The following is a 57,671-nucleotide window of genomic DNA, read 5'->3' on the forward strand; positions in this document are numbered from 1 at the left end:
TTACTCGGCGAACTTCCTGTACATGCTCACCGAACGCGAACCGGACCCGTTAGCCGCCAAGGTGTTCGATGCTTGTTTGACCCTGCACGCCGAGCATACGATCAACGCCTCGACGTTCTCGGCACGGGTGACGGCGTCTACGCTCACCGACCCTTATGCAGTGGTGGCTTCAGCCGTAGGCACCCTCGCCGGACCGTTGCATGGCGGGGCCAACGAAGAAGTGCTAGAAATGCTCGAAAATATCGGTTCCGTGGACAACGTGCGCGCCTACGTCGAGCATTGCATTCAAACGAAATCGAAGATTATGGGGTTCGGACACCGGGTTTATAAAGTGAAAGATCCGCGCGCCGATATTTTGCAGAACTTGGCCGAACAGTTGTTCGAGAGTACCGGACGCGACGATTATTACGATATCGCGATCGCCTTGGAGCGCGCGGTCGAGGAAAAACTCGGTCAAAAGGGGATTTACGCCAACGTCGATTTTTATTCCGGTTTGGTTTATCGCAAGTTGGGCATTCCCAGCGACTTGTTCACGCCCATTTTCGCGATCGCCCGCGTCGCCGGATGGCTGGCTCACTGGAAAGAACAACTCGCCGAAAACCGGATTTATCGACCGACTCAGATTTATACCGGATCCCACAGCGCCCCCTTCGTTCCGATCGCGGAACGCTAGCGGTCGAGTCGGTGGCACTCGCCGACACCTGTAGGTCGAGATCGAGCGCGATCGCCTCTCCGGTCGAAAGAGGGGCGATCGCGCCGTAGTTTATGGCGCCGATAAAAAGAAACAATCCGCCAATTTCAAGCGGTTTTAGCCCCTCGTGTTTAACGGGGAAACATGAAAACGTAAAATAAAACAGGCCGCCCCCTCCAGTGGCGATCCCCCGGGGGAAATCGGCGCGCGATCGCCGAAACTTAACCCCTTCTAACACCGCTCGATCCCCCTTACCCCTCTAGAATTGCCGCCCCCATCGGGCGTTATACTGGATACTCAGTCACCGTCGTAAAAAATCTTCATAATCTAAAGTGAAGCATGAACCCAGGAATTGACCTACAAGGAAGTTTTATACAAATCCTCACGGATTTGGGCATTCCGGCTGGTCTGGCCAAAGCCATTTGGATGCCTTTACCGATGTTACTCATGCTCGCGGTGGCCACCGTGGGCGTCTTGGTCGGCGTCTGGCTGGAGCGTAAAATTTCTGCCGCCGCCCAACAACGGATCGGGCCGGAATATATCGGACCGTTGGGCATTCTCGCCCCGGCTGCCGACGGCTTGAAACTGATCTTCAAAGAAGATATCGTCCCGGCCCAATCCGATCCGATCCTGTTTACCCTCGGGCCGATTCTCGTCGTGCTTCCCGTGTTCTTGTCCTACCTGATCGTCCCCTTCGGACAGCACTTGCTGATTACCGATTTGGGAATTGCGATCTTCTTGTGGATTGCCCTGTCGAGCATCCAACCGATCGGACTGCTGATGGCCGGGTATTCCTCCAACAACAAGTATTCCCTGCTCGGGGGCTTGCGTGCTGCCGCCCAGTCGATCAGCTACGAAATTCCCCTGGCCTTAAGCGTCTTGGCGATCGCCATGATGTCCAACAGCCTCAGCACCGTCGATATCGTCCAACAACAATCGAGTTACGGGATCCTCGGCTGGAATATCTGGCGTCAACCCGCCGGATTCGTCATCTTCTGGATCGCGGCCCTCGCCGAATGCGAACGCCTCCCCTTTGACTTACCCGAAGCCGAAGAAGAACTCGTCGCCGGATACCAAACCGAATATTCCGGCATGAGATTCGGGCTGTTCTACGTCGGCTCCTACGTCAACCTGATGCTGTCTGCCTTGCTCGTCTCGGTCCTCTACCTCGGCGGTTGGGAATTCCCCATCCCCGTCGAAACCCTCGCCGGATGGTTCGGCGTCAGCGAAACCGCTCCCTGGTTCCAGGTTGTCGCCGGAGTGCTCGGCATCGTCATGACCCTGGTCAAAGCATATTTATTCGTGTTCGTGGCCATTCTGCTCCGGTGGACCGTGCCGCGCGTTCGCATCGACCAGTTACTCGACCTCGGGTGGAAATTTCTCTTACCCGTTGCCCTCGTCAACTTGCTACTGACCGCCGCCTTAAAACTGGCGTTTCCAGTTGCCTTTGGGGGCTAGTCCGCCGTCGTGACCGCGCGATGTTTTTGGGTTGGCGATCGCCCCAACCCCCTCGGGTCCTTCCCCACCAACGCCAGCCCAACCTCTCCCCTCAAATAGTCATCAGGAGAACCTCATGCTGAATTTTCTCAGTAAAGTCGGCGATTACGCGAAAGAAACCTTACAAGCCGCCAAATACATCGGTCAAGGACTCTCGGTCACCTTCGACCACATGAGTCGCCGACCGATTACCGTCCAATATCCTTACGAAAAACTGATCCCCTCCGAACGCTTCCGGGGACGCATTCACTTTGAATTTGACAAGTGCATCTCCTGCGAAGTCTGCGTTAGAGTCTGCCCGATTAACTTGCCCGTCGTCGATTGGGAATTCAATAAAGAAACCAAAAAGAAAAACCTCAAGCACTACAGCATCGACTTCGGCGTGTGCATCTTCTGCGCTAACTGCGTGGAATACTGCCCCACCAACTGCCTCTCCGTTACCGAAGAATACGAACTGGCGGCTTACGATCGCCACGAACTCAACTTCGATAACGTCGCCATGGGCCGCCTTCCCTATAAAGTCACCAACGATCCGATGGTCTCGCCCATGCGCGAACTCGCCTACCTGCCCAAAGGCGTCGTCGATCCCCACGTGGTTCCCCATACCGCGCCGCGTGCGGGCAAACATCCCGAAGACATTCTCCAAGAATTAGAGAAACAAGCCGAACGCCAAACCCCGGAAGCCAGTTCCAAAAACTAACCCCCTCCAGCGATCGGGCCGTTGTTGAGTTCCCTTTCGATTTCTCTAGTTGTGACCACAAACGAAGGATACGACCGTGAATTTAGCCGAAGGCATTCAGATTATTTCATTCGGGATTTTGAGCGTCGCGCTCGTCGGTGCCGCACTAGGAGTGGTGCTGTTTAGCAACATCGTCTACTCGGCCTTTTTACTCGGTGGCGTCTTTATCAGCATGGCCGGGATGTATCTATTGCTCAATGCCGATTTCGTCGCCGCCGCCCAAGTGCTGGTCTATGTCGGTGCCGTCAACGTCTTGATTTTGTTCGCGATCATGTTGGTGAACAAACGGGAAGATTTCGCCGAGATGCCGAATGCCTGGATCCGCAAAGGGGCGACTGCTTTGGTGTCTTTGGGCTTATTCGCTTTGCTGACGACGATGGTCTTCTCCATCCCCTGGGAAGTGTCTGCCGTAGCGACTCAAGCGAATGGCTCGATTGTCACCATTGGCGAGCATTTCTTCTCGGACTTCTTACTGCCGTTTGAGTTGGCCTCCGTCCTCTTGCTCATGGCGATGGTCGGCGCGATTATTTTGGCCCGCCGCGACCTGCTCCCCGACGAGAGTTCGACCCCGAGCGAACAACGGCTGATGTTCGAACAACTGCCCGAACGTCCTCGCGAACCCGTCGGCTCCCTCCAAGGCAGTGCGCGAGACCAGTAAGATCTGACGATCTGGCTGGCTCTGTGTGTTTTTCTTGCAAACGTTCACCTAACTTACGAAAGTTCAAGCAGATGCAACTGCAATATTTTTTAGTGCTGGCTGCCGCTTTGTTCTGCATCGGCATCTACGGATTGATTACCAGCCGCAATGCCGTGCGGGTATTGATGTCGATCGAACTGCTGCTCAATGCGGTCAATCTCAATTTGATGGCCTTTTCTAACTTTCTCGATTCCGGTGAGATTAAAGGTCAGGTATTTGGTGTCTTTGTGATTACGGTAGCGGCTGCCGAGGCGGCAGTGGGACTGGCGATCGTTTTAGCGATCTACCGCAACCGCGATACGGTGGATATGGAGCAGTTTAACCTGCTCAAGTGGTAGGCCAAACCACCGCAAGTTCTAGGATTCGGGTCGAGACTGTACCGAGTTCACCGAACATCAAAAAACCGGGTCGATCGCATCGATTCGGTTTTTTCGTTGGCAAAGCGGCAAAAGGTACGAACTCGTACAATCGACATCGCCACCCCCTCGGTACACTGGGGAAAATATCGACATGCAAAGGGTTGGGAGTTCATTACCAGTGCAACTCAAACACGCGATTATCGCCCATAAAGCCGGAGACCACCTCAGTCGCCGTCGAGCCGAACAGTGCGCCCGCGAACTCGAAGCGCGCGGCTGTAAGGTGTTAATGGGTCCGAGTGGTTCCAAGGACAATCCCTACCCGGTTTTCCTCGCTTCTGCTACGTCGGCGATCGATCTGGCCCTGGTTTTGGGCGGCGATGGAACGGCACTGGCTGCGGCCCGTCATTTAGCGGCGGAAAATATTCCGATTTTGGCGGTCAATGTCGGCGGACATTTGGGCTTTTTAACCCAGCCGTCGGAGACGTTTCAAGATAGCGAGAAGGTTTGGGATTACTTGCTCGAAGATCGCTATGCGGTGCAGCGTCGGATGATGATCGAAGCTCAGATTTTCGAGGGCGATCGCTCTAATTTAATTCCCGCCAGCGATCGCTATTTGGCCCTCAATGAAATGTGTGTCAAACCCGCCGCCGCCGATCGCATGATTACTTCAATTCTAGAAATGGAAATTGACGGGGAAGTGGTGGATCAATATCAGGGGGACGGGTTGCTCGTCGCTACGCCGACAGGTTCGACTTGTTACACCGTGTCCGCCAACGGTCCGATCGTTCACGACGGGATGGAGGCGATGGTCGTCACGCCGATTTGTCCGTTGAGTCTGTCGAGTCGTCCGATTGTCCTGCCTCCCGGGTCGGTGGTCAGTATTTGGCCCCTTGCCGATAGCGATTTGAGTACGAAACTGTGGATGGATGGGGTCTTGGCGAGTTCGATTTGGCCGGGACATCGGGTAGATGTGAAAGTGGCGGGTTGTCGCGCTAAATTTATTATCCTGCGCGAAAATTATTCCTACTACAATACGTTACGAGAAAAGTTGCAGTGGGCGGGGGCGAGGATTCATTACAGTAATAATCATCGCAATTGAAAACAAGGGAGAAGGAAACCGTCCCAACTCCGGAGGACGGAGTAGGTGACGAAGGTTTTGCTCACTTGCTCGATTTAAACTCTAAACTCTAAACTCTAAACTCTAAACTCTAAAATCCTTCATGCCTCATTCAAACTTACTCGGATTGCTTCCCGCCGATGCGCGACGGGTCGTTGAAATTTGCGACGATCGCCCGTCGAATACTCGGGAATCGGCTTTGCAACGAGCCACACTCTATCGACGCATCAATCCCCGGGGGGAATATCTCACGATCGCGTGCGATCGCCATTCCTCGGACGTCGTCGAACCCGCGATCGCCGAACAGTCCGTGGATTGTTTGGTGTTCGATCGCACCTTGACCCAAGTACTCGACCCGCTCAAATTGCTGCAGTCGAGCGCCCGTTGGTTGAGCGAAAACGGGCAAGTTGTTGCCTGTATTCCTAACGTTCAATATTGGCACCGTCTCGTCTATTTATTGCGCGGTCGAGGGTTGGAACAAAGCACAAATTTTGACGATTGTCAACTGCGTTTTTTTAGTTTGGAAACGATTAAAGAATTATTTAATCAAGCCGGATTAAATCTCTATGAAGTGCAAACCGTAGGGGTTCAAACAGAAGCGTTTAAAGAATTCGCTCAGACGATCGCTCCCGTGGTCAAAGAATTGGGCTTAGATCCTCAAACCTTTGCCATGCAAGCGAATGCAGAATTTTATGTAGTACGGGGGAGTCAAACTCAAAGTTCTCCCCGAAGATTGTTCGTACATACGATTTTAATGGCGCCGACGGCGTGCGATCGCCCTCGGGTTCTCGACCCCGATCGCTTTAGTAATACTATTCCCGGAGTACGGGCGATCGCCGAAGTCAAAAATGCCGATCTTTCCCTCGCCTTACCGCAAGAAGAAAAAGTCTTTATTTGGCAGCGTACCATTTTAAAATATCCCCACGATTTCGCCCGCTTGCGCGAATTACTGCGACGAGATTATCTGATTATTGCCGAAATTGACGACGACCCGTTACGCCGTCCCCAATACGAACAAAATCGCTTTCTGAGTTATCGCGGTTGTCATGGGGTGCAAACTTCTACCGAACCTCTTGCCGACTATTTGCGCCAACACAATCCTAATGTTGCCGTTTTTGCAAATCAACTGACCGAATTACCGCCAGAACGAACCTATAAAAATGACGGAACCTGTACGATCTTTTTCGGGGCTTTGAATCGCGAGGCAGATTGGGAACCGATTGTCGGCGAACTGAATCGAGTGTTAGGAAAATACCGCGATCGCGTGCGGGTGAAAGTTATTCACGACCGCAAATTTTGGAATGCCTTGCAGAGTTTAGAGGGCGATCGTAAAGATTTTGAAGCCTTTTGTCCTTACGAACGATATTTAGAAATTATGGACGAATGCGACCTCGCCTTACTCCCGCTTACGCCGACGCGGGTTAACAGCATGAAGTCCGATCTCAAGTTTCTCGAATGCGCCGGACATGGAGTGGCCGTATTGGCGAGTCCGGTGGTTTACGAACACACGATCGTTGAAGGAAAAACAGGCTTAATTTATCGTAGTGTCGCAGAATTCGGCAAGCATTTAGAGGCGTTAATTACCGATCCGCTTTTACGGCAAACATTAGCCCAAAATGCCTATGGTTGGGTGGCTGAAAATCGCTTACTCTGTCAGCATTACCGTCAACGCAGCCAGTGGTACAAACAATTGCGCGATCGCCTACCCGAGTTAAACCGTCAGTTGCGCGATCGCGTTCCCGAACTCTTTACCGATTAATCGCTCGATCGACGATCGATCGATGAATGAATGGATTCATTTAGATTCATTGAACCCGCGATCGCCCTTTTCCCATTTACTCTCTTTGACCTCAATCCGATCGATGCGAATTTTATTGACGATTGCCCACTATTTCAATCCAGAAGGGGGCGGAAAACACGGTTCTCTCGCAAAAAACCCTCAACCGCGCATTCTTGCACTAAGCCAGTGCATTACTCATTTATGGTCCGTATTCGGTCGATCTCAATCCTCGATCGACATTGCCCAATGTGCGGCCCTCCCGGTCAATCAGGCGCAAGCCAACGACCTCGATATTGTCGTTTGTACCACGGGCGATCGTCATTTATTGGGACAACTTCCCCTCGATCGCAACATTTATCGCCACCATGCGACTCACGCAGAACCGATGTTTCTCGGGTTTGAATGTCAAGCGGTTCTTCGCGACAGTTTGGGTCATTACGATTATTATTGCTATCTCGAAGATGATTTAATCCTGCGCGATCCGTGGTTTTTTATCAAACTCAAGTGGTTTACGCAACATACCGGAGATGCGTGTTTGTTGCAGCCGAATCGCTACGAAATCGCCATGCAGGGCCAGCGTCACAAAGCTTACATCGATGGCGATCTGGCGCCGAAAGTGACGGCGCCCTTTCAGAATGTCAAGGAAGCGCCGGAACTCAAGGGCAAAGTTATGGAAGAGTCGGTTCTTTTTAAGCGGACTCTCAATCCCCACTCGGGATGTTATTTTCTCAATACCCGACAGATGGCTTATTGGGCGCAGCAACCCTATTTTTTAGACCGAGATCCGAGTTTTATCGGTCCGTTGGAAAGTGCGGCGACCTTGGGAATTATGCGAACGTTCAAGGTTTACAAACCTGCTATGGATCATGCGGGCTTTTTGGAAATTCAGCATTTCGGTAGTGGGTTTCTCCAGTTAATTGGAAACACGGTGCGTTTGGGTTAAAAAGGGTCAGTTATCTGTTGTTTTACCCCTGAGTTGAACTTTTAAAAATTGCTGATTTACCAAGGATTGCCGATGGTTGTAAATCCAGCCCAATAATAAGGATGAGAAAGCGGTTTAATCTCCCGGACATCCTGTTGTTTGGGTAAGGCGATCGCCCCTTCGGAAAGCATCAATTGTCCCGGTTCAAGGCGGACGTTACCTCGGATAAATTGTAATTGTGCTTGTCGCAACGCTTCCGCACGAATAGGCGCCGATCGCAGGTTGTCGTACAATTCGCTCATTAACCCCAAGGTGGCATTATCGCTGACATACCAGAGACTGGCGATCGCCGATCTAGCGCCGGATTGCAACGCCAATCCAGCAAATCCCAATTCTGCCTCGCGATCGCCGATCGCACTGCGACAAGAACTAAATACTAATAAGTCCACTCCAGCTACTTGCCATTGTAAATCTTTCATGTCCGACAATCGCAAACGTCCATCCCACAATTGAATATAAGAGTTTTCCGCACTTCCCGGCTGAAAATCCATGTGCGTCGCGAGATGAACGATGCTAAATTCTTTAGAATCTACCTCTTCTTTTAGGGTGTTGAGTGTAAATTCTTCATTTAAAAATTGCTTGCCCGACCAACAGGAACTCGACCGGGAGCGATCGTCACAAACAATCGCGTCTAACTCTAGAGGAACCGCAGGTAAAGGTGTTAATTCTTCAAACTCTGAGGCTCCCATTGCCAAAACTTGCTCGTTTTTTAAATTGGTATAAGTTGGCTGGGTCAAGCTGAAACTCGGGACGATCGCCAAACTATATTGTTCGACTAAAAACTGTTCTCCATCGTGAAGCGCTGCGAACGGCAGCGATCGCAATCCCTCATCGGGAACGAAAATTAAATTTTGAATCCTTCGTTGTTCTAAGGTCGGCTGAATCGGTTCGATTAATAAGCGATAAAGCTCTTGAGACGGTTCTAAATAGAGTTGACTGTACGATCTTTTGCGATCGGTGATTTTATGGCGAAATTCAACGGCCAATTGTTCGACAACCTGGCGATGAGCTTCAGGAATTTTGAGGCGTAAGGGTTTTTCAAATGCTGTAACGACAACTAATTCTACCGGGTCGTCTGGATGGCGATCGCACGGCCATCCTAATTCTTCTTGTAAGATGCCATCGGAACGAACGAAGCGATCGCGATCTCGCTCTTGATTATGTTCGCCACTGGGACAAACGAGCGCTGCATTATCATTTAACTGAGTACGTCCAAAAACGATGTAGACCACTGCGGTTTTCATTCCCATTTCTTCCTCAGTTTTTCGCAAAACTTGCCGAATTTCATCGAGAGAAAGCAAATTAAAATGGGAAGGGTGGTTGAAGTAATTAATAAATTCGCGAGATAACGCTTCTTCCAAGGTCGTAATTTGCGTATCTAGCTCGATCCCCGTCATCGAAACTTCTACGATGGGTTCGGAGCGAGCGGAATTGTCGATCGGGATCGAGGCGGGGTTAATATTTCCATCCGCGATTGTTTCTGGGGGAACGATCGATTCCGATGTCGCCGAGAATGGTTCGGGGATGGCGACGCTTTCGACAGATTCAGTCGGTTGACCGGAAGGAAACTCGGACCCAGGCGCCGCAGTAGGTAAAGTGGGATTCGCGGCGGCAGTCATTTGAGATTCGATGTTGCGCTGGGGGAGAGGATTGTTGTCAATCGTGTTCGGTGCCATTTCCGACGAAGCGGGAATCGGCGATCGCGCTGGAACCTCCGACGACGGGGCGATCTCCGATGGTGCTGAAGGCAGAATTGGCGATAAAGGCGCAATTTCCGGAGCTTCAGTCCTATTGGGTTCGGAGGCGATCGCCTCCGGTAGGGGGTTGCTTCCCCCTACCGCTTCCGACGGAGAAACATTCTGAGGTGAGATCGGCTCTAGGGGGGGCGCTCCTGGTGCGTTCTGAGCGGGAAGCGATTCTTGCGGAGTTTCCGCGACCCCTTCCGGTTCCGGTACGGGTTGCGCCACTACTTCCGGTTCCGGTACGGGTTCCGGTTCCGGTACGGGTTCCGGTTCCGGTATGGGTTCCGGTTCCGGTACGGGATCGACCCCATCATCCGTACTCACTGTAATATTTCCCCGGGTAAAAGAGCGGGGGAAAATTTCGCCGAGGTTGAGGGTTGATGTCCCCGTCGTGACCACATCGCGCGTTCCGTGAAACGCAGGATTGCCAATTTCAAAGCCCTCAATCGGGTCTAAACCGTCGCCTCCCGCGTGACGCAGGGTGATGCTTCCGCCGCCAGCGCCTCCCGCCGTCGAAATACTCGCCTGTCCTGTTGGCGAATAGGAGGACGGGAACGCATCCGTCGCGCGGAAAAATCCCCCGGTGGTTTCGATAAAGACATCGCCACCGCGACCTGTGGTTCCCCCTTCCGCGTTAATCGAGCTCACTTGAATATCGCCAATCGGATCGAGGAAAACGTTCCCCGCATCACCGACGGTCGCACTTGAATCGATCGCCCCCGATGTAATCGCCAGTTTCGCCATCACGGTAATATCGCCGCCGCGATCGCCTCCGGTTGATGTGAGATTCCCGGTGATAATTTCGCCTTGGCTGCTGGTTACGGCGATCGCCCCGCCTGTCGGAGCCGAAGTGCTATCTAAATTCCCGGTTTGGACGTTGGCGGTACGACTTTCTAAGGCGATCGGTTGACCGTTACTAGTGATATCCCTGACGGTGAGCGCGTTTTCGGTATTCAGGCGCACCCCCGCCGCGCCTGTCGTCGTCACTGGACCGCGCAGGTCGATCGTATCCGTACTCGTCGCGCTCAAACTCCCGGCAGCGATCGCTTCTAGAGCCGTTATTTGAGTTGCACTCTCGATCTTCAACTCACCCAAGGGTTGCTGGCTCCCTACGGCTCGATTAAATGTGAGATCGCCGTTGCCGACATTGAGGGTTAAGTTTTCTGTCGAGTCGATCGCGCTATCTAGGGTTCCTCGAATCATGAGGTCACCGTCATGGGTCGTTATTGTGACCGATCCGGCGATCGCGATCGCGCCGTCAAAGGTCGTATCTTCTTCAGTGGTAATATTTCCGGCGATCGTCGTCTGGCTACTGGTAATGTTCAAATCCGTTAATGGAGACGTTTCGCCGAGATTTCCATTCAGATCGATTTGACCTGTTCCTGCATTTAAAGTTAAATTCCGATTCCCATCAATATTCCCCAGAATGCGAATGTCACCCCCTGCACGATTGGTGTCTATTTCAATCTCATTGCCGAGGATGATATTTCCCGTCAGTGAAATATTATTATCGATCGTTTTTACATCTGAATTTAGATAAATATTGGCTGCATTAAAGGCGATCGACCCATTCCCCAATCCCGTTATGGAACCGTTCGCCGTAATCGACCCCGAACCTGCTTCTAAGGCGATCGGGTCACTAAATTCGAGAGAATTAACAATTGCAATTTCTCCCGTAAAATCGGCTCGACCCAAGGCGATCGAACTAAATCCATCTTCAATTTGAGATAATTCATTTGCGGTTAAATCAAAACTTGCATCGCTCTCCGTATCTCCTCCCAGGATTATATTCCGATCGGGGCTTGCGGGTTGTAAGCTGAGACGATTCGTTCCCCTCACCGCCCCGTTAAAATCTATTTCTCCCGCCGTTAAAGTTAGGGGATAATTACCGATATCCAGACTAGAACCAAACGCCAAAATTGCCGTTCCGGGAACTAAATTGGCTCCCGGCATTAGGGTGACGGGGGCGTTAAAACGAAGTTCGTTATTGTTGGTTTCAATTTGGCTAGCAACGGTTACCGTTCCCGGACCTATTTGCGTGAATGGGCCGTTGAGATTGAAGGGATGGACGAGATTTAAGTTTTCGGTATTGGCGAGGGTGACCCCACCTAATCCGGTGGTGGTTACGGGAGCGTTAAAGCGAATGGTATGGGTATTGATATCGATCCCTGTAGTACCCGTTACGATAATTGCTCCGTTAAATGTTGTCGTTCCGCTTCCGGCTAGTTGAGTTAGGTTGGTAGCATTAATTCCTCTCGTCGTTAAGTTATGGGTTTGGGCGATCGTTAGATCTCCCAATGGCGTTTGACTGCCGATATTTCCGGCAAAATCAATGTTTCCCGTCCCCGCATTTAACGTTAAATGATGAGCGCCATCGAGGGTATTATTAAATGTTAGATTGCCGGAAATAGTACGAAAATTTACGTCACGGAGCAAGCTGACGGCGCCGTCTAGGGTTAAGTTTTGGCTGTCGGTAATAATGCCGTTATTAAAATAAATTTGCTGCCCGGTTTTGAGGGTTAGATTATAATTGCTATTACTGAGGTCAATTTCTCCCAAGGAACCGACATAAATATTGCCGACAGTATCGGAACCCAGGGTTAAATTTCCACTGCGAACGTCGAGCATTAGCAATTCTTCTGTGGTGAGGCTGTAATCTCCCGTGGCATCGTTGACGGCGATCGCCGTTCCTGGCGCGATCGGTTCCAACGTTAAAGTATTATTAGTGGTAATCCGACTTTCGCCCTGAAAACTAATATTATTTCCTCGGAAAATAAGGTTTCCCGTTCCCGTCGCCGTGGGATTAATTAAAACACCATTTAATCCGATTCCCTCTGCACCGCTAACCCCAACGCCTTCAAGGAGTAAATCCTCCGTTCCCGTCGCTTCTACCGTACTATCTGTTTCAAGATCGATGCCGAGGTTACCTTCTCCCGTGCCGTTTCCAGTTCCTTTGAGGGTAACGCTTTGGTGACCGGAAATCGTGCTACCAGTAAGAAAAATTCCAGGATTGTTATCGGTTCCGTTACCGCCTTGTCCTTCAAGGGCGATCGCTCCCTTTTGAGAAGTAATATTACTGCCATTTAGCAGGCGAACTCCTTGATTGAGGTCTGCGGTTACCTCACGCGCTATTCCCGTCAAACTAATATTTCCATTTTCCGAAAAAATGCGAGCATTATCATTGGCGAAAATCCCATGATTTAAACTATCTCCCGTTCCTCCATTTCCTTGTAAGACGATATCTCCTTCTTTGGACTCAATTATACTGTTCCCTCTAAAAAGAATACCGATATTTGCAAATTCGCTTCCGTTGCCCCCCGTTCCCGTTAGATTGATTTCTCCAAGATTGGAGGAAATTTGAACGTTGTTATCAATATAAATTCCGTAATTTTCACTCGTTCCATTTCCGCCCGTTCCTGCTAAAATAATTGACCCTACCTCCGTTTGTAGGGTACTGCCATTCATCACACTAATTCCATCATTGACTTTTTCGGTTCCTCGGGCCATTCCAGTGACTCGAAGATCTCGATAAGCCGAAAGGGAAACCCCATCACGAATCGCTACTCCGGTATTAAATAATCCTTGAACGCCACCCGTTCCATCGATGACAATCGACCCGCTTTGTGATTCGACCAGACTACCCGCCGTTACGCCAATTCCCCGGTTATTTTCCCCTGTTCCGTTAGCGATTCCCGTTAAACGAATATCTCCATCGGCGGACAGGGTAGATTCATCGACAAAGACCCCTCCATTCCAATGGGTTCCGTTGACCCCAAAGCCTTCTAAAGTAATGGTTCCTTGCGGTGCTTCCAGGCGAGAATTGGCCTGTAAAACAATACCGGGATTGTATTCTCCCGAACTATTGCTCCCCGTTCCAATCAGGTGAATATTGCCCGTTTCCGAACGAACGATCGCGCCATCTAAAAAGATTCCTCGATTGAAGTTGGTTCCTTTACCACTGGTTCCCGTTAACACGATCTCCCCATTGGCGGTTACGGTAGCATTTTCAAGATATAATCCCGTATTCCATTCGGTATATAATCCCGTATTCCAATCTACTCCGCTTCCCCCGGTTCCGTCTAAGCGAATCGAGCCATTGCCGTTGGTTTGCAATACGCTCCCATTGGAGATCAAAATACCACTATTGTTATCCACCCCATCCAATCCCCTCCCAGTCAGGGTAATCGTGCCACCTTCAGCATTAATGGTTGCGTTATTGAGAAGAATGCCGTGACGTGAGGTCGGGCTGCCCGTTCCCGTGGCCGTAAAATTCCCACCCCCTGTATGAATGGTGGTATAGGGAATTGCTATGCCTCCGCCACCCAAATTGTCGATATCGCCGTTTAAAACTAAATTGAGGGAATCCCCGCCGGGGACGCTATCGCTAATTTGACCGTAAATATAAACATTATTATGGGCATTGAGGGTCAGGGTGTTGTTTAATCCGGTTCCGTTAAAATCAATCGGCGCAGTTACCGTAATTTTGCCCTCTTGGGTTCCCCCACTGCCTGTTTCGATGGTGACGGATTGATTGCCCCCCGTCAGGGCCGCGACGACTAAATCGACCCCCAATTGCGCGCTATCTGCCGTGGCGGCGAAGGGGGTGGTGTTGTTAATATTGACCGTACCCGCTCCGGCGACGATCTCGATATCGTTGGGGTCGATGAGCCATTCCCCTCCACTACCGCAGGTCGGAAGGTTAGCGCAACGAGTGCGAGCGTTGGGAACGCTACTCACTTCTAAAGATTGCAAGCCACTGGTTTCGACGAAGCCGCCATCTCCGCCGAGAATCCCGCCCAGGGCGCTGATTTGCCCGTGAATTTGGGCATTTTCTCGGGCAAAGACGATGACTCGTCCGCCATCGCCGAACTCGGTGGCGTCGGCGGCGATGCTGGAATGGCGATCGATAAATGTCTGTCGGGCATTCGGGACGCTTCCTCGACCGCGCAGGTCGCCGCCGACGAGTACGGTTCCGCCGCCGTGAGGGGCAGAAGTATTAAGTTGACTTTCAATGAGTGCGACGCGATCGCCTAGAACGGCAATTTGTCCCCCGGTTGCGGTCATCTCACCGGAAACCATGGTATCTCCGGTTTGCGGTGAGATCGCAATCCCCGAACCCGATAGCTGTAGGCTGCCATCCGGGTTAACCGTTACTGTTTTTGCATGAGTGGCCCCCGCACCTGTCAGCAATTCCGGCAGCGATTGCGGGGTAAATGTTCCCATTTCTGCCGTTCCCGGTCTGACTTCTAAACTTAAGAGCTGGTTCTCTTGGGAAATCCTGACCGCACTTTCCCCGGGTACCGCCGCGAGGGTAATGTTCCCCCCCGGCGCCGACAATGTACCTGCATTGAGGACGCTACCCCCGAGAAGGGTTAAATTGTGACCCGGTTGCAGGGTTAAATTGCCAAAATTAACGATCGCCCCGGGTTCTAGGGAGGAAAAGGCAAAGTGAGAAGGAGTTCCGACTAAATTGGCCCAGGCATTCTCTCGCCGGGCATCAAACCAATGGTTTTCACTAAATCCAATTCCCGTGGCGCTGGTAGCGAAAAAGTCTCCCGGTACGTTTAAACTCGCATTGGCGCCGAATAAAATCCCGGCGGGATTCATTAAAAATAAATTGGAATCGCCACCGCTCACTTGAATTAAACCGTTAATTACCGAAGCGTCGCCGCCAGTGATGCGCCCTAAAATATTCTTAATTTCCGGATTCGAGAGAAAATTGGCGACTTGCCCCGCTTCTAGGCCAAATTGCTCGAAACTATGGAACAAATTCGCTCCATCTGCCGAGGGTTGTCCCCCGTGAATGTTAAAGTGATTGCCCTCTGGGGTGACGGCTGTCCCCGTACCGTCTGACGCCGGAGTAATCGGTTGAGCGATGGAGGATTTGCTAACTCCCGTGAGAGATGAAAGGAGAACGAGAGAGGCGATCGCCCTGAATGAGTTATTCATACCTGAGATTCCCCGATGCTTTTCTCTGACCTAACAATGATGGAAAATACGGAGGTGTCTCGAAAACGAGGCTCACATTATAACACTTCAATCCGTATTTTCCCTGAGTAAAAAATCTTATTTGGGAAACTCTAAAATTTATTTTTAAGCTATACAGCACTCGGGGGATCTGAGGAGGTACAGTGCCGATCCCCCTATCCCTCCTTCGCCCCCCTTTCAAAGGGGGGCGAAGGAGGGATTTCGGGGGGAACGAGGAAAGTCCCCCTTTTTAAGGGGGATTTAGGGGGATTGAAATGTACCGCCCAACAGCGAAAACTACTATATAGATTTTTAGTTATTTTTTGATGCAAAAAATGCGAGAAACGGTAGCGCAATCTATAGCAGTCCTACCCACCCAATAAAAAAGCCAGGGAGTAAAATCCCTGGCTTTTTGACGATCGAGCTAACGAGTTAGCTGACGAAATGTGAAGTGATTAGAACAACACGATATCGTTGGCGTTGACCGTACCTTCGCGGATGACGGCGATCGTCACGAGGTCGCTGGTTGCCGCGCCTGTGGCCGCAGGAGCCGCACCGCTCGGGTCGTAGTAGAGGATACCGCCAGAATCCTGAGCGTCGAATACGATGGCCGGGGTATCCGCTCCGGTGAAGGAACTGGTAAAGGTACCCGAGTAACCCGATTGGGTTTGTTCGGGGAAGAAGTCGAGGTTAATCCGTAACGGTTGTCCGGCAGTGGCTTGTCCGGCACCTCCGAAGAAGTCACTGGCATCCAGATGAATCTTATCGATTCCCGTATCGAACGAGGTAATCGTATCGTTCAATTCTTCTGTAGAGGCGCTTTGGTAAACAAAGGCATCGAAGGAGCCACGGGTTCCGATCAAGCTGTCAGCACCGAGGAAACCTTCGAGGGTATCGTCACCGGGGCCGTCAGCACGCAAGGTATCGGCTTCTTTACTACCGACGATCACGTCGTTACCCGCACCGCCGATGAGGGTGTCGGTGTTGGAGTTGGCGATCAAGAAGTCGTTGCCTTCGCCACCGAGCAGGGACATTCCGGTGGTTCCTTCGGTAGCGAACAAGGAGTCGTTGCCGTCGCCACCGATTAAGGTACTGTTGGAACCAGAGGCCACGAGGGTATCGTTACCATCTTGACCCGTGAGCCAGGAATTTTCACCTGCGGCGCTGAGGCTGTCGGCACCCGCACCGCCATCGAGGGTGGCGTCCGCTCCTGCCGTGATGAGGCTATCGTTGCCTTCGTTACCGAACAGACGGCTGGTGGCTCCTGCTGCGGTAATGAAGTCATTTCCGGCAGCCGTTCCGGCGGTGTCGTTGTCACCGTAGAGGGTGTCGTTGTTACCGATACTGATGAGGGTGTCGCTACCTTTGTCCCCATAGATCAGGTTGGTACCGCCAGAGACGATCGTGTCTTCTCCTTGACCGCCGTAGACGGTGTTGCGTCCCAAGGTCAGACCCAAGTTGGTGACGTCAATCGAGTCGTTTCCTTCGTTACCGAAGACCCACCCTTGAACGCCGTAGTTCTTAATGGTGTCGTCACCTTCACCACCGATCAGGGTTTGCCGTCCGCGTAGTCCGCCGAAAGCGACTAAGCTGTCGTTGCCGACGCCACCATCCATCCAGTTAGCTTGGGGGACGCCGTTGAGGTTACCCGAGGCATCGTCCGCGTCAATCCGTCCGGCAATATTACCGAGCATGAGCAGGCTGTCTTGACCTTCGCCGCCCCAGAGGCTGTCACGATCGCCCAAACCGATGACGACATCGTCACCCAGGTCGCCGACGAGGTAGTTACGTCCGGGGTTGAGGGGAGGATTGGCATCGGGTTGGAGATCGACAACACGAACGCTGTCGTCGCCGATCGCGCCGCCGCCACCACCGGGGCGCAAGTCGGGTAGCAATTGACGGTTGTTCGGCAAGAGCGTAGTTTCGGGAACGAAGTCATCTTGTCCGCCGAAGCCAATACCCGTACCACCAAACGACGACAGTTCCACAACTTGGACGGTATCGTCTCCCTGACCGCCGTAGAGGCTATCTTCTCCGAATCCAGACCCACTCAGGAAGTCATCGCCTTTGTTGCCCAGACCGAGGTTGCTGCCTCCACCGTTACCGAAGTTGAAAATATCGTTTCCTTCGTCGGTTCCGTCGATGTCGCCCCCAAAGACGGTGTCGTTGCCTTGGGTACCGACGGATTCAAAATAATCGTCTCCTACATCGCCGAAGAATAAACTGGAGCCACCCAGACTGCGAACTTGGTCGTTGTCTTGTCCGGCATAGACCGTATCGCCGACTCCAGCTCCGGTTAACGAGTCATTATCTCTGTTTCCAAAAATGATGCTCCCACCATTGAGGGTGTCGCTGGTGAGAATGTCACTCCCGTTGAGACCCAAAACGGTGTCGGGTCCACGCTCGGGACCCACTGTAAGATCTAGTGTATCGTTGAAATCAGTCAGGATTCTAACCATTCAGAGTTCCACTCCTCATCTGTTTCGTGTCGTCGTTGTCTAGTCTGCTGCAGCAGCTAGCAAAGGAAACCGCGAGACGCATGGTTTAGGCTTTTGAACCCGAACGCGCGCTTCCCTTTCTTTAATAAAGTATAGTGCCGGGATGAAAAAGCGATCGGGATACGGGATTTCTTTCCCTAATTTGGTTAGCGAATGGCGTGAACTCAGATCGATTGGCGATCGCGTTCACCACCCTGACGGGTGCGCTCCTTTGCGCTTTGTTATCCCAAGATTCGCGCTGGCGATTGGGTTGCGATCGCCAGAACCGCGCCGATGCCCAATGCACCCTCACGGAACTGCCGAAAAGCCATAGCCAGGTTTCGTGCTTGCTTGACACTCCCCAACCCAAAGGTGCAGGGATTCTTGGCTCAACGAGCCCTCTGAGTTTCCGTCTCTATCGAGCGTCAATCCAGAGTGACTTCTCTCCCCAAGCGTTACTTCCGGTCTGCCTTACCGTAGTTGGATGACTCCAAAGTTTGTCTAATAAGTTGACACGTCTGGTCTTTCTGCCAGCAGCAAGTCTAGCCCAATTGAGGGCTAATGTCTAGTCTGGCAAGATTCTAAAGCCTTTTGTCCTGGTCTTTGACGCTTTGGTCATTCTCGGGTAATTTCGTATTGACAATGACTGGGGTGAGGACTACCGTGCCTAGTCTTTAGTTTCGCGGCCTGAGTTCCCTTGATTGACAAGCTTGCAATCCTTTAGCTATTGACTATTAACCTATTCCTGTCCAGACTTGGCAAATCCGAACAAAGTTCCGTCGGGCTAGCTCGGTATTTTTATGGGTTTTGACCGGGTTCGTCCGCTCGCGATCGCCGCTTTTGTCAAAAATTTTGCGAAGGATTTGCCTTCTCAACAACGGGGCGATCTCAGGTCACGAAACGATCGAGTTTCCCGGGACGATCGCCACCATGGCTTCAATTGAATCCGCTTATCAGTTTGAGAATGAGGATAAATCAAAAGGGTGTGGGGCTCGCGATCGCATCGGATCGGGCGATCGCCGATCTCGAACGGGCCGAACAATTCCAACGGCAAGAAAATTGGGAGGCGGCGATCGCCTGCTATCGTCGAGCCTTAACCCACAGTGGCGATCCGGGGGAGATTTATCCCCACCTCGCCGCCGCGTATCTCGACGCCGGACAGTACCCCGAGGCGATCGCCACCTGTCAACAAGCCCTCAAAGGAGACCCCAATCGGGCCGAACTCTACCACACCTTAGCCATGGCTCTCGACGCCCTCGATCGCCCCGACGCGGCCACCAGGGCTTACGATCGCGCCTTGGACGCTTGGCAACAAGCCCTCCAACTCCCACTCCAGGGAACCGGGGGCGATCGCGCCTTCAAACTCGGCAACGCCTTACTCGCAAGCGGTCGCCTCGACGCCGCCATTTGCGCCTACCAACGGGCGATCGCCCTCCAGCCCGGATCCGCCGAAGCCCATTCCAATCTGGGGATCGCTTGGTTGCAAGCCGGACGGGGCGATCGCGCCGTTGCTGCATTGCGCCGCGCCCGCGCCCTCCAGCCCCAGTCTGCCGGGATCGCCTACAACCTCGCCAAAGCCCTCGACGCCCAACTGCGCCGAGGGGATGCCAGCGCCGATCCCCAACTCAGTCGGCAACGGTTCGAGGCCCTTCTCGATGCCGTAAAGCTCGCTCCCGAGTTCGCCGAAGCCCACGAAATGCTCTTGGGTACGGTCATTGCTCCCCAGGCGCAGTCCGCTTCTTTTAGCTTGCTGCGCGAGACCGCCGCCGCCTACCTGCGCCTGTGTCCTCCGTCGTGGCGATCGCTGGCCCTGGTCGGGTCGGTTTCCGTCCATCTTTACTCCGGGACGATCCCCGAGGCTCAAGCCCAACTGGGCGAACTGGAAACAGAAATTTATCAAAATCTGGGTCGATTACCCAATCGCTTCATCAGAAATCTTTATAGTCAGGTCTTGTTTTGCCTGCCGCACCTGCGCGACGATCGCGGCGCCAATAGCCGACTGGCGACTTTCATGGGCGATCGCGTCCGTGGGGTTCTCGACGGTCAACTCCAGGAACCTGTAGCGACGGCAAAGCGGGCGATCGGGCCGTCCGCCCCTTTAAAAATTGGCTGCCTGTCCGCTCATTTCCGGCGTCATTCCGTCGGGTGGTGCAGTCGAGATGTTTTGCGGGCGTTGTCGCGTATCGCTCCCGACTTGTATTTATATAGTTCTCAAACTTTGGCGGGGGACGACCTGACCCGGGAGTTTCAACAGTTCGCGGCCAAGTTTTACCACCCCTCTCGACGGGGAGAGGCCGTCATTGCCGAAATTCTCGATGAAATGCGCCGCGATCGATTAGACATTTTAATCGATTTAGATTCGTCTACGGTCAGCGTCCATCCCGAAATTTTGTATCGCCGTCCGGCACCGATTTGTTTGTCTTGGTTGGGGTTTGACGCCCCTTATTTAGGCGATCGCCATTATTTTTTAGCCGATTGGCACACTCATCCCGCCGGATCGGAGCGCCATTATCCTGAGAAGTTGTTACGAATGCCCGCTTGTTTTATGGCCGTCGGCGGATTCGAGGATCGAGGGTTTGCCGAATCGAGACCGTGGGGCGATCGCCTCGTTTATTTATGTGTCGCTCCGGGAAAGAAACTCGATCGCGCCCTAGTCGATGCCCAAATTCAGATTTTAAAACAGGTTCCTAGTAGCATTTTACTGCATAAAGGTCAAGGGGATTTAGAGATTATTCAAGAAGCGTATCGAGAAGGGTGCGATCGCCATCGCGTGGAGCGCGATCGCGTGCAGTTTTTACCGCAAACAGAGACGGAAGAAGCCCATCGAGCTATTTATAAAACCGTCGATGTCCTGCTCGATTCTTATCCCTATAATGGCGGGACGCATAACTTAGAAGCGTTATATTTCGAGTTGCCCGTAGTGACGAGAGTGGGGGAACAGTTTTTATCGCGGATGGCGTATTCGTTCCTCAAAACCTTGGGAATTGAAGCGGGAATTTCGCCAACTTGGGAAGATTATATTGACTGGGGGATTAAATTAGGGAGCGATCGGGAATTGAGAGCGGAAATTCGACAACAATTGAGGCGATCGCGCCAACCCGAAACTCTTTCGCCGTTGTGGAACCCCGAACAATTTGCCCGGGAGTTATACGAGATGTTGTTCAAAATAGCACGATAGGGTCGCCGACGAGCGACCCTAGGGAAAGGATGGTGAAAGGTTCGTTTATTTGACCGTTTCCAAGCTGTTGGTCTTGCGGGTCAGACGGTTTAAGAAGATCTGTAAAACCGTGCGATCGCCGATCTTAATATTGGCATTGACCGCCATCCCCGATTGCAGGCTAATTTGTAGATTGTTCTGCAAGATAAACTGTTGGCTGTTGAGTTCGATCGTCGCCGGGAAAGCGTAATAGGGGCGTTCTTGAGTCGGCGCTAACGCATCGGAACCGATCGAGGTTAAAATCCCTTCAACCTTGCCGAATTCCGTAGCGGGGAACGCTTCGATATTGATTTCGACCGGGACGCCTTGTTCCCCAGATTCTTTGCGTTTGCGAAGGGCTTCTAAGACTAAAGCGATGTCCTGGTTTTTGATATAAACCGAAGCTTCTAATTGGGCATCGGGAACGATTTTTAATAAGGGATTGGGGTCGCGTTCGGTGGCGACGTAACCTTCCGCATTTGGTTCGAGGTCGAACACGTATCCCGTGACCGGGGCGCGCAATTCTTGATATTGCAACTGTTGTTGGGCGCGGGCGAGTTGACCGTCGAGGCGAGCAATTTGTTTTTGATTTTCCAGTTTCGAGCGACTGAGTTGGGCGTTAATTTCCGAAATCCGTTTTTGGTTTTCGGCAATTTTGGTCAGGATATCTTTTTGGGAGAGGGCGGCGGTGTTGTCCCGTTGTTGACTGGCGCGATCGATCGCCACGCGCAGGCGATCGCGTTCGTTTTCGAGGCGGGAAATTTCCGATTTGCGCGCTTCGAGTTCGTTTTCGCGACTGAGGACGTCGGCGCGTTGTTGTTGCACTTCATTCTCGCGATTTAAGACTTCCGCTTCGCGGGCGGTGACTTCGTTGCGGCGGTTGAGCAGTTCGGCTTTGAGTCGTTCGACTTCTGCTTGACCGCGCAAGACTTCTTGTTGTTGGCGGTCGAATTGGAGTTGAGATAGGGCGCCTTCTTCGACGAGGGGTTGAATGCGATCGCGGATTTCGATATTGAGTTGCAGGGAGTCTTCTGCCGTTCTCAATTGCTCCCGAGCGGTGGGAATTTGGTCTTGAGACTGGCGGACTTGTTCCTCGGCTTTTCTGACCCGTTCCTGGCTTTGGAAGACGCGATCGCGGGCGCGTTCCAATTGGTCGCGGGCGATGCGCAGTTGTTCGCGGGCCGTGGGAAGTTGGGCTTCGACCTGTTGGAGTTGCTCGCGCAATTCCTGAACTTGCAAACTGGCGGCAGCCACGCGGCTGTTAAACTCGCTCCGACTGGCGGCGAGGAGTTGTTCTTGGTTGCGATCGAAATCATCGCCGCCCCCCGCCGTCGCCACGCCACCGACCTGAGCTTGGAGAAACTGATTTTCCGAGATCAAGTTAGCGCGCAAGCGGGTGAGCGATTCGAGGTCGGAACCGACCGGGCCGACGGTTTGACCGTTGAGGGCGGTGGTAAAGAATTGGTTTTCCCGCATCAGGGATTCGCGCAATTCTTTGAGGGATTCGACATCGGCTTCCGGGGCCGTGGGGTCGAAGGTAATCAGGAGGTCGCCTTTTGTAACGAGTTGTCCGCCTTCGACGTGGATCTGACGGACGACCCCTCCAGTGGGGGCTTTGACATCGACCACCGAACCTTGGGGTTCGAGTTTTCCAGTGGTGGGGATGACTTGTTCGACTTTCGCCCAAGCGGCCCAAGTAATCCCAGCCGTGGTCATGCCCAGAATCAACCAGATGATAATACTGGCCCAAATGGGCGATCGCTCCAAGATCACCGGGCGATCGAAGACTGGGGGGGAAGCGGGTTTGAATGTATCCTGAGTCATGAGTCCAAAGCTCCTTGCTGTCGCTCGTGGTAAGTCGGGGGACGGGAGGGGAGTCCGAGGTCGTCGCTGCCAAGGGTGCGGGCGATCGTCCAGAAATGAGTCGGGAGAGTCGAGCCGACGGGCGGCCTCTTGGTTCTAGGTTGCCCTAGGTTGCCCTCTATGGAAACGATCGCCTCCGGGGGGCGGTTCGTTCCCTTACAACTGAGACTCTTGCTGCTGGTAAAGAGCATAATACCGACCTTTGAGCGCCATCAGTTCGTCGTGGCTTCCTTCTTCGACCACGGAACCGCGATCCATCATCACGATCGCATCCGCATTTTTGACCGTGGTCAGGCGGTGGGTGATGAAGAACACCGTGCGGCCCGCGAAGGCTTCGGCGAGGTTGCGGCTGACCTGGGATTCCGAGTTGTAGTCGAGGGCGCTGGTGGCTTCGTCGAGAATCAACAAGCGGGGATTTTGGAGGACGGTACGGGCGATCGCGATCCGTTGGCGCTGTCCCCCGGACAGGGCCGAACCTTTTTCCCCGACCACGGTGTTGTAGCCGTTCGCTAAATCCATGATGAAATCGTGGGCGACGGCGACTTTGGCGGCTTCGACGATCTGTTCGTCGGTGGCGTCGGGATTGGTGAGGGCGATATTGTCGCGGACGGTGCCGTTAAACAGCAAGGTATCTTGCAAGACGACCCCGATCTGACGGCGAACCGAGTAGAGTTCGACCTTATTGATATCGTAACCGTCGATTAAAATGCGTCCGCCTTTGGGTTCGTAGAGGCGTTGGAGCAGTTTCATCAAGGTACTTTTACCCGAACCGCTCAAACCGACGATCCCGACGAAGCTCCCGGCTTCAAATTCTAAGTTGACGTTGAGCAGTTGCAGACTTTGGCTGCCGGGGAAACTGAAGGAAATATCTTCAAATTTGACCCGCCCTTGAATGTCCGGCAAGGGGATGTTGAGGCGATCGCTCTCGTCCGCTTCCGGCTTGGCTTCGAGGATGTCGCGCAGTCGTTCCACGGACATCGCCGTTTCTTGGAAGGTCTGCCACACTTGCACGAAGCGCAGTAGGGATCCGGTGACGTTGGAGGCGATAATCCGGAAGGCGATCAATTGACCCAAGGTCATTTGCGGCGGATTGCTCAACACCAGGTGCGCCCCGACCCACAAGAGGAACAAGCCGGAGAGTTTGTTGAGAAAATTACTGATCGAACTGGCGGTGGTGGAGGTTTGAACGGTTTTGAATCCGGCGCTGATGTAGCGGGCGTAGCGATCGTACCAATTCCATCGGGATTTGAGTTCGATGTTTTGGGCTTTGACCGTTTGAATGCCGCCGAGGACTTCGACCAAGTAGGACTGGGTATCGGCGTAGCGTTCGGCGCGCCGTCGCAGCAGTCGTTGGACGATGGGAGAGACGATCGCGATCAGCAAGGTGAATAACGGGACCGTCGCCAACGCTACGGCGGTCATCAACAAGCTGTAGGAGAGCATCACGGCGATGTAAATCACCGAGAAGATGGCGTCGAGGACGACGGTGAGGGCGGTTCCGGTGAGGAATTGGCGAATCCGTTCGAGTTCGCCGACCCGTCCGGCGAGTTCGCCGACCCGGCGCTGGTCGAAGTAGCGCAGGGGCAGGCGCAGCAGGTGGTCGATAACTTGGGACCCCAAGCTCAAATCGAGGCGGTTGGTGGTATCGACAAACAGGTACGTTCGCAGTCCGGTCAGGGCCGCTTCAAAGAAGGCGACGCCGACCATCAAGACTCCCAACACGTCCAGGGTGTCGAGACTGTTTTGACCGATGACTTTATCGATAATTACCTGGGTGAGCAGGGGATTGGCCAAGCCGAACAGTTGGACGAAGAAAGAGGCGATAAAGACTTGGACGAGGATGCCTTTGTATTTGAGCAGTTCGGGGAGGAACCACCAGAAGTTAAAGTTTTCCTGGCGATCGGTCGAACCGCGCTGCAACAGCAGGACTTGGCCTTCGGCACCCCAAATTTCGGTAAATTCTTCCGGTTTTTTGCGGACGATCCCTTTTTCGGGGATGGCAATGGTCAGTTGTTTGGGGGAGATGGCGAATAAAACGGCAAAACTGTCTTGCCAGCGCACCATCGCCGGGGCTTTGAGCCGGGCGATCAGGTTGGCGGGTACGCTGACCATCTGGCCGTTGAGCCCGATCATGGCGCCGACGGAGCCGCACGATTGCAAGCTTAAGGTGCCTTGAGTGCGGATTTGGTTTTCGAGAACTCGCTTGACCGGATCCCGGCGAAAGGGGATGGCGAAGTATTTGGCGAGCATCTCGAAACAGGCGACGGGGGCGTTAATCTGCCCGCGTCCGCGCACGAAGGGGAATTTCGGCGGGGGGGCGTTGGGGTCGGGTTCCGGTTCGGGCGGTTTGGGTGGGGCGTAGGGAATGGTTGCCGTGTCTTCGGCGTCGAGGGGGGCTAAGGTTCCGGCGCGGTCTGCGGGACTGGCGGCGAGATCGAAGGGGGGCAGTCCCAGCAAGCGGGCGCCCGTGTCGCTTTGGATTTTGGAACCGAGGGCGTCGGGATTGAGGCGGTTACCGACTTCAACTTCGCCGACGCTGCCGCGACTGACGATCCACAGCCAGTTCGGATCGATCGCGGGTTTGCTGCTGCGTCCTTTGGGGATGTTGACGATGCGCGCGTCCGGGAGGAGTTTGAAGGTGAGGTCTTTGAGGTTGGCGGTGGCGTTGGCTTGCCGTTGCAGTTCGAGGGCGAGCAGCTCGAAGATTTCGATCTCCGAGGCCCGTTGCTCGAAGGCTTCGCCAAACCCCGGTTCGTTGCCGAGATAGTGGACGAATTCGTGGCTCGGAATGACGATCGCGATCGTTTCGGTGGAGGCGATGACGGTCTCGCACGCGGTTGCCCGAACTAAGGCGGTCCATCCGAGGACTTCTCCCGATTGGGCTAAGCGCAAACTGGCTAGGGATTGTTTGTAGGGGTCGTAGCCGAGGATGCGCGCCTGTCCTTCGTAGAGAATGACGAGCTGGGCGGGCATTTTATCCCGCTCGTAGATCGGTTGTCCGGTGCGGTAGCGCAGCAGTTGACATTTGGAGGCTAGCGCTTTGAGACTATCGACCCCGAGGCGATCGAACGGGGGGGTTTGAGCTAAAAAGGCTGAAATTTCAGACGGAGAAACAGTTGAGGTCATGATTGAGACGCTGCGCTTAACCCGAGAGACTGCAAGGAGCTGTTGAGATTTTGAACCTGTTCTCGCAACCAGGTTTCAAACATTTCGTCGATCAAGCGTCGCCGCATGTCGTTGTCGAGTTTAGCCGGAATGAATTTTTCCAGGCGAACGATGACAAACCATTCGGCGAGGGGTCGCGGCGGCCACAGTTGTCCCGGCTGGGAGATCGATAAAAGTTTACCAATCAGAGGGTGGGGTTGGGAGATGGGTACCGGACCGAGTAAGCCTCCCGTGCGCGCTTCGGGCCCTTGGGAATACTCCCGCGCCGCATCGGCAAAGGTTTGCTCGTTTTCTTGGATGCGAAAGTAGACTTCTTGGGCGACGCCAAAATCTTTGGTCCGAATCAAGGAGTAGAAGACTTGGTCGAGAAAGGTTTTGCGCGCCATAAAATAGTTTTCAACTTTCGGCCCCCAGGTGGCGGTTTTGAATTTTTCGATCGCAATTTTGCGAACCGCCATGGCTTCCATTTCTTTTTCCGTCAGTCCTTGGCTGTCGAGCCACGCTTGACGGGCTTCGGGGGAGGTCAGTTGGTGTTCTACGGCTAGATCTTCTAAGGCTCTTAGCCGTTCTTCGTCGCTACAAGAAAAGTCGGCGATCGCCTCGTCAATCGCAATCCCGCGCAAAAATTGCGGCATTAAATCATATCGTTTCAGCAAAGCCGGAATTTCCTGGGCTTTAATCGATCGGTTGCCAACTTTCAAAACGTCACTCATTTCACAGCTTCCTTAAAACCACCACGCTTACTACTCTAATGTTGTGTTGGCGGTGGGAAAATATTCGCCTTCTCGCGCACTCGACCCCCGTTACACGCTCAGATTTGTTGCTTTCCATGATAAGCTACCTCACGATTTGGCACGGCGATCGCCCTTCGAGAGTCGCTGTTGGGTCGTTCCTCACCTGCAAAGGTTCCAGAACTTCCCCCGCGCTTCCTCGCTTTTGGCACTCAATATGACATAGGTTCACAACAAGGTATCAGATGCAACCGACGAGACTCAAGCAAGAGAAGTTTCGTTTGCCTCCTGGCGCCAAACCCGTTCTAGAGTGTGCTTTCAAGAAACAAACTAATATTTCGCAATTGCGCCATTTTTTCAAGCGTTTTTCCCTGAAATCCGGATTTTGGGAACGGCGAAGGGCGATCGCCAGTCGGGAGTTAGACGTTTGAAGTGACGATAGTGACCGCGGCAGCATTACCCGCTCCATCTACAATCTAAATTCTAAAATTCCATGAAAGTTAGCATTATTACCCCTTGCTACAACGGGAGTGCTTTTATCGAACGCGCCCTCGCTTGCGTCAAACAATCTACTTATCAAAATATCGAACATATTATTATTGACGATCGCTCTACCGATGGCAGCTTTGAGTTGCTCCAACAGCTTCAAAAAGACTTCGACTTTACCTTACTTCAATCCGCCGTCAATCAAGGTCCCGCCCAAGCCCGTAATCAGGCGATCGCCCACGCCACGGGAAAATATATTCTTCCTCTCGATTGCGATAACTATTTTCCGGAAGACTATATCGAAAAATTAGTTAAAACTGCCGAAGATCTCGGCGAGGATTATTCTCCTATTTATTGCGAGAAAATTATTTACTTCGGTCGCTTAAATCGAGAAATTACCGTTTCCGATTGGTCTTTAAAACGGCTCACCCTCGGTCCGTGTATGGATATGGGGTCTCTGTTTACCCGCGATGCTTTTACCCGGGCGGGCGGCTTCGATCGCCACTGCCAGCCAATGGAAGATTATGGCTTATTTCTATCAATGGCTTTACAAGGCTTTAAAGGCTTTAAAGTTCCCCAGACTAAACTCTTTTATAATCTACGCCTCGATAGTGTCTCCGATCATTTTAACTTACAAGGTGGCATCGAAAATAAACAAAAAATTATTCGCTATTTGGTTAATAAACATCAAAAAGAATTACAAGAGCTTGGCTTCGACCCCGAGGCGATCGCCGCCAAACAAATTCAAAGTTTTGGTAAAAATATCCTCAAAAAATGGCTCGATCGCGAACAAAATCAACCGACTCCATCTCCTTCACATTCCGGCGATCGCGCTCCCACTACTGACGAGATTTCAGAAACTGCAACAACTGTTCAATTAAACGATCCTTTATTTAAGTTTGTTCCGTTAGATGCCAAACGAATTGTCGAAATTGGCTGCGATCGCGGTCAAGCTGGAAAGCATTACAAACAACTCAACCCCCAAGGGGAATATATCGGCATCGAAACCGACTCCGAACGGGCGATCGCGGCGACAGAAAACCTCGATCGCGTCATTTTGGGCGATCTGGAAAACCTCGATCCGGCGACGGTGGCGATCGCCGATAACTCCGTCGATTGCATTATTTATAACGACCGCCTTTCCTCTCTCAAAAATCCCCTCAATCTTCTCAAACAACACGCCGATTGGTTGAACGAAAACGGACAAGTTCTCGCCCGGATTTCCAACGTGCAGTATTGGCGGCGAATTCTCGAACTGCTACGGGGACAACGATCGTGCGATCGGTCGAATTCTGTTTTTTTCGACGATATTCGCTTATTTACTATCGATAAAATTCGAGAAATATTCGATAAAGCTGGATTGCATATCTACGAAGTTCAAAATCTGAACAACGATCGCGAAAATTCGGACTTTCAAACCTTTCAAAAGACGATCGCCCCTCTCTTACAAAAGTTAGAGATCGATCCGGCAACCTTTGCCAGCCAAAGTGCCACCGAAACTTATCTAATTCGCGCTCAAAAGTCGGCAATACCGCCGCGACGATTGCTCGTTCAAACTAATATGATGGGGTCTTGGCCCGTTTATCGCGTTCGCGTCTTAGAACCCGATGCGTTTACCCGCACGATTCCCGGCGTTCGTATCCTCCAAACGGTTAAATCTTCCCCGTTAAATGTGGGGTTGCCGCATGAAGAAAAAGTCTTTATTTGGCAGCGATCGATCTTGCGCCATCCTCAAGATTTCCCTATTTTAAGAAAGCTGATCGAACTCGATTATTTAATTATTGCCGAAACCGATGACGACCCGCTTTATCGTCCCGAATATGAGCATAACCAGTTTCTCAATTTTCGCGGTTGTCATGGGGTTCAAACCTCAACAGAACCGTTAGGGAACTATTTACGCCAACACAATCCCAATGTGGCTGTTTTCCCGAATCAATTGGCTTATTTACCGCCACCGCGCCGTTATCCGGAGGACGAAACCGTGCGGATTTTCTTTGGGGCTTTTCGGCGGGAGAAAGATTGGCAACCGTTAATAGAGTCTTTTAATCAGGTGTTGGCGAAATATGGCGATCGCGTCGAGGTTAGGGTGATTTACGATCGCCAGTTTTTTGATGCGATTGAGGTCGCCAAAAAACAATTTAAGCCGATGTCGAGTTACGAAGAGTATCAAGCAATTATGAGAAGTTGCGATCTGGCGTGGTTACCTTTAAATCCGACTCGGTTTAATCAGATGAAATCGGATCTAAAATTCATTGAATGTGCGGGTCATGGGGTGACTGTTTTAGGGAGTCCTACGGTCTATGAAGCTTCGATCGCCGATGGAGAAACGGGGTTGATCTATCGGGACAAACAGGAGTTTTTAGATAAGTTAGAAGCGGCGATCGCCGATCGCCAATTGCGGCAAACAATTGCACGGAATGCTTATCAATGGGTGGCGACTCATCGTTTACAATGTCTCCATTATCGTCAACGTTATCAGTGGTATTTAGCGTTACGCGATCGCCTACCGGAGTTAAACGCACAATTGCGCCAACGTGTCCCTGAATTATTTAGTTAAAATTAGGGTTATACTGTTTTCAGTTCTTTTAGTTCTGGAGATTTTCTTATTGATTTGGAGAGGCGATCGCAATCTCTCAGCCTTACCATTTAACTACAGCAATTGGCGCTGTCATGAGGTACAAGAGGCAAAGATCCCCCCAACCCCCCTTAAAAAGGGGGATTTAGGGGGATTGAAATGTAGCGCAGAACAGCAAAAACTACTGTATAACCTACAATATTTGCACCCGACACCGTTCTAAATAAATGCGGGCTACGCGATCTCCTTCATCAACTTGTAAGCAACGTTCAAACTTAACGATCGCCTCGCTATAAGATTTTAAGTGATAGAGAATTACGCCACTTTCAAGCATTCCTTTTGTTTCTAATTTAGCTGCTTTTAAGTCTTCCGGATCGGCGTCGAACACTTCAAAAACAGAAACCGTTTGCGATTTACCTTTAACTTTGACGCAATCGACGAGGCGTAAACTGTATTGATTGGCATCTTCTAATTCGAGAAAAGTCTGATGGGAAATTAATAAAGAAACGCCATAATGTTTAGTCAATCCTTCGATTCTGGCGGCTAAATTGACCGCATCGCCGATCGCCGTTCCTTCCATGCGATTTTGGCCGCCGACGGTGCCTAAAATAATCGAACCCGTGTTAATTCCGATGCCAATTTTAACCGCAGTTTCGCCGAGTTGTAGTCTTTCTTGGTTGTAATCTTTTAAGCGATTTAACATGGCGATCGCCGCCTTTACAGCATCGTCCGCTTTCCCGCTAAATAAGGCCATGATCGCATCGCCAATATATTTATCGATGAATCCATCGTGGTCGGCGATCGCCGATTCCATGCGACTCAAATAAGCATTAATAAATTTAAAACTGTCTTCCGGGGTCAATTGTTCGGACATCGTGGTAAAATCTCGAATATCCGAAAACAAAATTGACATATTTTGTTCGATGGCATCCCCTAACGAAACTTCGACGATGGTTTCGTGTCCGAGAAAATGTAAAAATTCATGGGGGACGAATCTACCGTAAGCTTCGGTTAATTCTAATTCTGCCTCTAAAGCTTCTTCTAAATTGAGATTGGCTTGCTCTAATTGTTCGGTAAATCGTTCCCGTTCGACTTCGACTTGTCGCCGTTCGGTAATATCTTGGAAGGCAACGATCGCAAAAGTCACGTCTCCTTTCTCGTCAAAAATTGGGGTTCCCCATGCTTCGATCGGAATGCGTTTGTCCGACCGATGAATTTCAAGATCGTCCTTAGTCGATCGCTCGCCGCGCAATGCACGAACCATGGGCAATTGTTCGGAGGGATAAAGGCGATCGCTGCGGGCGATATAAATTTGATAAACTTGACCCAATCCCTCGGAATTGACCTCGCTGACGACGCCGCGACCGAACAAATCTTTACCGATCCGATTGATATAGTACGGCTGACCTTCTCCGGTGAGAACGACGACGCCGACGGGGAGGGCTTCTAAAAACTGTTTGAGACGGCTTTCACTTTCTCTGAGTTCGTAATATAATTTGGCATTTTCAATCGAAATCGTGGCGATTTGCAGGTGGGTTTTAATACGGGCGAGCAGTTCGTTTTTAGAAATCGGTTTGGTTAAATAATCGTTGGCTCCTACCCCTAAACCGTGAACCAGATCGGAGACTTGATTTTTAGCAGTGAGCATTAAAATCGGCAGCTCGGTTGAGGGGAAATGCTCGCGCAATTTTTGACAGACTTCATACCCGGTCATTTTGGGCATCATGACATCGAGAAGCACCAAATCGGGTTCAAAGCCATTTTCGATGATTTTGAGGGCTTCCAAGCCGTTAGAAGCGGAAGCGATCGTGTAATTTTCGAGGGAGAGGTGGTTGACTAAAACTTGTAAATTAACGGGTTCGTCATCGACGATCAACAGTTTGACTTTTTCCGAATCGATCGCGCCGTCGGGACGGGTCGGGATGTCATCTTCCGGTGGGGCGATCGCATCGAATGCCTCGCGATCGCGCAAAGAGGACACCACCGACGCACTCAAGTTCTGGCGTTGTTGAAAAGAAACCATTTGCGGATCCGCATCTTCGGCAATTGGCAGGGTAAAGGCGAACCGGGATCCTTCGCCGACGGTGGATTCGACCTGAATTTCGCCGCCGTGGAGTTCGACGAGTTGCTTGGTAATCGCCAGTCCCAACCCAGTTCCGCCGTACTGACGGGCGGTGGATCCGTCGGCTTGCTCGAAGGATTCAAAAATGCGGTCTAATTTATCTGGGGCGATGCCGATCCCCGTATCGCTGACGGCGACGGTCAGATGTTGGCGGTCCGGGACTTCCCAGGCGGACAGGGTGACGGTCCCGGTGTCGGTAAACTTGATTGCGTTGCCGACTAAGTTGTAGAGAATTTGCTGGAGACGGTTTTCGTCGGCCCAGGCGGCGGGGAGGTTTTCGGGAATCTCGTTGACCAATTCGAGGGGTTTTTTGCCGACGAGGGTCTGACTGAGGGTAAGGACGACTTCGACGATTTCGCGCAACCCGACGGGTTTGAGTTGCAGTTCGATGTTTTGGTGGCGCAGTTTGGAAAAATCGAGGATGTCGTTGATTAAATTGGCCAACCGCCGCCCGGTTTGGGCGATCGTAATCAGGTTTTTGCGCTGTAAGTCGGTGAGGGTTCCGGTGGCGCCGTCGAGCATCGATTCGGCGATGCCGATGGTGCCGTTGAGGGGGGTTCGCAGTTCGTGGGAGGTGTTGGCGAGAAATTCGTCTTTGAGTTGGTCGAGGTGTTGGAGTTGGATGTTTTTGGCTTCTAAGTGGGCGAAGGAGTCTTGTAATTGGGCGGCCATGCGTTGAAACGATCGCGCCAACTGTCCGAGTTCGTCGGCGCGGTTGACGGGGAGGGATTGCTCCCAATGGCTGTCGGCGAGGGCTTTAGCGGCGTCGTTGAGTCGCCAAATCGGACCGAGAACCCAGCGCGAGGTGGCCATCCCGATCGCGATCGCCACGACTAAGGCGACCCCACACAGGGCGATCGTCGTGCGGGTGTTGGCGTGGATGCGGGCCATGAAGTCGGACTCGGGAATGACGACGACAATCGACCAGTCGAGTCCCCGTTCGTCGTGAAAGGGCGCCACTTGCACTAATTGCGGTTCGCCGTCGAGGTCGAAGCGAAATTGTGTCGGCTGTTCGATGAGATCGAGGCTGGGGACGCGATCGTCTAAAAAACGGGCGGTGGCGCGGACGAGGCGATCGCTGCTGTGACGGGCTTGCAGGCGTTCGACGCGATCGCCCGTGGTGGTAAACGGCGGCGTCGGCGTCGAGGAGGCGACTAACTGGCCGTCCCGTTCGATAATAAAGGTCTGCCCGGTTTTGCCGATTTCGAGGGTTCGCAAAAATTGGCCGATTTCGAGTAAGGAAATATCGACGGCGAACACCCCTTGCAAGCGTCCGGCGCGATCGTAAATCGGACGCACTGCAGGCAGGGCGAGATTGGCATAAGGGGCCGCCCACAGGTAGATCTCTCCCCAGGTGGCTTTTCCGGCGCGGACGGCGCTGGTGTACCAGGGACGGGTCAACAGGTCGTAACCGGGAACGGCGGAGACGAGGCGATCGCGATTCCCCTCCTCGTCGGTACTGTAGGTGTAAAATTCATCCCCCCGGCGGGCTTCCCAATAGGCGACGTTAAAACTGCCGTCGCCGACTCGTTCGGCCCCACTAAAGCGCTCTTGAGGACTGCCGAAATAGATATAGGTCGCCGAGTCGAATGCTTGGATTTGTCGCCAGAAATGCCGTTCTAACTGCCGCAAGGCATTTTCCGGGTTGCTGCTTTCGGGTAAGGGTAATTCGCCGAGTCGCACGGCGTCGAGGTTGAGTTGGTTGATCAGGTGAGGGGTGGCTAAATGGGAGTTGAGCCGTTGTTCGATGCGATTGACGATTTCGTCCCGTAATTGGGTGGCTAAATCTTCGACCGCTTGCTGTCCGTTGCGATAGGAGAGATATCCGGTCAGCCCCACCGCCGCGAGAATTTGGACGACGAAGGGGACGATGAATACGGTTCGTAGGGAGAATTTTTGCGACAGTCGAACCCCTAAGCTTTGAAGGCGATGGATGGACATGAGGGAGTTGGCACTCAGCCGGAGGCACCTTCCGGCTTTCTTATTTTAAGTTGCGGTAATGCTTCTCGCAGCGATCGAGATAAATCTCGGCGGCGCGATCGCCCGGATTTAATTCGAGGTATTGTTGGAAGCCTTGAGCCGCTTGATAAAACCAGTTGAAGTGGTAGAACAAGACGGCTTTTTCAAAGACTGTTTTATTGACTAATTTCTTTTCTTTCATTTCTGGCGGATCTGCCTCGAAAATTTCAAAGACGGAAACAAATTTGGATTTGCCTTTGACCTGGACGCGATCGAGCAGGCGCAAGGCGTATTCGGTCGGATGTCGTAATTTGAGAAAAGTATGGTGGGAAATTAATAATTGGACGCCGTAATTTTTGGTCAGTCCTTCAATGCGCGAGGCTAAATTGACCGCATCGCCGATCGCCGTCCCGTCCATCCGATTGGAACCGCCCACAGTCCCGAGCATTAAGTTTCCCGTATTGATGCCGATGCCAATATTGACCGGAGAATCGTGCGATCGCTCCCGGTCTTGATTGTACTCTTGTAACAGGTGCAACATGGCAATCCCCGCTTGCACGGCTTCGTCGGCATTGCTACTAAATAAGGCCATAATCGCATCGCCGATATATTTGTCGATAAAGCCGTGATGGTTCGCGATCGCCCCTTCCATTCGGGTTAAATAAGAATTGAGAAATTTAAAATTCTGTGCCGGGGTCAGCCGTTCGGAAATCGTTGTAAAATCCCGAATGTCCGAGAATAACACTGACATTTCTTGTTCGACGGAATCCCCCAACTCGACATCGACAATACTCTCTTGACCCAATAAATCTAAAAATTCATGGGGAACGAAGCGTCCGTAAGCATCGGTAAGTTCCAATTGCGCTTCTAATGCTTGTTCTAAATCTTTATTCACTGCTGCCAATTCCTGGGTAAAACGTTCCCGTTCCTCTTCCGCCTGCTTGCGTTCGGTGATATCTTGGAACGCGACGATCGCAAACGAAACTTCTCCCTTTTCGTCAAAAATTGGCGTTCCCCACGATTCGATCGGAATGCGTTTTTCATCCCGTTGTATTTCGATATCGTCGGCGGTGGTTTGTTCGCCGTGCAAAGCGCGAATCACGGGCAATTGTTCGATGGGGTACAGGCGATCGCTCCCGGCAATATAATTTTGATAAACTTCGCTCACTTCTTCCCAACTCGCATCGACAACCCCGCGACCGAGTAATTCTTTCCCCACTCGATTGATATAGTACGGTTTCCCCCGACTGTCGAGAATCGAAATGCCCACGGGTAATGCTTCTAAAAACTGTTTGAGACGGCTTTCACTTTCTCTGAGTTCGTAATATAATTTGGCATTTTCAATCGAGATCGTGGCGATTTGCAGGTGGGTTTTAATGCGGGCGAGCAGTTCGTTTTTAGAAATCGGTTTGGTTAAATAATCGTTGGCCCCTACCCCTAAACCGTGAACGAGATCGGAAACTTGATTTTTGGCAGTGAGCATTAAAATCGGCAGCTCGGTAGCGGGGAAATGCTCGCGCAATTTTTGACAGACTTCGTAACCCGTCATTTTGGGCATCATCAAATCGAGTAAGACTAAATCCGGTTCGAACCCATTTTCAATTAAGGCTAAAGCTTCTACACCGTTGGATGCAGAGACGATCGCGTAGTTTTCTAAAGATAAATAGTTGGACAGAACTTGCAAGTTGACGGGTTCGTCATCGACGATGAGAATTTTAATTTTTTGCTGGTTATCTAAAGGAGTTGGCGATAAGCTCTGCTCGCTACTGAGAGTTTCGATTTCGACTTCATCTTCCGACCAAGATAAGGTTGTCAGTTGAGATAATTCGGAACGGCGATCGCCTTCTAAGGGAACCGCTTCTCCCTCGGCGACGGGTAAGCTAAAAGTGAAGCGCGATCCTTCTCCAAAGGTCGATTCGACCCGAATTTTACCGCCGTGGAGTTCGACTAATTGTTTGGTCACCGCCAATCCCAATCCCGTTCCTCCATATTGGCGTGCGGTAGACCCATCCGCTTGCTCGAAAGATTCAAAGATGCGATTGATTTTATCTTCAGCAATCCCAATTCCCGTATCGGAAACGGTGATTTCGATCGCCCCAAATTCTCCGATCTCCAGACTGGTTTCTGGCGGGATCGCCGTGGCAGAAATTTCGACGACTCCCGCATCGGTAAACTTAATCGCATTACCGATTAAGTTATGAAAGATTTGTTGCAAGCGGTTTTCATCCGCTAAAATGGGGGGTAAATCGTCGTTAATGTTATTGAGAATTTGTAAGTTTTTTCGTTTAATTAATGGAATGCTCAAGCTTAAAACAACTTCGACAATTTCCCGAAGACCGATCGGTTTTAATTGCAGTTCTATATTTTTATGACGCAGTTTGGAAAAGTCGAGAATATCGTTAATTAAGGTTGCCAAACGCCGTCCGGTTTGGGCGATCGTTAACAGGTTTTTGCGCTGTAAATCGCTGAGGGCTCCGGTGGCGCCGTCGAGCATCGATTCGGCGATTCCGATGGTTCCGTTGAGGGGGGTTCGCAGTTCGTGGGAGGTGTTGGCGAGAAATTCGTCTTTGAGTTTGTCGAGGTGTTGGAGTTGAGCGTTTTTGGCTTCTAAAGATGCAAAAGAATCGCGCAGTTGACGCGCCATTTTATTGAAGGAACAGGCTAATTCTCCGAGTTCGTCGGTGCGATCGCAATCGGGGGTTTCTTCCCATTCCCCACTCGCCAATTTTTTAGCCGCATGATTGAGATTTTCAATGGGTTTGACAATCCAGCGAGCAGTACGAGTTCCGACGAGAATCGCAATCGCTAAAGAAAGCAAACATAGCCCGATGGTGGTGCGGGTATTGGCGGCAATTCTCGCCATAAAATCGGCTTCGGGAATGACGACGACGATCGCCCATTTCAAGCCGAGATTGTCGTCTAAGGGGGAGACTTGTAGGAGTTGTTTTTTACCGTCGATCGAAAAGGTTAAATGAGCGGGTTCGTCGAGGCGATCGAGGGAGGGAAGATGTTGTAATAAGTAGGCGCTACTTTCGCGAATCAAGGGATTTTTAGAATCGACGGCTAACAGTCTTTTCGGTTCTCCTTCTTCTGGTTTGATAAAGGGAGATTCATCGGTGGAACTGGCGATCGTTTCTCCACCGGGTTCGACGATAAAAGCAATTCCCGATTCGCTGATTTCTAAGTCTTGTAAAAAATCGCTGATTTGAGATAAAATTAAGTTAGTTCCGAGGACGCCGACTAAGTTACCCTCCGGATCGTAAATCGGCGTAGTCGGGGTCACTTGCAATACGCCTAAATCGGCGGAAATATAAACTTCACTCCAGGTTTGTTTTCGTTCTTTTAAGGTCGCCTCGTACCACGGGCGATTCCGAGGATCGTAGGGGCTGGATTTGAGAAATTCGTCAATATTTCCGCGATTGTCGAGTTGGTAGATGTCGCGATTGGGTTCGGTATATCGATCGCGAAATTTGACGACCGTGCGACCGTCGAGATATTTCTGTACGCCGATAAAATTGCCATTTTCATAGCCTAAATAAATATAGTCAACGGCATTAGAAAGCTGGATTTCCGACCAAAATTGTCGCCGTACCGTCTCGAAATCTTCGACATCTAAAATTCCATTTTTGACCGAGGCTGCAGTGACGCGGTGGAGGAGGTGAGGGGTGGTTAAATAGTTTTGGAGATGGCGGTCGATATTGTCGGTAATTTTATCGCTGAGTTGGTGAACTAATTCTTCGACCGATCGCTGTCCGTTGCGAAAGGAAAGATAACCTGTCAGTCCGACGACGGCGAAAATTTGCAGGATGAAGGGAACGATTAAGATCGTACGAATCGGAACTTTTTTAGGAAGTTTTGCCAGGGCAATGTAAATCCGGTTGACAATCATAGAAACAATTCGTAAAGAATTACATAAAATAATCCCATTAAGCGCGCGATCGCCCCTCAATCCTTACTGTTCTCGATCCGAAAGGGGTAGCTATTTGTTATTACGATTTAATTTTATCGAATTCACCTCGGTGAAAACCCTCCAACCGATAGGCGACGATCGCCAACCGATCCTTGGGAAAAGCCTTACTGCCACACCCTGCATTGAGTGTAACGCCAACGATCGCCGAGATCTAACCCCCGAGTCACCCCCGACGCGAAGCGCGATCGCCCGGGACGCTATGCCGTTGGCTTGAATTCTGATAGATTGGCTAATGCTTGGAATACTCAACTGTTGCCCAGTTGACCCCTCACCGATTGTAGAAACTTCAATGAACGTCATTCCTACTGCCATTCCCGAGGTCGCGATCCTCGAACCCAAAATTTTTGGCGACGATCGCGGTTTCTTCTTTGAAAGTTTTAACCAGCGCAAATTTGCCGAAAAAACTGGATTTACCGGGGAGTTCGTGCAAGATAACCACTCGCGATCGCGCAAAAACGTTTTACGGGGTTTGCACTACCAAATCGAACAAACTCAAGGAAAATTACTGCGGGTGGTTCTGGGCAGTATTTTTGATGTCGCCGTCGATATTCGCAAAAGTTCGCCGACGTTCGGACAGTGGGTCGGTTGCGTGTTAAGCAGCGAAAATCACCGTCAATTCTGGATTCCTGCCGGATTTGCCCACGGTTTCCTCGTGTTGTCCGATGTCGCCGAAGTTCTCTACAAAACCACCGATTACTACGCCCCCCAACACGAGCGATCGATCCTCTGGAACGACCCGGATCTGGCGATCGACTGGCCCTTACACGGCGAAACACCCATTCTTTCGGGAAAAGATAAAGCCGGAAAACCCCTGAACGCAGCCGATTTATTTGCCTGATGAAACTATTAATTACTGGAAAAATGGGCCAACTCGGGGAGGAATTACAAACCGTCCTCCCGGCGGTCGGGGACACGATCGCCGTCGGTCGCCACGAACTCGATTTGACCGACGGCGATCGCATCCGCGAACTCGTCACTACGGTCAAACCCGATGTGCTCGTCAACGCCGCCGCTTACACCGCCGTGGACAAGGCGGAAAGCGAACCGGATCTCGCGATGAGTGTCAACGGGACGGGAGTGGCTGTTTTAGCGCAAGTCTGCGACGAGATCGGCGCCAGATTCATTCACCTGTCCACCGATTACGTCTTCGACGGACGCCAAAGTCACCCTTATGGGGAAACCGACCCGACCCATCCTTTGGGAAGTTATGGGAAATCGAAATTAGCGGGAGAAACGGCGATTCGCGAGATCGGCGGCGATGCGATTATTTTGCGAACCGCCTGGGTTTACGGCGTCGGCGGGACGGGCAATTTTGTGAAAACGATGTTGCGGTTGGGGGGCGATCGCGAACAGTTGCGCGTCGTTTGCGACCAAGTGGGATCCCCGACCTGGACCGGAGATTTAGCGGGGGCGATCGCCGCGATCGTCCGACAACAAATTCCCGCCGGAACCTATCACTACACCAATAGCGGCGTCGCGAGTTGGTACGATTTCGCGATCGCCATCTTTGAAGAAGCCCAAACCCTCGGGTTTCCCCTCAAGGTTCGATCCGTCACCCCGATCGCCACGGCTGACTATCCGACCCCTGCAAAACGTCCGGCATATTCCGTATTGTCGAATCAAAAAATTGCCTCAGCTTTAGGAACTTATCCGCCTCATTGGCGACAAGGATTGAGACAAATGCTCAAAAATTTTGGGGTTTTTGGAAATACGGTGCAATGAGTTCGTTCGTCTACCCAACGATCGTGAGGGAGAACCGCCGTTCGCCCCTACCGTCAACATTTTAACATAGCATCAGTTCAGTCGATCGCCCTCAATCCTGAAGACCCAAATCTCAACTCTAAAATTATCATGAAAGCATTGATTTTATCTGGCGGAAAAGGAACCCGACTGCGACCGCTAACTTATTCTGGCGCCAAACAATTAGTCCCCGTTGCGAACAAACCGATCCTCTGGTACGGCATCGAAGGCATTGTCGCCACCGGAATTACCGATATCGGTATTATTATCAGCCCGGAAACGGGAGAAGAAGTTAAAGAATTGACCGGGAATGGCGATCGCTTCGGCGCCAAAATTACCTATATCTTACAAGAACATCCCGAAGGACTCGCCCATGCGGTTAAAATTGCCCAACCGTTCCTCGGCGATTCTCCGTTTATTATGTATTTGGGCGACAACTTAATTCAACGGGAATTAAACCCGTTTTTAGAACAGTTCAAACAACAAAATCTCGACTCTTTAATCCTCCTGCGTCCCGTCTCCAATCCGAGTGCATTTGGAGTGGCGAAAGTCGATCGCAACGGGCGCGTTTTACAACTGATTGAAAAGCCGAAAGATCCGCCCTCGAATTTAGCCCTCGTCGGGATTTACTTCTTCTCGCCGCGCATTCACGAGGCGATCGCCCAAATTAAACCGTCCCCTCGCGGTGAATTAGAAATTACCGACGCCATCCAACAACTGATCGATACTTCCGCCACCGTCGAGGCGCGGACTTTAGAGGGGTGGTGGTTGGATACCGGGAAAAAAGACGACCTTCTCGAAGCAAATCGGATTATTTTAGACACCCAAATTCGTCCAAAAATCATGGGAGAACTCGACGAAAGCAGTCAGGCGATCGGACGAGTTCAAATTGGCAAAGGAACGAAAATTGTCAATAGTTCCATTCGCGGTCCGGCGATTATTGGCGAGAATTGCTATCTGGAAAATTGCTTTATCGGTCCGTATTCTAGTATCGCCGATGGGGTGACCTTAATTGAAGCCGATTTAGAGCATAGTGTGGTCTTACAAAATGCAAAAATTATGGGAATCCATCAGCGTCTGGTCGATAGCGTCATCGGACGTCGCGCCCAACTGACGATCGCCCCCCGCCGTCCGAAAGCCTTGCGGTTTATGATTGGCGACGATTCCCATATCGAGTTAACTTAGAACTCCGACCAATTGGGCAGATTGAATGGTAATTCACTCCCCCATTTCCGATCGCCATTTCCCGATTCTCCACTCCCTACAAATACCGTGATTTACTTTCTTACTGTCAATTACTATTCTACCGATTGGATTGCCCAACTTTTGGCCTCGATTGAGGCGAATGTTAGCTTTTCTTATCGGTTTATTCTGGTGAATAATTCCCCCAGTGAATTGTCAGTTGCCGATTTAAAACGGGAAACGGTAGAAATTATCAATTCTCCCGATAACTTGGGGTTTGGGGGAGGTTGTAATTTGGGGTTAAATTGGATTTACGATCGCGACCCCCAGGGGATTGTTTGGTTGGTCAATCCCGATACGACGATCGCCCCAAATTCCAGCGATCGCGCCGCCACTTTTTTTAAAGATTATCCCGAAATTTCGATTCTGGGATCTTTGGTCTACGAACCCTCCGGGAAAGTCTGGTTTGCTGGCGGACAGTTTCAACGAGAAACCGGGGCGATCGTCGAAACTAAAACTTTGAAACGTACTAAAAATGTCGCTTATTTTCCCTGCGATTGGGTTTCGGGATGCAGCTTATTAATTCATCTGAAAAACTTTAAAACCTGCCCCCAATTCGATCCGGAGTTTTTTATCTATTACGAAGACTTCGACTTTTGTCGTCGCTACGCCGAGAAAGGTCACGCGATCGCCCTCTCTCCAGAGGTTCAAACCATTCATCATCCCTCGTCAATTGTCAATCGGAATTTATATCTAAAATACAAGTACAGTACCTATAGTTATCTCCTGACGATGCAACGTCACGCCAGTGGATTTGTCTTATTTGTCCGCTTAATGCGCTTATTATTCCACGCGATCGCCCTCCTCGGCTTCAAGCCGAACGTGGCGATCGGCAAACTCGAAGGAATTGCTAACTTTTTAACGCGATCGCCCCAAGTTTCGTGACCGATTTACTGATTAATTTATCCTTCTTAATCCGCAAACCGACGGGAATCGCGACCTACGCCGTTAATATTTTTCCCCATTTAAAATTTCTCGATCCGACCTTATTAGTCGGCGAAGAGATTCCCGGCTATTCCTGCTATTTAATCCCGTCGGATTTAACCCCAGAACAGGGAACGCGCGGCCATTTTAAGCGCTTATGGTGGACGCAGCAACAGTTACCGAAAATTTATAAAACCCTGCGATCGCGCCTACTCTTTTCCCCGGTTCCGGAAGCCCCCCTCGCGGCGAATTGCCGTTCCGTGGTCATGGTTCACGATTTCATTCCGTTACGTTTTCCCAAACGGCGATCGCCCTTAACTTACTATCACCGTTACTACATTCCCCAAGTTTTAAAACAAGCCGTTCATATCGTCTGCAATTCCGAAGCCACCGCCCGGGATATTAGCGATTTTTGCCAAATTTCCGCCCGTAAAATTACGCCCATTCCCCTCGCTTACGATGCATCTCATTTTCGCCCGTTAAACTTACCCAAACAAAACTATTTTCTCTATATCGGACGCAGCGATCCTTACAAAAACTTATCGCGGGCGATCGCCGCTTTTGCGAAACTTCCCCGGGAATTAGAGTGCGAATTCTGGATAGCCGGATCTCCCGACCCCCGTTATACTCCGGTGTTACAAAAACAAGTGGAATCGTTGAATTTAGGCGATCGCGTTCAGTTTTTAAACTACGTAGAGTACGATCGCCTTCCGATCTTATTAAATCAGGCGATCGCCCTCGTTTTTCCCACCCTTTGGGAAGGCTTCGGATTGCCCGTTCTCGAAGCAATGGCCTGCGGGACGGCGGTGATTACCTCTAACTGTTCCGCTTTGCCCGAAGTCGCCGCCGACGCCGCGATTTTGGTCGATCCGTATCGGGTTGACGCAATTGCCGAAGCCCTCCACGCCGTCGCCACGGACGTTCATCTGCGATCGCATTTAGAGGAACTCGCCTTGCAACAAGCCAGTCACTTTAGTTGGAGAAAAACAGCAGAAAGGACGGGGGAGATTCTACAAAAGTATTTGTAAAGGGGGGAATATAGCAATCCTCAATCTTGTTGCCGAATTCACGGGGTGTAAGGACACGGGATGGCCTTGTCTCTACGAGAATTGGGCAACTTGACCCGGTCGATCTCAGATTCAACGGATGTAGGACTGCTATAGATAGGACTGCTATAGAGAAGTTGCAAGCTGGAACTCAGAAGACGGTGGGGCGGGTATCTTGTCCGCCTGTAACCCAAACTTCTCTCAAAAAATTCAGAAATTTCCTGATTTCCACCTTTTCATCCTCACCCCCAAAACCGCGCGATCGCGCCATTAACGGTTTGTTGCCCCCATCCGGATTCGCCGTTTAGGCCCGTGTTTACTAAGTTATTCGCGTGGAAATGTTATTCTCCACAGTGAGTGCGATCTGTGTGTGGAGTGAAGGATTTTATGGTAACTTCTCCGAAATGGACCCAAAATGGAAGCGCAGCCAATTCGCCAATGAATATTACCTCCGTCCCCGTAACCAAATCCGTGTTGAACTCGAAAGAAGCGATCGCGAAAGAACTCGGAAACGGTAGTGTGTGGAATGGAGGCGGCTTAAACCTTCCTAAAAGTGCGTTATTTGGAACCGATGGCATTCGCGGACGGGTGGGGGACTTTTTAACCGCCCCGTTAGCGGTTCAAGTCGGCTTTTGGGCGGGCCACGTCCTCAAAGCCCAAAGCAAGCGATCGGGTCCGGTGATTTTAGGACAAGATTCGCGCAACTCTAGCGATATGTTAGCCACGGCCCTGTCTGCGGGGTTGACCTCTGCCGGATTGGAAGTGTGGAATTTGGGCTTGTGTCCGACCCCTTGCGTGGCATATTTAACCCAAGTTTCCGAGGCGATGGGTGGGGTGATGATTTCCGCCAGTCATAACCCGCCGGGAGATAACGGGATTAAGTTTTTTGGGGAAAATGGGACGAAACTTTCCTCGGAATTACAAAAACAAATTGAAGCGGGGGTTCGCGGTCAAACCAATGGTGGGATTACCAGCCTCACGTGGGGAAATTATTATCAGCGATCGCAATTAGTTAAAGAATACGCTCAATTTTTACAACAGCCCCTGGTGAGTAAAGAGTCTCTGGGTGAGTTGCCTTTACAAGGATTGCGGATCGTCCTCGATCTCGCTTGGGGCGCCGCTTCCGTGTTGGGGCCGCAAGTGTTCCGAGACATGGGGGCGGAGGTGATTTGTCTGCACGATCGCCCGGACGGCGATCGCATTAATGTCGATTGCGGTTCGACCCACTTACACGCCTTACAAACGGCGGTGAAAGAGTACGGCGCCGATATGGGGTTTGCCTTCGATGGAGATGCCGATCGCACCTTAGCCGTTGACGACCGAGGTAGGGCGATCGATGGCGATTATATTCTGTTCCTGTGGGGTCAGAAACTGCGCCAATTCGGCCAATTGCCGGGAGAGGCGATCGTCGCTACGGTGATGTCCAATCTCGGCTTCGAACGGGCCTGGCAAGCCACGGGCGGCCAATTATTGCGCACTCCCGTCGGCGACCAACACGTTCACGCGGAAATGATGCGAAGCGGTTCGATGTTGGGCGGCGAACAGTCCGGTCATATTTTGTGCCGCCATTACGGCGTCAGTGGCGACGGTTTGATGACGGCGTTGCATATTGCCCGTTTGGTTCGCGAAGGCGGTGTCACGTTGTCGGAGTTAATTGAGGGCAGTTTCCAAACCTATCCCCAGTTATTGCGTAATGTGCGGGTGGAAGACCGGGAACGCCGCCTCGCTTGGCAGGACTGCGATGCTTTGCAACAGGCGATCGCCTCTGCGGAATTGGCGATGGGCGATCGCGGTCGCGTCCTCGTTCGCGCCTCGGGGACCGAACCCGTGATCCGCGTCATGGTCGAAGCCGCCTGTCCCGATTTAGCGGAACATTGGACTTCTAACTTAGTGATTGCGGTCGAACGCCATCTCGCCGCTTGAAGATGAAAGTTTTAATGTAAGTCTGTCGGTTTGAGATGAGGCGGGCATTTTGCCTGCCTCACTTATATTTTCTTTGTGCTACCCGTTTTCAAGATCCGTCAGTTCAAACCTTCTCACTTTTGGAGGCGATCGAGGCTGGCTAGCACGTCTCGGCTGTGAAGTGAAGGATTAACGCCAAGAAAGCGCTCTTGCAAAATTCCCTCCGGATCGACTACGTAAGTATGACGCAGGGAATAAGGCGCCATCCACGAGCCGTAAGCCCGACTCACCGAGCCGTCCGTATCCGCCAAGAGCGGGAATTTCAGCCCTTCCGAATCGCAGAATTCGGCGTGGGAGTCCACCGAGTCGGCGCTAATCCCGAGAATTTGCGTATTTCGTGCCTGATATTCGCCTAAATCTTGCTGGAAGCGACGGGCTTCGATCGTGCAGCCCGAGGTGAAGTCTTTCGGATAGAAGTATACGACAACCCACTGACCGCGATAGTCGGAAAGTGAGATTTCTCCATCTCTGGTATGGGTGGGTAAGGTGAATTCGGGGGCGGGTTCCCCGATCGCGGGTTGCGCTCCACCGAGGGCTTGAGCGCCGGAGATTCCGGCGATCCAGGCGACCCCGGCGAGAACCGTGGCGAGGAGAACGTTGAGCAGTGGGCGGCGGAAAATGGCGAGCATGAGCTTAGATGAGGATATCAATCGAACTGTAAGATAGTTTAACGAGAATTGGTACTTTATTGACAACTCGCTTCATTTATCCCGATCGCCGTCAATTTCATCGAGAATACGGTTGAGTTTTAGAGAAGTTGTAAGTTTTAGAAATCCGATCTTTCTGAAAATGTGAGTTTAATCAATTACTTTACAAGTTACTTTAAAATCGCCGCCCTCGCGGTTGTCTTGGGAGGCGCTTTCCAGACTTCCTGTCCCCAAGGCGCGATCGCCGCTCCTCACTTCGATCGCGCGGGCGCCCCGGGTTGCCAGGTTCGCGAACTGCCCCCCGCAGGCGATCGCTTCTACGCCAAAGCTTGCACGGTGGAGGGAATGACGGTTACCAGTTCCGCCCGGGTGAGCGATCGCGCTTTAGAACAAGCGGCAGCGATCGCCCGGCAGATGCTCGCTTCCCGTCCGGATATTCGCCGCAAAATGCTCGAAAATCATCTGCGGATCGGCATTATCGGCGTTCGGGAACAGACGACGGATCTCCCCGAATATCGCATTCTCAAACAAGAATATCCCGATCTCGACTGGGACCGCCTCACTCGAGGACTTGGGGGAACGCCGTTTATTCCCTTGGTCACCGCCGCCGAAGAGAATCTTTTATGTTGGACGGGCGATCGGTATTTTGGTGAAAATATATTCGTTCACGAATTTGCCCATACAATTAAAGATTTAGGGATTGTTTATCTCGACAGGACATTTCAAGCTCGTTTAAACTGGATTTATCGTCAGGCGATCGCCGTCGGATTGTGGCGCAATACTTATGCAGCAGTCAATCCCGAGGAATATTGGGCGGAAGGGGTACAATCTTATTTTAATGTCAATTTAGAAGTCAATTCGAGCAACGGTATTCACAATCAGATTAATACTCGCGAAGAACTTCGAGCTTACGATCCGAGGTTGTATCAGTTAATTTTTGAAATCTTTGGCGATACCCAGCTCGTTTCTCCTTGTCCCCTCGATTGAGTTGATGGGTAATTCTCCTAACTCTACGGTAGAAAAGGGTGATTTAAGAGGGATTTTATGTTTTTATGTAAGTTTTTGATTCATCCTTTGATTCATCCAGGGATTAAAAGCGTGCTGAATTTAAACTTATCCAAGAACGATCTATATTTTGTTTTAAAATAATCTAAAATCTAAAATCTAAAATCCTTCATGTCTTTTCAGTACGAGCGCACGATTCGCTTCGCCGATACCGATGCGGCGGGAGTGGTTTATTTTGCTAATATTTTATCGATTTGTCACGAAGCTTACGAGGCGTCTTTAGCGGAATTTGGCATCGATCTTAAAAGCTTTTTTAGCGATCGCGCGATCGCCATTCCTATTGTTTCCGCTCATGTCGATTTCTTTCGTCCGATCTTTTGTGGCGATCGGATTTCGGTTGGGGCGATCGCCCAGTCTCTCACTTTAGACAGTTTTCAGCTAACTTACGCTCTCCACCCTCGGGGATCCCAATCTCCCTGTCTTGCGAAAGCGACCACCAAACATGTCTGTATCGACCTCGACAGTCGCTCTCGTCAACCCCTGTCACCGCCCATAGCCCACTGGTTGGAACTTATGACTTCTTAAAATAAAGTGAGTAAAAACTCAAGCATTTTTTGTAAAAATTCATACTTTCTAAAGGAATGTTAAGAGATAATTTAGAAATAATTAAGAAAACAAGTCTTTTTGCTAGCTCGTGCTAGTGATTTTTACTCAATAACCCACCCCATTATGACTTTGGAGACAGTTTTTTACGAGCAGATTCGCAAATTAGGCTATTGGGATCGAACCGAATCTATAAATAGTTTCAACGCGAACCATCCCTTATCCCTCGCTTGGTCGAATCCGAATACAACCGTTGCGCCGGAAACGATGTTTCAAATCACCTGGTTATTAGCATCGACTCGCCGACGCCAACGACTCAATCCGATTGACGTTCGCATTTTAGATCGAACGGCGGCAGATATTGCTTACGACGGTCATATTATCGCGGCGACAGTTTCTTACGTCAGCTATCTTTGGGAGCAAGTTTACCGCCAGGAGTTTCCCCACGCGGTGCCTGAAAAATAGTAGCACTTGCGGTTAATTTTTGCATTTTTTCTGATAATTGTTGTTGCAACTGCTCTCGGTTCAGTTTACCGCGATCGTTGCGAGGTAATTGCTCGATCGCCCACCAATATTTCGGACACTTGAACGGGGCTAAATTTCCCTCTAAAGCCCGTGAAAGCTGCTCGGAGGAAATGTCGCGAGAACCGGGGACGTAAACGGCGGCGATCGCCTCACCCCAATCGCGATCGCTCAGGGCGATCGCGCAGACATCTTTGACTAATCCCGTGGCGCGGATCGCCGCTTCCACTTCTGCGGGAAACACGTTTTCGCCTCCAGTAATAATCTTATCGCTATTGCGTCCGACGATTTGCAAATATCCGCGAGCGTCAATATATCCCAAGTCGTCGGAATTGAAAAAATTGAGGTCAAATTGATTGGATGCGTTTCCCTCGCTTTCTGGAAAATACCCCAAAGCGAGGGATTTTGCCGCGATCGCCACGACGCCAATTTCTCCCGGTTTTAACCTTTCTCCCGTCGGCGTACAAATTTTGAGCCTTGCATGGGGTAGAACGCGACCGCTACTGTTATTTCCCGCTAAAAAGTCTTCCGGTTTTAAGGTAACGACCCCAGAGGCGGTTTCGGTCATGCCATAGGTCGGCGCGAGGGGAATGTTCAGGGTTCTTGCCGTGGCGAATAAGTCCGACCAGGCAGGGGCTCCACCGAGAAGAACGACTTCAAAGCGAGCTAAATATGCTGCCGCTTGGGGAAGGGAGAACAAGCGTTGCAATTGCGTGGGAACGAGAGAAATAAAATAGTTTGACGGGTTAAAATTGGGCGGAATTTGTTGGGGGATGGCTTTATAAGAGGGAAAAATTGCCAAGTTTCCCCCGGTGAGAAGCGATCGCCAAAATTGCATTAAACCACTGACGTGATACAGGGGTAAAACGCAAAAACTATTGACGCGATCGCGATCGAAGTATTCGCAAAACCCGCGAACGGAAGCGGTTAAAGTTCGTACAGTATGAATGGCGAAGCGAATTTTTCCCGAAGATCCCCCGGTGGGAATCAAGATGCACGGAGTTTCGGTCCGTGGGAGAGTAAATTTGGGAAAAGGAGACGGGGAGTGAGCGGGAATGGCTGGAATGTCTCCCCAGATGAGATCGGGGCGGATGGCGTTAAAGAGTTGCTGCCATTCTGGGGGTTGCCAGTGGGGATTGCAGAGGAAAACCGGGCAGTTTCGGGCGATCGCGGCGAGTAATCCGGCGAGAAAGGCGACGGGGTCGCGTTCGGCCAGAAAAATGACCGTTTGGGGCGCCACCGCGTCGAGTTCGGCGAGTTTGGCCTCGAATTGCTGGTGTAAAATCGGGCAGGCGCGGCGATCGCCGACCTGGAGACCATCGGCGTCGAGCCAGGAAGAGAAGCGGGTGAACAGTGCGCTTAGAGGTCGGTCCATAAGCGATCGATCGAGACTTCCTCACCGTCCTCAAACCAGTGGGTGACGCCGAAACCGACGGCGCGACCGCCCGGATTTTGCAATTCGGCGGCAATTTTGAGCGCCGCCTGTCGTCCGACCTGGGTTTCAAATACCGAGGAAAAGACGGCGTCGATCTCCTGAGTTTGGCAAAATTGGCGCAATTCCGACGGCGACCCGGCGATGCACGGTTTAATCACGAAAATGCCGCGCCAACCTTCTCGGTAAACTTGGCGCAGTTGGGAGAGTCCGGCGACGGATTCGTCTAAGGCGAGGGGAATGGCGAAGCGATCGGCTAATTGCAGCATCTCGTCGAGGTCGCCGACGGCGAGGGGTTGTTCGAGAAATTCGATTTTGAGGGGGAGATGCTCGATCTCGCCGAGACGTTCGCAGGTTTCCAGCCAGCGACAGGCTTGGTCGTAAGTTAAGGCGCCGTTGGCGTCGAGGCGCAATAAGGCGGTTTCTTGGAGGAAACTATCGCGCAGCGATCGCACCAGTTGTTGAAAGCTTTTAAGTTCGGCTTCGATCGGCGCGACGCCGATTTTCCATTTAAACGTCCGATAGCCTTGTTTCCAGAGGATTTGACGGGCGATCGCCGCCCCGGCCCCGGCGGGTAGCAAACCGCTATAGGTGAGGTGATGGTAGGGGACGGCTTCAAATCCTAATTCCGGTTGGACGGCGATCGCCGACGGTTGCGTACTGACAATTTCCCACGCCGATTCGATCGCGAACTGACAGGCCGTCAAGCGAGGCGGGATCGAGAAAATGATTTCCGGCCCGATCTCGCGACCGAGTTGTTCGCAAAAGCTCGAGGCGTCTGCCAGGGTTTCCGACCCGAACCAGGGAACCGGGGCAATTTCTCCATAGCCGACTTTGCCGCGATCGTCGGTGAGGCGCACGATAATCCCTTCACGGACTTCCCAGGTTCCGTGGGGGGTGGTTAGGGGATGTTTGAACGGGCGACGGTAGGGACGAAATTCAAATTGGTAGCGCATCTACTTCTGGAGACAAAAATCGCACCACGGCGGTCGTCCAGTCTCTCAGGTTTTCAAAATGCACGGTATGACCTGCATTCGGCACGATCGCCAACCGAGCAACCGGACACGATCGCGCCATTTCCCGATTGATGGCTACAAATTTATCATCGCACTCCCCCACGAGCAACAGGAGGGAAGCCCCGCAATCTGCTAAATGCGGCCATAATGACGGTTGATTGCCCGTTCCCATGTAGCGCAAGCAGGTGGCGAGTTCTGCGGGGGAATTGCGCGATCGCGCCGCCAACAAGCGGGGAAAGTCCGGATGCGATCGCAAGGATGCGAACAGGGGCTGACGGTACCAATCGGTTAAAAAGCTGGAGAGTTCGACGGTTTCGAGTTGGGCGGCTAAGGCCCGATCTCGCTGGCGCCGTCGCGATCGTTCGGCGGCGGTTTTCAATCCCGGCGAGGCGGACTCCAGCACCACTTTGGGGAAGCGATCGGGATAATGGACGGCGAGGTATAAGGCGAGGCGACCGCCCATTGAATAGCCGTACAGAAAGCATTGTTTGATGGTTCGGCGATCGAGCCAGCTTACCAAACCTCGGGCGGTCTCGGCGATCGTGTAATGTCGTCGGCCTCCGAATACCCGAGTTTGGCCGTGTCCGGGCAGATCGACGGCGATCGTCCGGAAGCGATCGCCCAAGACGGCGATCGCCTCTCGAAAATTCTCCCCATTTCCCATAAAGCCGTGCAGCAGCACTAAGGTCGGACGGTCGGATGGTCCGGCGATCGTGGCGTGAAAATGGTAGGGAAAGGTCTGATTCGATGTCCTGCTGCCGTTCACAGCACGAACCCGACTCCTAAGAGCAAACAAGACCAAAAATGAAAATTGACGGCGATAAATTTGCAGTTACTGACGAGATCGGGGCGATCGTGATAGGTGCCCACGTGGCGGCACAGTTCCACCGCCGCAGGCAATCCGGCAAAACTGAGCAACGTCCACGCCGGAAACAGCCCCACGGCGACCCATACGGCGGTCAATCCCAGGCAGGTCCCGCAGAAGATCGGGATCAGTTTCGCCCCCGTCGCCGTCCCCATCCGGACGATCGGCGATCGCTTCCCCGCCGCCAGATCGTCGTCTACTTGGTGGAAATGGGAGCAAAATAGGATTAAGGTCGTCGCCATGCCGACGACGACGGACACCCACAGGTTCAAACTCGACCACGTCTGAGTTTGGCTGTAGTACGCCGCCGACATCCCGACCGGGCCAAACGCAAAAAAGCACAAGAATTCACCTAATCCTTGATAGCCGAGACGGAATGGCGGCCCTTGGTAGCAATATCCTAAAAAGCAGCAGGTTAAAATTAATCCTAAAACCGTCCAGTCTCGTTGCCACCAGCAAATCGCCAAAACTCCCGAGATTCCGAGAGTCAGGCAAAGATTCGCCAACCAAAAAATTAACGATTTATTACCCGTTAAATTTACGAGAGAATGAGCTTTGTTTTTATCGATTCCCGTCTCCGAGTCGAAGACGTCGTTACTCAGATTTTCCCAAGCGAGGATTAAAATTGCCGAACTTATAAAAATGGAAAAGGTTACCCAGTCGAGGACAGATGTTTCGTAAAAGGCGACTGCCGTCCCCACCCAAATCGGCACGATCGCCACGCTATACATGGGGGGCTTGATGGCGGCCAGCCATAATTTAGCGTTCGATCGCTCGATAGTCCGCGTAGTCATCAAACATCCTTAATTTGCACGTCCAGCCAGCCCAATAATTCTACAATACGGAAGGTTCGATCGCCCCGGCTCGTTAACCCGGCAAGGGGTTGCCCGGATGCGGGGGACCCGCCGGAACCCTGCCCAAGGCTATAGCGATGCCGCAGGCGATCGGCGATCGCCTCGCTGCCAAATTCGCCCGATGGCGTGTGCGGCGTGCGTGGCAATGCTTAGATAGAGAGAAGGGAGATGCCCTCGGGTCGTTTCCCGTTCCTCCGAAAGAGCCGCTTCGCGAACGACCGTCGAATCGAATCGCGAAGCGATAGGGGACGCCCTCGCCCCCGCACTCAACATCTGCTAAATTTTTCCATGCCAGTTGTACCCTCCGATGCCAATCTCTTGCAAGATCGCCGGGAACTCTATCGGTTCCTCGCCACTTGTCAGCAGGTCGCCGTCGAAAAACAATGTCCCCAAATTGCGAGTATTTCCCTTGAAGTTCCGCCTCTAGACCCCCTCGCGATTCTACAGGCCCTCGCCCGACCTTCGAGACTCTATTTTTATTTGGAAAATGGCGGCGAACAAGAGGCGATCGCCGCCATCGATTCGGCAGTGGAGTTTGAAGTCAGCCGAGGGAAAGATCGCTTCGATCTCGTCCGCGAGTTCGTGCGATCGTCTCAAAAAAATACGATCGCTACGGGTCTTCTCGATCCCCCCTTTAGTGGATTGCATTTCTTTTGTAGCTTTACCTTTTTTGACGATCCGTCTTCCGAATCTTCCCCCTTTCCTGCCGCCCGCGCCTTTCTGCCGCGCTGGCAAATTTCTCGGTCTCAAAACCGTTGTTTTTTAGCGATCAATACTTGTCTGCAGTCCGACGACGATCTCGATCGCCTCTCGGAAAGGGTTTGGCAAGATTATCAAAATATTATCCATATTCCCTCCAACGGTCTGCGTCAATTCGAACCGCTTCACCGTTTAAATGGGTTTAAAAAGTTCTCCATCGAACAATTACGCAATTTCAAAGAATCGGCGATCGCCGCCATCGATGCCATTGGCGATCGCCAGTTTCATAAAATTGTCTTGGCCCACGCGATCGACGTCACTTTAAAAACTCCTTTTAATCTCGTCCATTCTTTACAAAATTTATCCGCACTCTATCCCGATTGCTATATTTTTGCCACCGGGAACGGTCGCGGCGATCGCTTTATCGGCGCCAGTCCCGAACGCTTACTCGGCATCCGCAACGGTCAACTCGTCACCGACGCCCTCGCCGGATCGGCCCCGCGCGGTCGAACCCCCCGCGAAGATGAAGCCCTCGCCCAAGCGCTTTTGAATAGCGAAAAAGAACGACACGAACATCGTTTGGTCATTGACTTCATCACCGAATGTTTGCAACAGTTGGGCTTGAATGTCGCCAACAACCGCGCCATTCCCCTCGTCCCTCACTTACTGCAACTGTCCAACATCCAGCATTTATGGACTCCGATTCGCACCGAAGTTCCCGCCAACGTCCATCCCCTCGAAATTTTAGCCCGCCTCCACCCGACCCCCGCCGTCGCCGGATCTCCCCAACAGACCGCCTGCGAACAAATTCGTCATTACGAATGCTTCGATCGCGGACTCTATGCGGCCCCCTTGGGTTGGGTGGACGATCGCGGTAACGCCGAATTTATCGTCGGGATCCGTTCCGCCTGGATTCACGGCGATACTTCTTTCTCTTTTGGAGAGGCTTCGCGAACGGAGTCCTTTCGCGAACAACGCCAATCCCCTGCTTTTAACCCCTCTACGAACCCAGATCCAGGCGATCGCGCCCGTCTCTACGCAGGCGCCGGAATCGTCGCCGGATCGGATCCAGATAAGGAATTAGCAGAAATTCAACTGAAGTTGCAAGCGTTGTTGAAGGCGTTGCTATGAGAGGCAGAAGGCAAGAGGCACGAGGCCGGGGGGAGGAGGGTCGCCACTCCCCGTTCCCCAATCTAAAATCTAAAATCTAAAATCTAAAATTCCCTATCTCTCCATGCAACCTTCTCAACCCCTTATCGATTTTCGCAATACGAATACCGTGTGGGCGTCGATTTTGGTCGAGACCTTGTGGAGATCGGGATTGCGACGCGCCATCCTTTGTCCCGGTTCGCGATCGACCCCACTGACGATCGCCTTTACCCGCCATCCCGGAATTGAATCGATTCCCGTCCTCGACGAGCGATCGGCGGCTTTTTTTGCCCTCGGTTTGGCCAAACAAAGCGCGATCGCCACGGCTTTAGTCTGTACTTCGGGAACGGCGGGCGCCAATTTCTATCCGGCGGCGATCGAAGCGCGCGAAAGTCGAGTTCCCTTGCTCGTTCTCACTGCCGATCGCCCCCCGGAATTGCGCGACTGTCATGCGGGACAGGCGATCGATCAAGTCAAGTTTTACGGCGATTATCCGAACTGGTATGCCGAGTTAGCCACGCCGTCTCTCGATCGCTCCCTCTTGCAATATTTACGCGAAACTGCCATTCGCGCTTGGCGCCATACCCTGTTTCCCGTTCCCGGTCCGGTTCACCTCAATCTTCCCTTTCGCGACCCCCTGGCCCCCTTACCTCAACCGGAAGCGGCAGCGTTGGCTCCCGATTTTGACGCCGAGGGCTTTTTTGCTTCGATCCGTCCGCCGCAATGTCCCCAGTGGGAGTTGTCGGACGTGGCGATCGCATCGGTTCTGTCTCAATGGCAGCCTTGCGATCGCGGGGCGATCGTCGCCGGGGTGGCGCAACCGCCGGACCCCCAACGCTACTGCGAGGCGATCGCCATTTTATCTCAAACGTTGGGATGGCCCGTTCTCGCGGAAGCTCTATCTCCACTTCGCAATTTTGCCCGCTTAAATCCTTATTTAATTTCGACTTACGACCCGATTTTACGCCATCCGACCCACGCCGATCGCCTCAAACCGGAGATGGTCGTCCAAATCGGACCGCTTCCCACGAGTAAAGTCCTACGCAGTTGGTTGGCGAGTGCGCAGGCGCAGCACTGGATCGTCGATCCGGGCGATCGCAATCTCAATCCCCTCCACGATCGCGCGGTTCACTTACCGACGGCGATCGAAGCTTTGGCGGCGCGTCGGTCTCCCGCTTCCACCCCGCCGCTTCCTTCTGCTTATCTCAAAACCTGGTTGGATTTAGAACGGCAAGGGCGATCGCGTCTGGACGAGACGATCGCTGCTCTGGATGCGGCGATCGAACCGAAAGCGGCGTGGTTGCTTTCTCAAGTGCTGCCCCCCGCAACGCCCTTGTTTATTGCCAACAGTATGCCCGTGCGCGATCTCGAATGGTTTTGGTCCCCGGGAAATCGTCACGTTCGCCCCTTTGTCAATCGTGGAGCCAATGGCATTGACGGTACGTTATCGACGGCGTTGGGCATTTGTCACCGCGATCGCCCGGGGGTTTTACTCACCGGGGATTTGGCGTTTTTACACGATACCAACGGTTTGTTAATCTCCCGTCAGTTCGTCGGTCATCTGACGGTGATTTTAATCAACAACAACGGGGGCGGTATTTTTGAAATGTTACCGATCGCCCAATTCGACCCGCCGTTTGAAACCTTTTTCGCCACGCCGCAAGCGGTGGACTTCGGCCAACTCTGTGCCGCTTACGGTATCGAATACCAGGCGATCGCAACTTGGACGCAATTGGAAGCGCTTTTGCATTCGTTGCCGGATCGGGGAATTCGCTTGCTCGAAGTTCGGACCGATCGCCGTCACGATACCCTCTGGCGTCGCGATTGTTTGAGCGACCTATTCCTTTAATTGCTTTCGTTTGTTTCGCAATTTTTGGCCAATTGTTAAGTTTTTATTCAATCGCCGCGCGCCGCTTAAAAAAGGGGTAGCGCGCGGCGATTTTTTCTGCTACAATGTCTTTTGTATAATGGTAATTTTGACAAAAAATTTAAAATTTCACAGATTCCCATTATATAAAAAATAATACCAAACCTTCAACAAAAAAGCCAGAGCCTACCCGCCAAAATGCCGCGCGAAAAGGTTAATTTTTATTACAAAATCGCAAAACCATCCGGTTTCAGTCGGGAAGCGCGATTTAAGCTAAATTTAAGCTAAAAACTCAGTCACTCGTTGTAAGTAGGTCTGAGGATCTTCGAGCATGGGAAAGTGAGCGGTTTTGGAGATTTCGACAAAATCGATGCGATCGCTCAAATTGGCGGCTTCTCGACCCATCGCGGCGGGAATGATCCGATCGTACTGTCCGGCGACGAGCAACACGGGAACTTGCAGGCGGGCAAATTCGCGGGGCATCACTTCGGTGGCTTTTTTAGAAACCGACGTGTAGATCGTACCGAGAGCGGCTTCGTAATCGGCGATCAAAAAATCTTCTAAAAAGGCGCGCTGTAAGGCTTTGGGAATCGATCGATGCAGAAAGCGAGCCATGAACAGGCGATCGACGAACGGAATTTTAGCCAACCAAAGCGGGCGAAATTTGACCACCTGGCCGCCCCATTTATGAAAGGCACTAAAAGCAGGTTCGTCGTACTCGAAAATGCCGCTACAGGTAAGGATGGCACGTCCGACGCGATCGCCGTAGCGGTTGAGAAAGAGGGTAGCGATGGAAGCCCCCATCGAGTGGGAGTTGAGATCGACGCGATCCAAGCCGAGTGCGTCGAGCAATCCGGCGAGATCTTCGGCGTAGGTCTCTAAATCGTATAATGCTTCGAGTTGCGCCCGGGCGTCGGCGAGGATCGTCTCCGAGGACTCCGCCGCAGTAAGAGGAAGCGATCGCCCGAAGCCGCGCAAGTCGTACAGCAGGCAATCAAAACGATCGGCCAAGGCTCGTGCGGTACTTTCCCAGTATCGGGACGAACCTCCCCAGCCGTGAATGAAGACCATCACGGGTTTCGACCCCGTAGGGCGATCGGTGCCGATCCACTCGTAATAGTGTTCGACACCCCGAACTTGAATGTAGGGCATCCTGACCGCTTGAGATCGTGAGCATCTAGAGGGCAACGCAGCACGCGCGGCGCGCGGCTTAACCCGATCGCCGTCAAGCCGATTCCGGTTTCGGCAGGGAAGACGGATGTAAGAGCAGTTCGGCAGTCGAGCGTTTTTCGACCATCTCGCGAGTGATGAAACAGCGCGTCACATCTTTGCGCGAGGGCAGCTCGTACATGACATCGAGCATCAGTTCCTCGACAATGCCGCGTAAGGCCCGCGCTCCAGTTTTGCGGCGGTACGCTTCTTGGGCGATCGCCCGAATCGCATCTTGCTTGAACTCCAGATGAACGTTGTCCATCTTCATGAGTTTTTGATATTGCTTGACCAGTGCGTTACGCGGTTCGGTCAAAATCTCCGTCAGCGCGTCTTCGTCGAGGGGATCGACCACTGCAATTACCGGAATCCGACCGATAAACTCGGGAATCATCCCGTACTTCACCAAGTCGTCCGGTTGCAACTGCTTGATCGCATCTGACGCTCGTTTTTCCTTGGAGGCGGTATCTCCCGGCTGCACGAAGCCCATGGATTTTTTACCGATTCGCTGCTCGATCGTTTTTTCTAACCCGACAAAGGCTCCACCACAGATAAACAGGATATTACTCGTGTCGATCTGGATGCAGTCTTGATACGGATGCTTGCGTCCGCCTTGCGGGGGAACGTTCGCGACCGTACCTTCGAGCATTTTGAGCAACGCTTGCTGGACCCCTTCTCCGGAGACATCTCGGGTAATCGAGGGGTTTTCGCTCTTGCGCGCGATTTTGTCGATTTCGTCGATATAGATAATGCCCCGTTGAGCTTCTTCTACAT

37 protein-coding genes (2 of these 37 cut by a window edge) are annotated in these 57,671 nt (G+C 51.9%); 22 read left to right on the forward strand and 15 right to left on the reverse strand.

Going from position 1 to position 57,671, the window contains the following annotated elements; genetic code table 11:
• The 8 genes from JJD41_RS08425 to JJD41_RS08460 form a co-directional block, all read left to right on the forward strand.
• Positions 1–673, forward strand: partial view of a citrate synthase gene (locus JJD41_RS08425; RefSeq protein WP_200665530.1) — the 3' portion only. The gene continues 488 nt to the left of window position 1, outside the view; 673 of the gene's 1,161 nt are visible here — the last part of the coding sequence; its start codon lies off the left edge, out of view; its stop codon occupies positions 671–673.
• 357 nt (positions 674–1,030) lie between these two features.
• Complete coding sequence (nuoH, locus tag JJD41_RS08430) at positions 1,031–2,149, forward strand: NADH-quinone oxidoreductase subunit NuoH (RefSeq protein ID WP_200665531.1); 1,119 nt, start codon at positions 1,031–1,033, stop codon at positions 2,147–2,149.
• A 115-nt stretch (positions 2,150–2,264) separates the two neighbouring features.
• Complete coding sequence (gene ndhI, locus JJD41_RS08435) at positions 2,265–2,888, forward strand: NAD(P)H-quinone oxidoreductase subunit I (RefSeq protein ID WP_370583762.1); 624 nt, start codon at positions 2,265–2,267, stop codon at positions 2,886–2,888.
• A 76-nt stretch (positions 2,889–2,964) separates the two neighbouring features.
• Positions 2,965–3,585, forward strand: coding sequence for an NADH-quinone oxidoreductase subunit J (locus tag JJD41_RS08440; protein ID WP_200665532.1), 621 nt, complete (start codon positions 2,965–2,967; stop codon positions 3,583–3,585).
• Between the two features lie 71 nt (positions 3,586–3,656).
• On the forward strand, positions 3,657–3,962 hold the full coding sequence (gene nuoK, locus JJD41_RS08445; RefSeq protein ID WP_200665533.1) for an NADH-quinone oxidoreductase subunit NuoK: 306 nt from the start codon (positions 3,657–3,659) through the stop codon (positions 3,960–3,962).
• 199 nt (positions 3,963–4,161) lie between these two features.
• A complete protein-coding gene (locus tag JJD41_RS08450; RefSeq protein WP_200665534.1) occupies positions 4,162–5,082 on the forward strand; it encodes an NAD(+) kinase in 921 nt (306 codons plus the stop codon).
• A gap of 121 nt (positions 5,083–5,203) precedes the next feature.
• Entirely contained in the window at positions 5,204–6,859 is a 1,656-nt protein-coding gene (locus tag JJD41_RS08455) for a glycosyltransferase family protein (protein ID WP_200665535.1), read from the forward strand.
• A 103-nt stretch (positions 6,860–6,962) separates the two neighbouring features.
• On the forward strand, positions 6,963–7,823 hold the full coding sequence (locus JJD41_RS08460) for a calcium-binding protein (protein WP_200667167.1): 861 nt from the start codon (positions 6,963–6,965) through the stop codon (positions 7,821–7,823).
• A 56-nt stretch (positions 7,824–7,879) separates the two neighbouring features.
• Here the strand turns inward: JJD41_RS08460 and JJD41_RS08465 are convergent, their stop codons facing one another.
• Positions 7,880–15,553: a CHAT domain-containing protein gene (locus JJD41_RS08465; protein WP_200665536.1), complete on the reverse strand. Its 7,674-nt coding sequence runs from the start codon at positions 15,551–15,553 to the stop codon at positions 7,880–7,882.
• 473 nt (positions 15,554–16,026) lie between these two features.
• Positions 16,027–17,985, reverse strand: a complete 1,959-nt coding sequence (locus JJD41_RS08470) for a calcium-binding protein (protein ID WP_200665537.1) — start codon at positions 17,983–17,985, stop codon at positions 16,027–16,029.
• A 1,048-nt stretch (positions 17,986–19,033) separates the two neighbouring features.
• On the opposite strand from JJD41_RS08470, the gene JJD41_RS08475 reads away from it, so the two are divergent.
• Complete coding sequence (locus JJD41_RS08475; protein WP_200665538.1) at positions 19,034–21,226, forward strand: tetratricopeptide repeat protein; 2,193 nt, start codon at positions 19,034–19,036, stop codon at positions 21,224–21,226.
• A 45-nt stretch (positions 21,227–21,271) separates the two neighbouring features.
• Here JJD41_RS08475 and JJD41_RS08480 read toward each other — a convergent pair whose 3' ends face one another.
• The 3 genes from JJD41_RS08480 to JJD41_RS08490 form a co-directional block, all read right to left on the reverse strand.
• Positions 21,272–23,068, reverse strand: coding sequence for an HlyD family efflux transporter periplasmic adaptor subunit (locus tag JJD41_RS08480; RefSeq protein WP_200665539.1), 1,797 nt, complete (start codon positions 23,066–23,068; stop codon positions 21,272–21,274).
• Between the two features lie 195 nt (positions 23,069–23,263).
• Positions 23,264–26,233: a peptidase domain-containing ABC transporter gene (locus tag JJD41_RS08485; protein WP_200665540.1), complete on the reverse strand. Its 2,970-nt coding sequence runs from the start codon at positions 26,231–26,233 to the stop codon at positions 23,264–23,266.
• The gene (locus JJD41_RS08490; RefSeq protein ID WP_168570162.1) at positions 26,230–26,985 is read right to left on the reverse strand and encodes a peptidylprolyl isomerase; all 756 of its coding nucleotides are present in this window, start codon (positions 26,983–26,985) and stop codon (positions 26,230–26,232) included. Before JJD41_RS08490 ends, JJD41_RS08485 begins: the two co-directional genes overlap by 4 nt.
• 263 nt (positions 26,986–27,248) lie before the next feature.
• On the opposite strand from JJD41_RS08490, the gene JJD41_RS08495 reads away from it, so the two are divergent.
• Positions 27,249–27,434, forward strand: a complete 186-nt coding sequence (locus tag JJD41_RS08495; protein ID WP_200665541.1) for a hypothetical protein — start codon at positions 27,249–27,251, stop codon at positions 27,432–27,434.
• Between the two features lie 62 nt (positions 27,435–27,496).
• Positions 27,497–30,046: a glycosyltransferase gene (locus JJD41_RS08500; RefSeq protein ID WP_200665542.1), complete on the forward strand. Its 2,550-nt coding sequence runs from the start codon at positions 27,497–27,499 to the stop codon at positions 30,044–30,046.
• Between the two features lie 211 nt (positions 30,047–30,257).
• Here JJD41_RS08500 and JJD41_RS08505 read toward each other — a convergent pair whose 3' ends face one another.
• Both JJD41_RS08505 and JJD41_RS08510 read right to left on the reverse strand, forming a co-directional pair.
• On the reverse strand, positions 30,258–34,127 hold the full coding sequence (locus tag JJD41_RS08505) for an ATP-binding protein (protein WP_200665543.1): 3,870 nt from the start codon (positions 34,125–34,127) through the stop codon (positions 30,258–30,260).
• Positions 34,128–34,167: 40 nt separating this feature from the next.
• On the reverse strand, positions 34,168–38,034 hold the full coding sequence (locus tag JJD41_RS08510) for an ATP-binding protein (RefSeq protein WP_200665544.1): 3,867 nt from the start codon (positions 38,032–38,034) through the stop codon (positions 34,168–34,170).
• A 370-nt stretch (positions 38,035–38,404) separates the two neighbouring features.
• Here JJD41_RS08510 and rfbC point away from each other — a divergent pair, with 370 nt between their 5' ends.
• From rfbC to glmM, 6 genes are all read left to right on the forward strand, one after another.
• Complete coding sequence (gene rfbC, locus JJD41_RS08515; protein WP_200665545.1) at positions 38,405–38,953, forward strand: dTDP-4-dehydrorhamnose 3,5-epimerase; 549 nt, start codon at positions 38,405–38,407, stop codon at positions 38,951–38,953.
• On the forward strand, positions 38,953–39,837 hold the full coding sequence (gene rfbD / locus JJD41_RS08520) for a dTDP-4-dehydrorhamnose reductase (RefSeq protein WP_200665546.1): 885 nt from the start codon (positions 38,953–38,955) through the stop codon (positions 39,835–39,837). Before rfbC ends, rfbD begins: the two co-directional genes overlap by 1 nt.
• 129 nt (positions 39,838–39,966) lie before the next feature.
• Positions 39,967–41,040, forward strand: a complete 1,074-nt coding sequence (locus tag JJD41_RS08525; protein ID WP_200665547.1) for a glucose-1-phosphate thymidylyltransferase — start codon at positions 39,967–39,969, stop codon at positions 41,038–41,040.
• Positions 41,041–41,127: 87 nt separating this feature from the next.
• Entirely contained in the window at positions 41,128–41,982 is an 855-nt protein-coding gene (locus JJD41_RS08530; RefSeq protein ID WP_200665548.1) for a glycosyltransferase, read from the forward strand.
• The gene (locus tag JJD41_RS08535) at positions 41,979–43,049 is read left to right on the forward strand and encodes a glycosyltransferase family 4 protein (RefSeq protein WP_200665549.1); all 1,071 of its coding nucleotides are present in this window, start codon (positions 41,979–41,981) and stop codon (positions 43,047–43,049) included. The genes JJD41_RS08530 and JJD41_RS08535 overlap by 4 nt, the downstream gene beginning before the upstream one ends.
• 456 nt (positions 43,050–43,505) lie before the next feature.
• Positions 43,506–44,990 (forward strand): phosphoglucosamine mutase, encoded by a 1,485-nt coding sequence (gene glmM / locus JJD41_RS08540; protein ID WP_234488552.1) that lies wholly within the window; start codon positions 43,506–43,508, stop codon positions 44,988–44,990.
• Positions 44,991–45,103: 113 nt separating this feature from the next.
• On the opposite strand, the gene JJD41_RS08545 is transcribed toward glmM, so the two are convergent.
• Positions 45,104–45,658 (reverse strand): peroxiredoxin, encoded by a 555-nt coding sequence (locus tag JJD41_RS08545; RefSeq protein WP_200665551.1) that lies wholly within the window; start codon positions 45,656–45,658, stop codon positions 45,104–45,106.
• A 162-nt stretch (positions 45,659–45,820) separates the two neighbouring features.
• On the opposite strand from JJD41_RS08545, the gene JJD41_RS08550 reads away from it, so the two are divergent.
• The 3 genes from JJD41_RS08550 (at position 45,821) to JJD41_RS08560 (ending at position 47,749) form a co-directional block, all read left to right on the forward strand.
• Positions 45,821–46,663 carry a hypothetical protein gene (locus JJD41_RS08550; protein WP_200665552.1) on the forward strand — a complete coding sequence of 281 codons (843 nt, stop codon included), beginning with the start codon at positions 45,821–45,823 and terminating at the stop codon, positions 46,661–46,663.
• 189 nt (positions 46,664–46,852) lie between these two features.
• Entirely contained in the window at positions 46,853–47,266 is a 414-nt protein-coding gene (locus JJD41_RS08555; protein ID WP_200665553.1) for an acyl-CoA thioesterase, read from the forward strand.
• A gap of 144 nt (positions 47,267–47,410) precedes the next feature.
• Entirely contained in the window at positions 47,411–47,749 is a 339-nt protein-coding gene (locus JJD41_RS08560; protein WP_168570176.1) for a hypothetical protein, read from the forward strand.
• Here JJD41_RS08560 and JJD41_RS08565 read toward each other — a convergent pair.
• From JJD41_RS08565 to JJD41_RS08585, 5 genes are read right to left on the reverse strand one after another with little or no spacing between them, the layout of a single operon-like run.
• A complete protein-coding gene (locus JJD41_RS08565) occupies positions 47,688–49,181 on the reverse strand; it encodes a 2-succinylbenzoate--CoA ligase (RefSeq protein ID WP_200665554.1) in 1,494 nt (497 codons plus the stop codon). The two genes, JJD41_RS08560 and JJD41_RS08565, sit on opposite strands and share 62 nt — an antisense overlap.
• Positions 49,166–50,194: an o-succinylbenzoate synthase gene (locus JJD41_RS08570; RefSeq protein WP_200665555.1), complete on the reverse strand. Its 1,029-nt coding sequence runs from the start codon at positions 50,192–50,194 to the stop codon at positions 49,166–49,168. The genes JJD41_RS08565 and JJD41_RS08570 overlap by 16 nt, the downstream gene beginning before the upstream one ends.
• Positions 50,178–51,020, reverse strand: a complete 843-nt coding sequence (gene menH, locus JJD41_RS08575) for a 2-succinyl-6-hydroxy-2,4-cyclohexadiene-1-carboxylate synthase (RefSeq protein ID WP_370583763.1) — start codon at positions 51,018–51,020, stop codon at positions 50,178–50,180. Before menH ends, JJD41_RS08570 begins: the two co-directional genes overlap by 17 nt.
• Positions 51,017–51,913 (reverse strand): 2-carboxy-1,4-naphthoquinone phytyltransferase, encoded by an 897-nt coding sequence (gene menA, locus JJD41_RS08580; RefSeq protein ID WP_200665556.1) that lies wholly within the window; start codon positions 51,911–51,913, stop codon positions 51,017–51,019. Before menA ends, menH begins: the two co-directional genes overlap by 4 nt.
• Positions 51,913–52,119 (reverse strand): hypothetical protein, encoded by a 207-nt coding sequence (locus JJD41_RS08585; RefSeq protein ID WP_200665557.1) that lies wholly within the window; start codon positions 52,117–52,119, stop codon positions 51,913–51,915. The genes menA and JJD41_RS08585 overlap by 1 nt, the downstream gene beginning before the upstream one ends.
• A gap of 142 nt (positions 52,120–52,261) precedes the next feature.
• Here JJD41_RS08585 and JJD41_RS08590 point away from each other — a divergent pair, with 142 nt between their 5' ends.
• Together JJD41_RS08590 and menD are read left to right on the forward strand one after the other, a co-directional pair.
• The gene (locus JJD41_RS08590; RefSeq protein ID WP_200665558.1) at positions 52,262–53,803 is read left to right on the forward strand and encodes an isochorismate synthase; all 1,542 of its coding nucleotides are present in this window, start codon (positions 52,262–52,264) and stop codon (positions 53,801–53,803) included.
• Between the two features lie 103 nt (positions 53,804–53,906).
• Positions 53,907–55,670 carry a 2-succinyl-5-enolpyruvyl-6-hydroxy-3-cyclohexene-1-carboxylic-acid synthase gene (gene menD, locus JJD41_RS08595; protein ID WP_200665559.1) on the forward strand — a complete coding sequence of 588 codons (1,764 nt, stop codon included), beginning with the start codon at positions 53,907–53,909 and terminating at the stop codon, positions 55,668–55,670.
• Positions 55,671–55,967: 297 nt separating this feature from the next.
• Here the strand turns inward: menD and JJD41_RS08600 are convergent, their stop codons facing one another.
• Both JJD41_RS08600 and clpX read right to left on the reverse strand, forming a co-directional pair.
• On the reverse strand, positions 55,968–56,840 hold the full coding sequence (locus JJD41_RS08600) for an alpha/beta fold hydrolase (RefSeq protein WP_200665560.1): 873 nt from the start codon (positions 56,838–56,840) through the stop codon (positions 55,968–55,970).
• A 73-nt stretch (positions 56,841–56,913) separates the two neighbouring features.
• Positions 56,914–57,671 carry the 3' portion of an ATP-dependent protease ATP-binding subunit ClpX gene (gene clpX, locus JJD41_RS08605; RefSeq protein ID WP_168570184.1) on the reverse strand. Its footprint extends 583 nt past the window's final position, so the window shows 758 of its 1,341 coding nt (coding positions 584–1,341); its start codon lies off the right edge, out of view; it ends in the stop codon at positions 56,914–56,916.

Origin of the sequence: Oxynema mangrovii CENA135, assembly GCF_016632315.1 — a bacterium.
GTDB lineage: Bacteria > Cyanobacteriota > Cyanobacteriia > Cyanobacteriales > Laspinemataceae > Oxynema > Oxynema aestuarii.

Bases quoted from the DNA above. Each gene is read 5' to 3' on its own strand.
- JJD41_RS08455 (WP_200665535.1), top strand. From the start codon at position 5,204: ATGCCTCATTCAAACTTACTCGGATTGCTTCCCGCCGATGCGCGACGG.
- JJD41_RS08490 (WP_168570162.1), bottom strand. From the start codon at position 26,985: ATGAGTGACGTTTTGAAAGTTGGCAACCGATCGATTAAAGCCCAGGAA.
- JJD41_RS08505 (WP_200665543.1), bottom strand. From the start codon at position 34,127: ATGTCCATCCATCGCCTTCAAAGCTTAGGGGTTCGACTGTCGCAAAAA.
- JJD41_RS08500 (WP_200665542.1), top strand. From the start codon at position 27,497: ATGAAAGTTAGCATTATTACCCCTTGCTACAACGGGAGTGCTTTTATC.
- JJD41_RS08565 (WP_200665554.1), bottom strand. From the start codon at position 49,181: ATGGACCGACCTCTAAGCGCACTGTTCACCCGCTTCTCTTCCTGGCTC.
- JJD41_RS08570 (WP_200665555.1), bottom strand. From the start codon at position 50,194: ATGCGCTACCAATTTGAATTTCGTCCCTACCGTCGCCCGTTCAAACAT.
- JJD41_RS08460 (WP_200667167.1), top strand. From the start codon at position 6,963: ATGCGAATTTTATTGACGATTGCCCACTATTTCAATCCAGAAGGGGGC.
- JJD41_RS08480 (WP_200665539.1), bottom strand. From the start codon at position 23,068: ATGACTCAGGATACATTCAAACCCGCTTCCCCCCCAGTCTTCGATCGC.
- JJD41_RS08555 (WP_200665553.1), top strand. From the start codon at position 46,853: ATGTCTTTTCAGTACGAGCGCACGATTCGCTTCGCCGATACCGATGCG.
- ndhI (WP_370583762.1), top strand. From the start codon at position 2,265: ATGCTGAATTTTCTCAGTAAAGTCGGCGATTACGCGAAAGAAACCTTA.
- JJD41_RS08600 (WP_200665560.1), bottom strand. From the start codon at position 56,840: ATGCCCTACATTCAAGTTCGGGGTGTCGAACACTATTACGAGTGGATC.
- rfbC (WP_200665545.1), top strand. From the start codon at position 38,405: ATGAACGTCATTCCTACTGCCATTCCCGAGGTCGCGATCCTCGAACCC.
- nuoH (WP_200665531.1), top strand. From the start codon at position 1,031: ATGAACCCAGGAATTGACCTACAAGGAAGTTTTATACAAATCCTCACG.
- glmM (WP_234488552.1), top strand. From the start codon at position 43,506: ATGAATATTACCTCCGTCCCCGTAACCAAATCCGTGTTGAACTCGAAA.
- JJD41_RS08495 (WP_200665541.1), top strand. From the start codon at position 27,249: ATGCAACCGACGAGACTCAAGCAAGAGAAGTTTCGTTTGCCTCCTGGC.
- JJD41_RS08525 (WP_200665547.1), top strand. From the start codon at position 39,967: ATGAAAGCATTGATTTTATCTGGCGGAAAAGGAACCCGACTGCGACCG.
- JJD41_RS08560 (WP_168570176.1), top strand. From the start codon at position 47,411: ATGACTTTGGAGACAGTTTTTTACGAGCAGATTCGCAAATTAGGCTAT.
- rfbD (WP_200665546.1), top strand. From the start codon at position 38,953: ATGAAACTATTAATTACTGGAAAAATGGGCCAACTCGGGGAGGAATTA.
- JJD41_RS08465 (WP_200665536.1), bottom strand. From the start codon at position 15,553: ATGAATAACTCATTCAGGGCGATCGCCTCTCTCGTTCTCCTTTCATCT.
- JJD41_RS08545 (WP_200665551.1), bottom strand. From the start codon at position 45,658: ATGCTCGCCATTTTCCGCCGCCCACTGCTCAACGTTCTCCTCGCCACG.
- JJD41_RS08590 (WP_200665558.1), top strand. From the start codon at position 52,262: ATGCCAGTTGTACCCTCCGATGCCAATCTCTTGCAAGATCGCCGGGAA.
- nuoK (WP_200665533.1), top strand. From the start codon at position 3,657: ATGCAACTGCAATATTTTTTAGTGCTGGCTGCCGCTTTGTTCTGCATC.
- menD (WP_200665559.1), top strand. From the start codon at position 53,907: ATGCAACCTTCTCAACCCCTTATCGATTTTCGCAATACGAATACCGTG.
- menA (WP_200665556.1), bottom strand. From the start codon at position 51,913: ATGACTACGCGGACTATCGAGCGATCGAACGCTAAATTATGGCTGGCC.
- JJD41_RS08485 (WP_200665540.1), bottom strand. From the start codon at position 26,233: ATGACCTCAACTGTTTCTCCGTCTGAAATTTCAGCCTTTTTAGCTCAA.
- JJD41_RS08510 (WP_200665544.1), bottom strand. From the start codon at position 38,034: ATGATTGTCAACCGGATTTACATTGCCCTGGCAAAACTTCCTAAAAAA.